Below are 57,671 nucleotides of genomic sequence, written 5' to 3'. Positions count from 1 at the left end.
TTGACCGTGGCACAGTACTGCCCGGATATCGGCCGGCATCAGGCCGGTGGCGCGCAAGGCCTGCTGCACAGCCTGGGCATAGAGTGTGGCTAGCGTATTGCCCAGCAAGGCGCTACGCGCCAGTTCGTCATGGCCCACCGGCTGCAGGGTCAGCACCTGTTCACGCACCGCAGCGGGATAGGGTACAAATGCTTCCCCCAGTACGCGCATGGGACTATGGGCAAAATCCACAACCAGCGCATCCACACCGTCCAGGCTGGTGCCGGACATCAAACCGATATAAATCTCAGACATAAAAAAGCCCTGGCTAGTAGGGCTGCCAGGGCGATGCATGGGTGGGCAGGGTTAGTCCAGCTGCGCCACGCTGACCGGTATATCCCTGAGCAGCTGAAGGTTGGCCGCAAGCTTAACGCTACCCTGGCGGAAGGCCAAGCGCTGGCTGGGCGTCAGGCCCGGTACGGGCAGGGCGGTCGTAGCAGGGTCCACCGGCTGCCCGTCGATCAGCACTTCCATATGCAGGTGCGGCCCGGTGGAGCGCCCGGTGCTACCGACAAAGCCGATGATGTCGCCAGCCTTTACCTTATCCCCGGTGCGCAAGCCAGGCTGGAAAGCGCTCATGTGGGCGTACAGGGTCGATAGCTTGTTGCTGTGCTTCAGCACCACCACATTGCCATAACCACTTTGCTGCGCCACGGTTGCCACCGTGGCGTCAGACGGGGCTGCAATCGGCGTGCCGCTGGCAGCCGCGTAGTCCACCCCTTCGTGCATACGCAGCGAGCGCAAAATAGGGTGGAAACGCATGCCAAAGCCCGAGCTGATGCGGGCGGCAACCGGCTGCATGGTAAAGCCTTTTTTCAACGGCTTGCCGGCAGCATCGTAATAAGCGCCCGATTCGCTATCGTGCTCGAAATAGAATGCCTGGTAAACCTTGCCGCTACGCACAATCTCGGCACCCAGAATATTACCGCTGGCCAGTGGCGTACCTTTGTACTGCAAGGTCTCATACACCAGGCTGATTTTGTCACCCGCACGCAAGTCGGCCAGCGAGAACTGGTCGGCAAAAATTTCCGACAAGCCGGTACGCACCTCCACCGGCACGCGCGCCTGGGCCAGGGCGCCGGTAGCACTGGTTTTTAGCAGCACGGAGCGCACAGTCTGTACCGTCTGCATTTCAGGTGCATCGGCGCTGGCTTGCCACTGATTGCCATTTCTCTCGATGACCACCAGCACCTTCTCGCCGTTTTCGTCATCATTCAGAAAACGCAGGCCGAACAGCTCGCCCTGATCGTTCAACTCTACCGACAGGGTGGCACCGGTGCGTAGCTTCAGCAGGTCGCGCGACAAGGGGCTAGCGTGAATGAAGCGCGTCGCCTCGCCATCGTCCACACCCAGGCGGTTTAGCAGGCGTGCAATGGTGTCACCGCGCTGCACTGCCTCATCACGCCAGTAACGCAGGCCCGAAGCCTGCGCAGTCGGCAATGCCGGCAGCGATAGCTGCTCGGTAACCTGCTGCGCCAATGGTGCGGCAGGCTGGGGGAGTGATTGTTCCTGGGTAATGGCCAGCGCGGTTAATGCCCCCATAAACGGCAGGCTGGCAGCGGCGCCCAACCAGGTCATGGGGTTGTTGATCAGCTGCGCCACCCACTTTTGCGGGAAGCCCAGCAGTTTGCGATAATTCATGTTCAGTCGACTCGTGTGGCATAAGCCTTCATCGCAAAACGAATCAGCTTAAATACTGCGCTGCAAAAGTAGGGCTTTTACAGCAGAAAATATCAAAACAGGGCATGCTAGCAAAAACGTCGCGCCACTGCAAACCAGAAACCCTAGCCAAATCAACCCACTAGTCAAACTGGCAGCGAAACCTGAACCAAAAGACAGTGCGCGGCGGATAATGGTTCGGCACGCATCCAAAATTGTTTTGTTAAAAATAAAAATCAGTCTGGCACCTTTATGAAACTCACCTTGCACCTGCCTGGCCTGGCCTGGTATGACGCCGATGATGGCGCAAGCCTCTGCCGAGACCTGAACACCCCGGCACTTTCCTTACTATTGGCCCGCGGCCAACGTAGCACACGCCCGGCCTCCCCGAGCCAGCACCTGCTGCGCAGCTTCAGTCTGCCCGAGCTTGCGGTGGCTGCCACGCTGGCACGCCAGGCCGGGCTGGCGACTACGGGCCGGCATTGGCTTATTGCCGACCCGGTTAATCTGCGGGTGGACCGCGACCGCGCACTACTGGGTGATGTAGGCATCATGAATCTGGCGCAGAACGAGGCAGACCAGCTTATTGGCAGCCTCAACCAGCTCTTTGCCGAAGACGGTTTCACCTTACACGCGCCCACGCCGGCGCGCTGGTTCATTTCACTGCCAGCAGCTACTGGCGCCAGCTTCACACCCCTGCCGGATGTCATTGGCCAGGATATCAACCACCACCTGCCTGGTGGGCAGAACGGCATGCGCTGGAGCCGCTATCTGAACGAAATGCAGATGTTGCTGTATACCCATGCGGCTAACGATGCCCGCGAGCTACGCGGAGACACCCCGGTAAACAGCGTGTGGCTTTGGGGCGAGCAGGGCCGCGATAACCAGGCACCGCAGGCCTTTGCCCCGCTGCTATATAGTGACAACCCGCTTTATCAGGCACTCGCCGTGGAAAGCGGCATGGCGATAGACGCCGCCCCGTACCAGTTTGCCAGCCTGCAAGGCGAGCATGTTCACGTGGTACTGGACCAACTGGAGGCAGCCGCACAGTTTCGCGATGCCTGGGGCTGGCGCGAAACACTGAAGCGACTGGAGCAAGACTGGTTCACCCCCATGTTGGCCGCACTCAAGGCTGGCCAGCTACAATCGCTCGAACTCAGCTGCGACGGCGAAGCCGGCTTTACCCTGCACATTACGCCGCGCCAGCTATGGAAATTCTGGCTACCCGGCCAACCTTTAGCCACCCTGTACCCGCAATGACCCAGATCACCACCCGTAGCTACCCGGCCAGCAGCCAGCAGAACTTGTGCCAGCAGGGCATACATCCACTCATGGCGCGCCTGTACGCCGCCCGTGGCATCGAAAGTGCCAGCGATGTGGATTACACCCTCAAAGGCCTGCTGCCTTACCACAGCATGAAAAACGTTCAGGCCATGGCCGAGCGGCTGGCCGATGCCATCCACCAGAAGCAGCGCATGTTGGTGGTGGCCGATTACGATGCCGATGGCGCCACCGCCTGCACCGTGGCAGTAAAGGGCCTGGCGGCCATGGGTGGGGTGATTGATTTCATCGTGCCGAACCGTTTCGAGTACGGCTACGGGCTAACGCCGGAAATCGTCGAGTTGGCCGCACAGAGTCGGCCAGACATCATTGTTACCGTAGACAACGGCATCGCCAGCGTGGCGGGTGTAGAGGCTGCCAAGCAGCGCGGCATCGAGGTACTGATCACCGACCATCACCTGCCGGGTGACACGCTGCCGGACGCGCTGATCGTGAACCCCAACCAGCCAGGCTGCGAATTCCCCTCCAAAAACCTGGCCGGCGTAGGGGTGATGTTTTACGTGCTGATGGCACTGCGCGCCGAGCTGCGCCAACGCGGCCACTTTGCGGCCAACCCCGAGCCCAACCTGGGCGAGCTGCTGGATATCGTTGCATTGGGCACGGTAGCAGACGTGGTCCGGCTGGATCGCAACAACCGCATCCTGGTCGATAATGGGCTGCGCAGAATGCGGGCAGGGCGCATGGCCCCCGGCATAGCTGCACTGTTCCGCGTAGCCGGCCGCGCAGCGCACAAAGCCAATACCTTTGACCTGGGCTTTACCCTGGGGCCCAGGCTCAACGCAGCAGGGCGCCTGGACGATATGAGCCTGGGTATTGCCTGCCTGCTGGCCAGCAGCGAAGACGAAGCCATGCGGCTGGCGCAAGAGCTGGACCGCCTCAACCGTGAACGCCGCCAGATCGAACACGGCATGCAGGACGAAGCCCTGGCGGCACTGTCCACCATTGATGCCGACAGACGCTACACGCTAGCGCTGTATCGCGATGACTGGCATCAGGGCGTAGTGGGCATCGTAGCCTCCCGCCTGAAAGAAAAATACCATCGGCCAACCATTGTGTTCGCACCAGGCGACGAGGGCGAAATCAAAGGGTCAGGGCGCTCGATACCGGGCTTTCACCTGCGCGACGCGCTGGATCTGGTGTACAAACGCCACCCGGGCATGATCCTGAAATTTGGTGGCCACGCCATGGCGGCCGGGCTAACCATTGCCGAACAGGAGTTGTCGACATTTCAGCAGGCATTTGAAGAGGTAGCACAAAGCCTGCTGGACGAAAGCACCTTGACCCGCACATTGGAAACCGATGGCAGCCTCAGCGCCAGGGAGCTGAACCTGCCCATGGCGGAAACCCTGGCCGCCGAAGTATGGGGCCAAGGCTTTGCACCGCCCACATTCCAGGACAAGTTCCAGGTCATCAGCCAGCGCATGGTTGGTGACAAACATCTCAAGCTGCGGCTAGCCAAAGATGGCGTGCAATGTGATGGCATGGTGTTCAATCGCACCGACTGGCTGCCAGACGAGATTCACGCCGTCTACCAGCTTGCAGCCAACGAATGGCAAGGCCGCAAAGAGCTGCAAATTTACCTGCAGCACGTTGCGACATAAGCCTGGCGCTAACGCTTGAAGCTGGATGGAGAAAAACATCGCCATCCAGCTTTTTATGGCACCGTGCATTAGTGATAACTAAACGAGAGTGGTGGCAAGAGGGCAAAATACGGCGTTTTTTGCGGCGTAAATTTGACATAATAAACATTATACGACGTAAATACTAAACCCCTTGGGGGGCTTTCGAGCCTTCAACTGGGCTCATTAACGTCGTCAGAACCATCAGACCGGCCACGGCCAATGCGCCGATCTTTTTGCGAAAATCCGCCCAAAAGTCCCGTCTTTCTTGGGTTTTTTCGCGCTCCATGTTCGCCGCTGCAATGACTTCCAGCGGGTCTATACCCAGTTGGTTGGCCACCATGATGCATGCGAAGTCATCCATGACACGCTCGCCGTTCTTATACGAAATCAGCGTGTTTCTGTGGATTTTCAGAGTCTCAGCTTTTCTTCCTTCTGGCATATCGCCGAGCTTTTCCAGAGCTTCAACCAAGTAGTCCGTTGACAGTTTCATTCCGCCTTCCTTGTTTTCACACAGCTGTGTGCGTAGCATTCCATTGCACACACCAGTGTGCATTGCTTATTCATCCAATTCTAGCAGGCCAAAGCCCAATGGAATCCACGCGATACACGATCACTCTCGATGGCAGCCAGCTTTATCGATTTGGCGGTGCCGGTTTGCTGCCGGTGCTTTGCTGGTTCAGCAGGCCCACAGCACCAGACAGCGGACGTTTCTATGAGCCGATCTGTTTTGACAGCACCGAAGCCGCACAAGCCTTTATGGCTCGTTCGCCAGTGTTTTTCCGCAATGCAGTCGTGATTCCAGTAGCCACCGCCGCCAATTCCTGAGGTAAACACCATGCAAGCAATCGCCATCGGCCTAGCCAAAATGTCCGGCACTTCCAAGGGTTCCGGCAACCAGTACGAAATGCACCGCCTAACCATCATCATCCCGAACAAGAGCGTGACTTCGGCCAAGTTCAACAAGATCGGTTTGGGCTACGAACCCATGGATTTGGCCGTTGCCGAGTCTGCTTTCCCCAAGTTCCAGTCCGTTTCTTTTCCGTGCCGCATCGAGTTGACCATGGATCACGAACCACGCGGCGGCAAGGTTGAAGCCGTTGTTGCTGGCTTTACCGGCACGCCTGTTTACATCGATCTTACTGCACCTGGTAAAGCTGGCTAGTCACCATGTCAGGCCACTTCATCGACTTTATCCGCATTCAGCAAACGCATGCCGTTGGCTATATGGCCGACGGTTCATACCGTGAGCGCTTGCCCGTCGTTGAGGATGGCATTGTCTACAAGTTCCAGCGCGATGAAACCGGCGAATTTCCCCTCGATGATGATGGAAACCCGATTCCCGTTTACGAATCGGTTTCCCGCCGCTTCATTACCGGCTCGTATGACTCGCTTTACGTTATCCGCTGCGATGGTGCCAAAGTCGAATTTGAAGGCAATGTTGGCCGCTTCTGTCGGCCTGACAATCTGTTTAACCTCGACTTTGACGCCACCATCCAGAAAGTAAACGAAATTCTGGCCACCTATGGTTTACCGCCGTTTTCCGCTGGTGAGTCCTACGAAAAAAGCCAGCCCAGCGCCCACGATATCAAGCATGGCTTGTTGATCGACTGGACAGGCGCCACGGTTTCAGAAGTCCACATTACCCAGAATTTCATTACAGGCTCGGCTGGCAACGCCCAAGCCGCCATTGATTGGCTTTCCACCCAATCGGTTAGCCACGTTAAACGCACCCGCGCCCATGACACTACGGTTTCATGGGGACGCAAAGCAGGGCGCAAATACCTGAAAGCCTACCTCAAGGCGCCGGAAATGCTGGTTCATCGGCATGGCAGGAACAAAGAGGAAATCGAGCAAGACCCCGTTTACCAATACGCCCACAGTCACGGAATTTTGCGCTTTGAGCTTGAAGCCAAGCGCCTTTTGCTGCGTGACAACCATTGCCGCTTTTTGGGGGAAATCACCATGCAAAAACTCGCCCACCTCTTTGAAGAGGAAGTTCAGCCGCTGCTTGGCCGTGTGAAAGAAGACATTAGCCGCCTGGAGCTGGAAAGCCTCCCTGCCCCTGTTCGAATGACTGCTTCGGCCTATCTCCGTGGTGAGAACGTCGCCGCCCTGCTCTCTCGCCGCACCTTTTACCGCCACCTTAAGGCGCTGCGTGACTACGGCCTGGATATCAGCGAGCCGCTGCCTACCCTGCACAAGTTCAGCCCCGTTATCAACGTTGTGCAGATTCAGCCCGTGGCCTCGGTACCTGATTGGTATTGGCAGCACCAGCGCCGTATGACCTTGCGCGCCCTGCCCCAACAAGAGGCCGCTTAATCATGCTTGACCAGTATTCCGTCCAGGATCTGATTTTTATCGCCGCCCTCGTTGTGCTGTGGGCGCTCGGCTTTGCTGCGGGATTAAAACGATGAGTACCGCAGATGCCGCCCAATTAGTCGGTTACCTGTTTTCTGCCTGGGTAGCTGGCTATGTTTGTGGCCTTTCCATTCTGGCCTTCCGTCGCTTCGTTGAACAAATCTAGGAGTTCACCATGACCCTGAAACAAAAGCTGTTTGCCGTCCCTGCCCTGCTGCTTGGCCTGGTTGCTGCCGCCCATGCCGAGCTGCCCGCCGCTGTTGCCACCACCGTAAACGGCGTGAAAGCCGATGGCCAAGCCATGTTTGATCTGGTCTTTCCGGTTATCGGTTTCATGCTCGGCCTGGCCATCGTAATCAAGCTGTTCAAGCGCTTTACCAACAAGGTTTAACGGCTAACGCCGTCAGGCAAAAAGGCGGCGCAAGCCGCCTTTTTTTGTAGGTTGGTTTTTGTTGTTGCTCCCAACGGGAGTAACGGCAAAAGCCAACCCGCCAAGCGCAGCGCGGCAGCAAGACGTTTGTGAAGTACCTGTTTGCAAGGAGCAGCCCACGCCATGAAAAACGCCATCTCCCGATTTTTCCTGATTGTCTTTCTGATGCTGCAAGTCACGCTGCCCATGCGTGCCTACGCCTATATCCCGCCACCGCTGATTTATGCCGGCATTGCCTCCATTACGGCGCATGCCTCTTTATTGCTCATCAAGTTGGGCAGCCTTTCTACCGGTTCGTCTTCGTCCAGTTCGGGCGGTGGCGGCGGTGGCAACGACACAGGCGGCATGATTATCCGGCTGGATGGCAATACCAGCACCCCTGTACCTGGGTGGCCTACAAAGCCAGGCTCCGACGGAAAGCCTTATTCTTCGCCCCCTGTTTCTGCCACTCAAAACAGGCAGTGTTATGTATCTGATTCTGGTGGTGCTACGTGTGAGGCTGTTTGCGCTGCTATGGGGTATACGTCACATCCAACATCGCCAGATCAGTGCATGTATGAAAAGACCACTGTTGCGTATGGTCTTCCACATTATTACGTGACTACATGCCCTGCCGGTTATTCAGCTTCACCCGATGATTCTTGCGCCTTAACCACCCCTGCATCAGTGAAAAAGCCCGATGGTATTAAGTGCGATGCCGTTTTTAGAAATGGTCAGTTTCAGTTTGACCCCGCCAACCCATCTTGTGATGGCAAAACCAAAGTCCAGGAGTCCAACGGTTGCGAAACCGAAGTGGCCGCAGGTGTTTACAAGCTCAATTGCGTTGATTCACAGGTAAACGTTTCTTCGTCTGCCATTACCTACCAGTCGCCGCAAGGCTCTGGCACGGTGCCCGTTTCGGTGGTCGATGGCGCGCTAACCATTACCGTACCGTCCGATAAACCCATGCAGTTCCCTGGCGGCTTCCTGCCGGTCACGGTAGACCACACCAATACCTACAACTGCGATAGCTCCGGCTTGTGCGCCCCTGCTGGCATTGCCTCTGGTGGTGGGTCTAGCGGCGGCAGCACTGGCGGCGGCTCGTCCGGTGGCGGTTCCAGTGGTGGTGGTTCGTCTTCTGGTGGCAGCTCTGGCGGCGGGAGTTCCTCAGGTGGTGGCACTGGCGGCGGTACTGGTGGTGGTACCGGGACAGGCTCCGGCGATGGTTCTGGCTCTGGCACAGGTGGCGGTACTGGTACAGGTACCGGCACGTCTACCGGCAACAACAAGACCACGCTGGATGATTCCGCCTTTCAAGGCTTGGGCGACAAGGCAGGTAAGGCCGGTGCCGATGGCTCTGGCGCGGATGATGGCGCATTCAACGCCCTTAAAGATGGCCTATCCGACAAGCTCGGCTTTATGGATGAATTCAGCTTTTCATGGGTTCCTATTCCCCGCGATTTCGGCCAGTGCAAGCCCATCCCGTATGCCGCCCTTGGTGTGTCCTCATCGTGGGATGTGTGCCCCTACGTTGCCATTCTTAGCCAGGTAATGGGCTATCTGTTTTACGTGTTCACCGCGATTTACCTGTACCGCCTGTTCACATCCAGCTCGAAGGATTAAGCCATGCCTTTTCTCGCCCAATTCCTGATTTCCGCCCTTTCCTCACTGCTGGGCTATTTTGGCAGTCGCCTAGCAAAAACCGTGGCCATGACTTTGTTCACCGTTGGCCTGATCTCCGGCTTTGCCCTGGTGCTGTACACCCTGCTCAAAGGTTTAGCGGCTGGCCTTGTTTACACCATCACCAACGAGTGGGTACTCATGGGTATGGGCATTTTGTGGCCATCTAATGCCGAAGCCTGCATTACCGCCATTCTTACCGCTGAAATGGCTGTGTATGTGTTCCGCTTCAAGAAAAACATCTACCTGGCCAGCAGCAAGCAATGAGCACCGGCATTCTGTTAACCGGCAAGCGCGGCCAGGGCAAGACCTTGGCCGCTGTCGGCAAAATCCGCGACTACCTGCGCGAAGGCCGCGCCGTGGCTACCAATCTGGATTTGTTCCTGGAGCGCATGTTTCCGCCGGATGCGCGCAAGGTGCGCGTGTTCCGCCTGCCCGACTACCCCACGCACCCAGACCTGCTAAACCTGCCGCTGGGCAATGCCAAGCTGTACTGGCGTGAAGATGGCACCATCGGCCAGCTGGATGGCTACACCGACGAACAGAACGGCCTGTTGTGCCTGGATGAAGTCGCCAGCTTCCTGAATGCCCGCGACTGGAACGACCGCGACAAGAAAGCCCAGCGCGACGCCATCAACGACTGGCTGCGCCATTCCCGCAAATACGGCTGGGACATTCTCATGCTGGTACAGCATGAAGACCTCATCGACAAACAAACCCGCTCGGCCTTGTTTGAAATGTGGGGCGTGTGCAAGCGGCTAGACCGCCTGAGCATCCCTTTTGTGACCTGGTTCACCAAACAGTTCGGCTTTGCCCTGCGCCCGCCCAAGGTGCATATCGCCATCATTCGCTATGGCATGTCGGAGCTTTCGCCCGTGTCAGACCGCTGGATGTACCGCGGCCACGATCTTTACCGCGCCTACGACACCAACCAGGTGCTGGGCAATTCCTCTGTATCCGGCGTTGCCACCCTGCTGCCGCCCTGGCACCTGAAAGGCCGCTACCTCTCACTAGGTCAATACGCGCTCATGTACGCCAAAATCGCCCTCATTTCCGGCCTTGTCGGCCTGTTTGCTGGCGGCGCTGCCGTCCACTACTACGCGCCCAGGTTGCAGCAGGCCAACCCAGCTGCGGCCGACCTGCCCCGCGTTCTCTCTCTGGACGAATTCAACAACGCCGCCACGTCCCCTGTGCGCCTGCTCGGTACCTTTACCCAGGGCAATGAGGTGTTTGCCTCGCTGGATAACGGCCAGACCCTGCGCGCCGACTTCATCAACCGTTTGCCAGGTGAAACTCGGGTGCGCATTGCCGGTACCTGGTACAGCACCACACCCAAGCCAAAGGAACAGCCATGAAACGCCTGTTGCTAGCCCTGCTGTTTGTCGTCGCTCACGCTACCGCCCAGCCGCTGGCCTTGCAGTTTGATCGCATAGGCTTGGTGCAGTTTGGCGAGGCCACCTTTAAAGCCATCCTCAAGGAGGATTTCATTGTTGACCCGCAGCTGGTAGAGGACTCACGCCGCGTTACCGTTAATGTGGCCAACATCGAGCGCGCCGAGATTCGCCCCTTGCTTGAACGTGTGCTGCTCGATGCCGGCATTCAGGTGGAGCGCCGCAACGGCATTAACTGGCTTACCCCCGCCAAGTCTGTGCAAGCTGGCTCTTTAGCTGTACCAGGTGCGGCGCAAGGTGGCCAGGCCAGCCCCACCCCAACGCTTGCAGCTGAAAGAGCCACCACCGGCCAAGCCATGCAGCTGGAGGCCGTAGAGCTTTACCGGCCACGCTTTCGCCCCGTAGAGCAGCTACAGCGCGTCATCAATGGTTTTTTGGGCACTAGCTTTGCCGATGCCGAATTTGTCGTGCTAGCTGCTCAGGAAAAGCGCCGCAAGGCCGCGCTAGCCCTACTGGAGCAATACGACGTCAAACCGCTGGAAATCGTCGCCCGTGCGGCCGTTATCGAGTACTCGGAAGAAAACGAACAGGGATTCAGCTTCAAGACAGCGTTTAGCGCCTTTGCCGGCAAGCTGTCGCTGTCCTATGGCGCCAGCCCCATGGGCAACTTCATCACCTTCAAGAACAGCACCATCGAAGCCGTGCTATCCGCCCTGGAAGGAGATTCCCGCTTTGCCCTGGTCTCCCAGCCTACCCTGCGCATAGCCAACGGCGCGCAAGGCCGCTTTACCGTGGGCTCTGATGTGCCGGTGCTGGACTCGGTGCAAACCGACAAGAACGGCAACCCTGTGCAATCCATCACCTACCGGCAGTCGGGCGTGATCTTCTCGCTCAAGCCGGTAATCATGCGCGACCGCGTACAGGTAGAAGTCTGGCAACAGCTGTCGAACTTCCAGCGCACCAGTACCAGTAGCATCGACTCCCCCACTCTGTTGAAACGCGAGCTGCAAACTACTGTGGGGCTGGAGTCCGGCGATATCATCGTTCTGGCTGGCCTGGAAGAAAGCAAGGACACGTCCAGCCATTCCGGTTTCAGCTTCCTGCCCGACTTCATGAAAACCACCAAGCGCACCGATGGCCGAACCCAGCTTCTCCTGGTGCTGGAAGTGCAAAAGGTGTCGTGACCGGCGTGCCATGCGCAGCGTGGCCGCCGGAAACGACGCCGCCCCACAACAAAACCCCCGAGCCGTTACGGTCGGGGGTTTTGCTTTGCTGGTTTGCCTGCGGCCAACCTTGTTTGTTACCCTGATTGCATGACACTACTTACCATCCTGTTTCTTGCCGCCCTGGTTCTGGTTGCCGTGCTTGTCGGTGCCAAGTCTGGCCGCAAGAAAGCCAAATCCCCATTTGGCCGCGCCGCTTCGATGAAACTGGAGCCGATAACGCGCTCTGCCCCTAACCAGGCACAGCACGAGCACATCCCTGATGTGCCAGCGGCAGATGACCCGATTTCGCCGCTGTCCGTATTTCAGAGCAAACCACCGCTTACCCAGCGCGAGGCTACTTGCTACTGGTCGCTGGCCAACCATCTGAACGGCCATTACATCGTATTGCCGCAGGTGGCGTTTAGCGCATTCCTGCGCGTTGAAGGTGGGGACAGCAAGTCCAACTATCGCCGCTTCGCTACCATGCGCCAGAAGGTGGCCGATTTCCTGATAGTGCGCCCTGATTTCAGTATCGTGGCACTCATCGAGCTGGACGACAGTACGCACGCCAACAAGAAGGAAGCCGACCAGCAACGCGACGCAGCCATTAAACAGGCCGGCATTCGTGTGTTCCGCATTCCGAAGGTGCCGCACGGCGACCAGGTGCAGCGCCTGTGTGATGTGCTGCTAAAGCTGGATCAGCTCAAGCAGTCGTAAAGGTGTGTGCCGGAACCTCCGGCACTCGGTGTCACTGACGGGTGACTGGTAATACCCGTCTTTTGTGCCATTTTGGCACTAGACCGCCTGCACGTGAGTGCATATTTCTTGCTTTTCGACTGTTTGCACCTGGCATTTGTCTTGCTACTTACTTCTTGCTTTTTCTATTTTTGACGGCAATACAAATAGAAATTCCGCAAGCGCCTTTGCGAATGTCACAATTCGTTGTGCATTTTCTGGAGTCGCAGGCTCTGCATCTTCATCTGCATGTCTTTGATCATTCGCCTCCAATCTTATCTCATGCGCCCACATTTCCATTTCTTTGGTTATGACATGATCTTCTGCGGCTTTTTTAATTCGATCATTTAGTCTCCCAGTCTTATAACCTTTCACTTTTAACATCTCATCGATGCATGATGCGGATAGCATCAAAGATCCAGAGGATGCAATATTCATAGTCGCGATTGCTTGATTGAGGAAGTCTCTTGCCTTTTCCGGTATTGCCTCATCTGTAGTTTCAATACTCGGAAACATGTTAATAAGCTTTGATCCTGAGTATTCAACAAGCACTGACTGATCACAGGCAGTGCAGCTGAGCATGTTTGATGAGGGACCCCATTGTCTATCCTGTGCATGTTTTCTAAGCCCTACAATAAATGGGCTCGCTATGTTGCATCTTGGGCATCTGTCTATTTCTATACGCATCGTATCGCCAGCGATGATAACTCTCGACATAAAACCTCCTATTTGAAAATTCTATTGATCATCAGGCCAAACTTGGCTTCACGATGGCACTGATTTTTGTAGAAATCTCGCTCCACAATTATTCGTTCTATCGTATCTGCCTGCTCTATGACAAGTCTATCAAGTCTTCGATACTCGCGCAGCTTCAACACATCATCCAGGCTGACGGCGGCGCGGTACTCATCTGATACCAGCCGCCCTCTGTCCAGATAGAAGCCCTGCCACTCGCCCCACGTTTCGCCCAGCTGCGGCTTGTCCTGCGCCTTCAGCGTTGCGTATACGGCGAACGGTACCGCCTCCTGTCCCGTTCGCCAGCGTTCTATCTGCTCTACTGTCACATAGAGCGATGAGGCCAGCTTCTCGGCATCGCCAAAGCAAACAACCCTGATGAGGTCATCAGGGTTGCAAGGGAAGTCACAGCGGGGGAATCGGCGTGTGCGCATGGTGAAAATACCACATAGGTAGTTCTACGTACTTCATTCCATCACAAGTCGAAACATGTATTTAACATATGGCCGAATTATACGACGTAAATACTAAACCCCTGAGGGGGCTTTCGAGCCTTCAACTGGGCTCATTAGCGTCGTCAGAACCATCAGACCGGCCACGGCCAATGCGCCGATCTTTTTGCGAAAATCCGCCCAAAACTCCTTCTTTTCAAAGGATTTTTCGCGTTCCATGTTCGCCGCAGCGATGACTTCTAGTGGATCTGTACCCAGTTGGTTGGGCATTCTATGCTCAGGCATCCCAACTAGCCTGCGTGTTCTACTGGACGTACATAAAGCTGGGCTGTCTGATGCGTTTGATTCTATGTTTTATCAGGCGTAGGCGGATAAGTGCGTGCCGCCCTCTGTAAATAATGTGGATGCTTAGAAAACGTACAAATTCAAGCTAACCGCACTTTGCCAGTGGTGCTGGATTTAACTGACTGCTACGTAGCGGCGATATTGACGATCACCGTGGATGTAACAAAGCCGGCCAAGGGCCGGCTTTGTGTTGGGGTGAGTAAAACTAAAGGTTCGTCTGACTAGATACAACTTCAAACTACTTCCTACTTCATTCCAAACACCACAAACAGGTATCAAAAGAGGTTGGAGCGTTGCCGGCGGGAGGCCGGGTGCTGCGTGCGCACGGCGATGCGTGCTCGCTTCTGGACTAACGCTTTACGGCTAAAGAACGCAACAAATCCGACTGCAACTACGAGTAAAACCAGCGATTCCAAGATTTGCTCCCTCCTTTCTGTTACCTGAATTCTGTATAGATGACAGGTAATGGCAGTGCAAGAATTATTCTGTAGTTTCTTCTTCATTTTCTGCCGATGCATCCGTCAGCAGGTGGCCCGGCAGGCTTTTGTTACTCTTTGCGCCCAGCTTGCGCAGCTTTTCGGCGCGGCCGATCAGATTGCCGCTGCCGTTGCTGAGCTGGCGCATGGCTTGCTGGTGGCTGTCTTGCAGCTGCCCGATCTGGCGGCCAACCTTTTCCAGCGATTCGGCCAGGCTGGCCAGTTTGTCGTACATGGCGCCACCCTGGCGGGCGATTTCCTGCGCGTTCTGGTTCTGGTACTCATAGCGCCAGATGCTGGCCACGGTGCGTAGTGTAGCCAGTAGCGTGCTGGGGCCGACAATCATGATGCGGCGTTCGAACGCTTCGTTGAACAAGCTCATGTCTTGCTGCACGGCCAGCAGGTAGGCCGGCTCTACCGGGATGAACATAAACACGAAATCCAGCGTGTTGAGCTTGTACAGGTCCTGATAGCGTTTTTCCGAAAGCGTGCGTATGTGCTGGCGCAGCGCGGCGATGTGGGCCTTGAGCTCGGCCTCTTGCGTAGTACGGTCTTCGCTGGCGGTATAGCGCACGTAGGCATTCAGCGATACTTTCGAGTCGATAACCAGCTGTTTTCCTTCCGGCAGGTCGATGACCACGTCCGGCTGGTAGCGGCGCTGGCTGCCGTCTTCCTGCTCGACGCGGTCGGACACCTGTACACGGTATTCGCGGTTGCGCGTAAGGCCGGAGCTTTCCAGTACTTTTTCCAGCACCATTTCGCCCCAGTTGCCCTGGGCTTTGTTGTTGCTGCCGGTGAGTGCATTGGTCAGCGCGATGGCGTCCTGGTTGAGCTGGGTATTGAGCTGCTGCAGCTTGCGTAGCTCGTGCTCCAGCGTCAGGCGCTCTTTGCTGTCTTTGTCGTAGGTGTCTTGCACCAGCTTGCCAAAGGCTTGCAGTCGTTCGCCCATGGGGGCCAGCAGCTGGTCGAGGTTTTGCCGGTTTTGCTCGGTAAAGCGCTGGCTTTTTTCTTCCAGGATGTCGTTGGCCAGCACCTTGAATTGCTGGCTGAGGCTTTCGCGTGCACTGGCCAGCATGGCCAGTTTTTCTGTGGCCTGCAGCCGCTCTTGCTCCAGCAGGGTTCGCAGCTGCTGCTTGTCTACTTGCAGCTGGGCGACCTCTTGCTGCGCGGCAGCCAGCTGGGCTTGTAGTTGGCCGCGCTCTTGTAGCAGCCGTTCCATTTGCCTGCCCTGCTCTTCGCTAGCGGCCAGGCGTGCGCCCTGCTCTGCGGCCAACTGTTGCTGGCTTTGCAGCTGCGCTTCGCGTGCTTGCAGCCGGGTTTCCAGCTCGGGGATGCGCTGCAGGTGGCTGGCCAGGCTGGCCAGCTTTTGCTGGCTTTCGGTGTATTGGGCGTGCAAAGTCTGCAGGGTGTCTTGTGCGTGCTGTTCGCGCTGCTGCAGGGCTTGCCATTGCTGGTTCAGGCTGTGCCACTGGCCTTGCAGCTGCGCCAGCTCCAGCTGCACCTCGGCCCTGCCCTGCTGGTAGGCTGCCTCGCTTTTACCGCGCAACAACAGCCATGCCACGCCCCCGCTGCTGCCTGCCGCCAGGATGGCTGTGATGAGGATATCTAGCATGTGTCGTGGCCCTTGGTTTTTGCTGATTTGATTATGTACATTTTCAGTGGCCAGCGCCAGCCTGCCAGATGCAAAAACGCCGGCACTAGGCCGGCGTTGCTTGGTTGGTACTGCCTGGCAGCGCTTAGTCGCGGTCGCCGGCAAAAGCCATCAGCAGGTGCAGCAGGCTGGTAAACAGGTTGTAGATGCTGATGTAGATGCCCAGTGCAGCAGAGATGTAGCTGGTTTCGCCGCCATCTACCACGTTTTTCACTTCCCACAGGATCATCAGCGAGCTGAAGATCACGAAGGCTGCGGAGATGGCCAGGGCCATGGCCGGCAGCTGCAGGAAGATGTTGGCAACAATGGCTACCATCAGCACCACGGCACCTACGGTCAGGAATTTACCCATGCCGGACAGGTCACGCTTGGTGGTGGTGGCAATGCCTGCCATCACGGCGAACACGGCTGCGGTACCGCCGCCGGCTACCATGATCAGCTGCGCGCCGTTGGACAGCTTCAGCGCCACTTGCAGCAACGGCCCCAGCATCAGGCCCATGGCAAAGGTGAACACCAACATCAGTGGTACGCCCAGTGCATTGTTGCGGTTGGCCTGTACGGCGAACATCAGGCCGTAGATGACAGCCATCATGGCCAGTACGCTCATGATCGGGCTGGCCGCCATGAAGGCAAAGCTCATGTTGGCACCAATGGTGCCGCCGATAACGGTGGGCACCATGGACAGGGCCAGCAGGCCATAGGTATTACGTAGAACCTTATGGCTTGCGCCGCTGTATGCGGTGGTTTTGTAAGCAGTGTGAAGGTTCGGTTGCATGGCGACGATTCTCCTCGCGCGTGTTATTGGGGACGGCAATGTCATGGACAACATATTGTTACACAAGTTTCTGCAGCTGCCTATTTTGATCAGGATGCTTGCCAAAAAAAGCTGATTGGTCTATTATCCGTTTCCTCAAAGCAGTACTGATGTCGTGGCGAGAGTGGCGGAATTGGTAGACGCACTGGATTTAGGTTCCAGCGCCTCGCGGCGTGAGAGTTCGAGTCTCTCCTTTCGCACCACACAGCAGTACAGCATGCATAAGCGCCTGCACCGTAATGGTCTGGCGCTTTTTGCATTGTTGTTGCCATAGATAATGGCAACACGCCACTACTTCAAGTGCCGCACCGCAAACAAGCCGCCCTGCACTGTTGCCGCCCGGCAGACATAAAAAAACGCCCCGACGTGTCGGGGCGTTTTGCTGTCAGCTTGCGGCCAACCTTAGCCGATCCAGCGGCGGGCGCTGGCAAACATGCGGAACCAGCCGCCGTTTTCGCCCCAGCTTTCCGGGTGCCAGCTGTTCTGGATGGTGCGGAACACGCGCTCCGGGTGCGGCATCATGATGGTGAAGCGGCCATCCGGCGTGGTGACGCCAGTGATACCTGCCGGCGAACCGTTCGGGTTCATCGGATAGGTTTCAGTGGCCTGGCCATTGAAGTCCACATAGCGCAGCGCCGTCAGCACCTGCTCTTGCGCGCCCGGCGCAAATACCGCGCGGCCTTCGCCGTGCGATACCACTACCGGCAGCTTGGAGCCGATCATGTCCTGCAGGAAGATGGATGGCGACTCGGTCACTTCCACCATCGCGAAGCGGGCTTCGAACTGCTCGGAAGCGTTACGCTTCAGCTTGGGCCAATGCTGGGCACCAGGGATGATGTCCGACAGGTTGGACATCATCTGGCAGCCGTTGCACACACCCAGCGCAAAGGTATCGCTGCGGCCAAAGAAGGCCTCGAACTGCTCGCGCGCCTGGCCGTTGAACAGAATGCTCTTGGCCCAGCCTTCGCCGGCACCCAGCACGTCACCGTAGCTGAAGCCACCGCACGCTGCCAGACCTTTGAAGTCGGCCAGCTGTACGCGGCCGGCAATCACGTCGGACATATGCACGTCTACCGCCTCGAAACCGGCACGCGTGAACGCCGCACCCATTTCGATCTGGCCGTTCACACCCTGCTCGCGCAGGATGGCGATGCGCGGGCGCGCACCGGTAGCGATGAATGGCGCCGCCGGGTTGTCTTCGGTATTGAAGGTCAGCTCGGCAAACAGGCCGCGCGAAGCGTCGTCGGCAATCTGCGCGTACTCGCTATCGGCACCCGCCGGGTTGTCACGCAGGCGCTGCAGGCGGTAGCTGGTTTCCGACCAGGCTTGCTGCAAGGCCACGCGGCTCTGGGCAAACAGCTCGTCTTCGCCGTGCACCAGGCGCAGCACGCCATCGGTCGCCGGCATGCCGATTACCGATACATTGGCCGCCAGGCCCATGATCTCGAAGCGCTTCAGTACGTTGTCGATTTCATCGGCAGCCACTTGCAGTACCGCGCCGAGCTCTTCGTTGAACAGTACCGCGTTCACGTTGGCCGCATCGCCACCGGTCAGCATGGACAGCTCAACCTGCGCACCCAGATGGCCGGCAAAGCACATCTCGGCCAGCGTGGCGAACAGGCCGCCGTCGGAGCGGTCGTGATAGGCCAGCAGTTTGCCGTCTTCTACCAGCGACTGGATCACGGTAAAGGCGGAAGCCAGCTTGTCGGCGCTGTCTACGTCCGGCGCCTGGCCGTTCATGTCGTTCCACACCTGGCCGAAGATGGAGCCGCCCAGGCGGTTTTTGCCTTCGCCCAGGTCCAGCAGCAGCAAGGCGCTATCGGCCGCGCGCAGTTGCGGGGTCACGGTCTTGCGTACGTCGGCCACCGGGGCAAACGCGGAAATGATCAGCGACAGCGGCGCAGTTACCGCTTTTTTCTCGCCACCCTCTTCCCAGACGGTTTTCATCGACAGCGAGTCTTTACCCACCGGAATGCTCACATCGATGGCAACGCACAGGTCGGAGATGGCTTTCACGGTGGCGTACAGTTTGGCGTCTTCGCCAGCGTGGCCGGCAGCGGCCATCCAGTTGGCAGACAGCTTCACATTGCCCAGCTCGCCTACGTTGGCCGCAGCCAGGTTCAGCAGCGATTCGCCTACCGACACGCGGCCGGCGGCCGGTGCGTCAAACAGTGCTACCGGGGTGCGCTCGCCCATGGACATCGCTTCGCCCAGCGTGGTGTTGAAGCCCATCGCGGTCACAGCCACGTCGGCTACCGGCACCTGCCACGGGCCTACCATCTGGTCGCGTGCGGTCATGCCGCCCACGGTACGGTCGCCGATGGTAATCAGGAAGCTCTTGTCGGCTACGGTCGGGTTGCGCAGCACGCGGTACGCCGATTCTTTCAGCTCGTACTGCGCGGCGTTCAGCGCGTCGGTGCTTACCGGCACGGTTTTCACGTCGCGGGTCATGCGTGGCGGCTTGCCCAGCAGCACTTCCAGCGGCATGTCTACCGGTTTGTTATCGAAGTAGTCATCGCGCACTTGCAGGTGGCCGTCGTCGGTAGCTACGCCCATCACGGCAAACGGACAGCGCTCGCGTTCGCAGATCTCGGTAAAGGTAGCCAGATCTTCCGGCATCACGGCCATCACGTAACGCTCTTGCGATTCGTTGGACCAGATCTGCATCGGGGTCATGCCTTTTTCTTCCAGATGCACTTTGCGCAGATGGAAGATGGCACCACGGCCGGCGTCGTTTACCAGCTCGGGGAAGGCGTTGGACAGGCCGCCGGCACCCACATCGTGAATGGATACGATAGGGTTGGCCGCGCCGCGCTGCCAGCAGCGGTCGATCACTTCCTGGCAACGGCGTTCGATTTCCGGGTTGCCGCGCTGTACCGAGTCGAAGTCCAGGTTTTCGCTGTTGGCACCGGTATCCATCGAGGATGCCGCGCCGCCGCCCAGGCCGATCAGCAGGCTGGGGCCGCCAAGCTGGATCAGCAGTGCGCCTTCGGGGATCTCGTTCTTGAAGATTTGCTGTTCCTGGATGTTGCCCAGGCCACCGGCGATCATGATCGGCTTGTGGTAGCCACGGCGCTCGCCCTGGAAGTCGTCTTCAAAGGTACGGAAGTAACCAGCCAGGTTCGGGCGGCCGAATTCGTTGTTGAACGCGGCGCCGCCGATGGGGCCTTCGATCATGATGTCCAGCGCGGACGCGATGCGGCCCGGCTTGCCGTACTGCTTGGCTTCCCACGGTTGCTGGAAGCCCGGTACGTTCAGGTTGGACACGGTAAAGCCCGACAGGCCGGCTTTCGGGCGCGAGCCACGGCCGGTGGCGCCTTCGTCGCGGATTTCGCCGCCATTACCGGTAGACGCACCGGGGAACGGGGAAATCGCGGTCGGGTGGTTGTGGGTTTCCACCTTCATCAGGATGTGGGTCGGCTCTTCGCTGTACGCGTAGGTGTGGCTGCCCGGCTGCGGGTAGAAGCGCTCGATGGTCGCGCCGTCGATCACCGAGGCGTTGTCCTTGTACGCTACGCGGGTACCCTGCGGGTGGGCGTCGTGCGTGTCGCGGATCATGCGGAACAGCGACTTGCCCTGTTCCACGCCATCGATCACGAATTGCGCATTGAAGATCTTGTGACGGCAGTGCTCGGAGTTCGCCTGGGCAAACATCATCAGCTCGACGTCGCTAGGGTTGCGCTGCAGCTTGATGAAGTTTTCTACCAGGTAGTCCACCTCGTCCGGCGACAGGGCCAGGCCCATGTCGGCGTTGGCCGCATCCAGCGCAGCTTTGCCGCCACCCAGGATGTCTACGGTAGACAGCGGCTGGGGGTCAACATGCACGAACAGGCGGTCTGCGTCGGCCAGGCTGGCCAGCACGGTTTCTGTCATGCGATCGTGCAAGAGGCCCGCCAAACGCTGGCGAGCCTCTTCGGTAAACGGGGCGGCAGACTGGATGTGATACGCAATGCCGCGCTCGATGCGCAGGACATTTTCCAGGCCACAGTGGCGTGCGATGTCGGTCGCTTTGGACGCCCACGGTGACAAGGTGCCCAAACGGGGCGTAACCAGGAAGAATTCACCCGTTGGTTCCTGTGCCAGCGGCGGTTCGCCATAGGTCAGCAGTTTTTCCAGCACGGCAACTTGTGCCTCGGATAGCGGCGACTCGCTTTCGGCGAAGTGCCAGTATTCGGCGGCGATAGTCAGGTCTGGTAGACCGGCTTCGCGCGCATTGGCCAAGAGTTTATCAAGTCGGAACTGGGACAGGGCGACGCCGCCCCGCAGCTTAAGAATGTGCGACATTGTATACCCGCAACAATGGAGACAAGGATCAGGAAAGCGCGTAATAATACACGCAATCCCCCGCTTTTATAAGGCCGCAGGTGGAATATTGCCAGACAATCATGCTGCCAACAGCCCGCTTTGCCCTATCCATACAAGGAGTTGCGATCCATGAAAAAAGTCGAAGCAGTCATCAAACCGTTCAAGCTGGATGAAGTGCGAGAGGCTTTATCTGACATTGGCATCAACGGCCTGACCGTTACCGAGGTAAAAGGCTTCGGCCGCCAGAAGGGCCACACCGAGCTGTACCGTGGTGCCGAGTACGTGGTGGACTTCCTGCCCAAGGTAAAAATCGAGGTGGTGATTGCCGACGATCTGGTAGACCGCGCTATCGAAGCCATCATCCAGACCGCGCGTACCGGCAAGATCGGCGACGGCAAGATCTTTGTCTACCCGGTAGAGCAAGTAGTGCGCATCCGCACCGGCGAAACCGGCGAAGACGCGGTATAACACCGCCCCCTGCCCGCCCCTGTGGCGGGCTTTTTCATGCCTGCGGCCAACCCGGCCGAGACGCCCGCCCCATAAGAAAAGCCCCGCCTGGCAAGCCAGCGGGGCTTTGTGTCGTAGCCTGTCCGGCCCGCCGGGGCGAGCTTAGCCCCAGAACTTCCACCACGGTTGGCCGCGGTATTCCCACGGCTGCGTCAGGTAGGCGCTTTGCGGGAAGTTCAGCGCCAGAATGCGCCGGGTATCGGCCTGCAAAGCGGTCATGCCCAGCTTGCCGTAGGCCTGCTCCATGACGGCCAGCGCCTCTTCGTTGTGGCCGGTATTGGCGTACTCCTGCACCACAGACTGCGCACGGTTGGCCGCAGCCAGCCAGGCTTCGCGCTTCATGTAGTAACGCGCCACGTGCATTTCGTGCCCGCCCAGCGCGGCGGCCAGATACTGCATCTTCTGGGAGGCATCCTCGGCGTAGCGGCTTTGCGGGTAGCGGGTAATCAGCTCGCGGAAATCATTAAACGAATCGCGGGCGGCCTTCGGGTCGCGCTCGCTGATGTCCTGGCCGGTGGTACGCGCCAGAAAGCTGGTATCGTCGTTGTAGTGCACCAGGCCTTTCAGGTAGTACATATAGTCGGCACTGGCATGCGCCGGGTACAGGCGCAGAAAGCGGTTGGCCGCAGCGATGGCCAGCTCCGGCTCGCTATCCTTGTAGTGCGTATAAGCCTGATCCATCAGCGCTTGCTGCGCGTGGCGGCCATAAGGGAAGCGTGCCTGCAAGGTTTCATAAAGCTTGAGGGCGCGGGTGTAATTACCACCGTTCAGTTCGTCACGGGCTTCGCTGTAGATCTGGTCTACCGTCCAGCCACGGGTTTCATCCTGCGGCTCCACCGTGGCACAACCTGCCATCAGCACGACGGCCAGCAAGGCTACAAAGCTTTTTTTCATGAGGTGTCCTTGTTTGACTGCGCACGATTATAACCAAAACTGCTGTTTGCGCACGCCTGGCAGCGGTTTCTTGCTGCCGCCTGCACCGTTGCCATGAAAAAACCGCCCGCCGGGCAAGCCGGCAGGCGGTGTGGCTAGCAGCGGCGGGTATCAGGTGCCGATACGGCCGCCGTCGTTCTTGGTAATCATCACTGTGGCCGAGCGCGGGCGCTTGCCGGCGCCGTAGCCGCTATTGGACGGCCACTGGCTGACATACTTGCCCGGGTCGCCCAGGTCACCCACTGCCGTGCCTTCGCCCGGGTGCTGGATGTTGACAAACATCACCTTGCCGTCCGGCGTTTCTGCCACGCCGGTCACCTCGCAGCCTTTCGGGCCGACCAGGAAGCGTTTCAGCGTATCGCTGGTAGGCTTCTTGCCGACATAGGTATCCACCAGCACGCTACCGTTGGCGACCGACACTTTACCCCCGTCGCCTACCCGGCCTGGCAGCGCGGCCAGCATCTGGTCGTTGGTCATGTCGTTGTAGGCGCCGTCATCGGTCTGGATCCAGCAAATGCCGGTGCTCTGGGCAAACTGCAGGCCGTCCGGGCTGGAGAAATCGTTGACATCGGTCAGGCCGGACAGGTTAATGCTGGCAATGGCACCGGCTTCGGAGCCAAACAGATACACGTCCCACGTGAAGGTAGTGGCGTTGGCGTCGCCCTGCTCGGCCAGGCGCAGGATGTGGCCGTTGACGTTGCCCTTCTGGGTACTGGTGCCATTCTTGACGTCGGTGTAGCTGCGCGGGTTGGCCGCATCCACCAGCTTGCTGGCGTCGCTGCCGCTGGCAACGCGGCTACTGTTGTTGGTGAGCGTAAAGTAGATGTCGCCGGTGGTGGGGTGGGTGGAGCTCCACTCCGGGCGGTCCATCTTGGTGGCACCGGCTGCATCGGCGGCCAGGCGGGCGTTCACCAGAATGTCAGCCTGGTCGGCAAAGGCGTAGGTGCTGTAGCCGGCGATCAGCGGGTTGGCCATCGACAGCTCCAGCCAGGTGCCGGTGCCGTCGGCATTGAACTTGGCCACGTACAGCTTGCCCTTGTCCAGGTACTTGTCGCCGGTGGCCATCGGGTCGGCCGGCTTGGCGTCGGCCGGGTCCCATACCGCGTCCGATACATACTTATAGATATATTCGAACTGCGAGTCGTCACCCATGTAGATAGCCAGCGGCTTGCCGGTTTTCAGCAGCGAGAACGCCGCACCCTCGTGCGCAAAGCGGCCGGTGGCGGTGCGCTTTTTCACCACGCTATTGCGGTCGTAGGGGTTGATTTCGGTCATATAGCCCTGGCCGTTAACCTCGTTGCGGTAGTCGGCAGCAGCACTGGCGCCGGTGGCCGTGATGTCCCAGCGCGCATAGCGGTCGTCGGTGCCGGCGGTTTCCCAGCCGTAGCGGCTGCTGGCATTCACACCGCGGCCATAGCGTGTCAGCGCCGCGATTTCTTTGGCGCTGCGAGCGGCAGCGTCGCTACCGCGCTTGAAATAGCCGGACCAGTTTTCTTCGCCGGTCAGCAGCGTACCCCACGGCGTTTTGCCGGTGCCGCAGTTGTTTACCGTGCCGCGTGTGCGGGTGCCATCGGTGGAAAACCTGGTCACCAGCAAGCTGCTGCCACGTGCCGGGCCAGCCAGCTCGATGGTGGTTTCTGCGGTAACGCGGCGGTTGAACGGGCTGGTTTGCACGGTGGCAAAGCGGCCATTACTGCCTTTGGCCACCTCGACTACCGACACGCCATGGCAGGCGATCTCGATGTCTGCCTCGGCAGCCGGGCGTGGCAGCGCTGTCGGCCCGGCGGCAAACAGGGTTACCTGCTCGATGTACTCGTGGTTCATGGCCAGCAGGCCACGGCTGGCGCCCGCCTGGTCGGCCTGGCCTGCAGCGCTCAGGCCAAAGTACTGCATGCCGTCATGGTGGTCGCCGGCGCGCTGGTCGTAGCCGGTATCGGTGCCGTCATTCTTGAACGCGGCCACGCCGGCAAACAGCGGGTCGCCTTTGGCGTAGATCACGCTGGCGGTATAGCCCTCGGGCACGATAAAGGCATCGGCCAGGCTCTTGGCTACCGGCTTGAAGCCCAGCAGGGTTTCGGCAGGTGCCGCTGCAGCCTGCGCAGCATTGCCGCCCAGGCCCAGACAGCCGGTGAGCCCCATGCTGCCGAATACGGCGGCACCAGCCGAGCCCAGCATGAAGCCGCGGCGGCCAATGCGTGCCGCCAGAATATCGTGCATGGTGGGGTTGTTCGAGGTGTTGTTGCCGATGTCGTCCGGGTCTGCACCGTTGGCCAGCGGGGTGAAGTTGTTTTTGCTCATGGCACTTTACAAGTAGGTGGTGGGTTGGTTTGGAACAGTCGCTTGATGGTATGCACCAATGGTTACCCCGCCATGAAGCGCCAGTTGCGTACCCGTTACCTGTCATCTGGCTGCCACGCCAACAGGACAAGCAGGCCAGACTGCTTTAAAATCGCCCGATTTACCTCACGCCACAAAGCCATGAACGAACAAGACATTCTCGCCGACGAACTGCTGGACGACGATATTGCGGACAGCGAAGGGGAAAGCGGCGCCGGCGGCGAGGCGCAGCAACTTTCCGTACCTTACGAATTTTCCGGCGATCGCCTGGATGCGGCGCTCACCAAACTGCTGCCCGAGTATTCGCGCAGCCGCATGACCCAATGGATCAAAGACGGCAAAGTACTGCTGGACGGCAAGCACATGCCCGGCAAGACCAAGCTCTTGGGCGGCGAAGTCATTACTGTAGAAGTGATCCCGCAGCCCGAGGCACTGGCCTACACCGCCGAGCCGGTAGACTTCCCCGTGGTGTACGAAGACGAACACATCATGGTGGTGAACAAGCCGGCCGGCCTGGTGGTCCACCCTGCCTCCGGCAACTGGACCGGCACCCTGCTGAACGGCCTACTGCACCGCAACCCCGAGCTCACCCACATTCCGCGCGCCGGTATCGTGCACCGCCTGGACAAAGACACCTCCGGCCTGATGGTGGTGGCCAAGACCCTGCTGGCGCAGACCGACCTGGTGCAGCAGCTGCAGGCGCGCACCGTCAAGCGCATCTACCGCTGCGTGGCCACCGGTGTGGTGCCCTACGACGGCAAGATCGAAACCCTGATCGGCCGCGACCCGCACAACCGCCTGAAAATGGCCGTGCTGCGCTTTGGCGGCAAACCGGCCATTACCCACCTGCGTGTACTGGAACGCTACGAAGACTTCAGCTACGTAGAGTGCAAGCTGGAAACCGGCCGTACCCACCAGATTCGCGTGCACATGCGCGAAGCCAAGCACCCGCTGGCCGGCGACGCCACCTACGGCAACCCGCGCCACCACGGTAGCGAAGCCGCCGACGCCGCCGTCAAGGCATTGGCGCGCCAGGCGCTGCACGCCTACTCGCTGGCGCTGGTGCACCCGGCCACCGGCAAGGAAATGGGCTGGAAAGCCCCGCTGCCGGACGACATGAAACAGCTGCTGGCCCTGCTGCGCGCCGAACGCGACGAGAAATTTGCCGCCGCCAACGCCAAAGCTGCCGCCAAGGCCGAAGCGCTGGACGAAGACGACGACGATGACTGGGACGACGATAACTACGACGTCGAAGTGCACTATGTTCGCTAAGCCCGTGCACACGCCCGCAGCAGATACCGGCTGGTTCACGCCAGACTGGCCCGCTGCGGCCAACGTGGGCAGCCTGGTCACCACCCGCCACGGCGGCGTCAGCCCCGCACCCTACGGCAGCCTGAACCTGGGCGACCACGTAGGCGACGATGCGGCCAACGTAGCGGCCAACCGCGCCCTGCTGCGCGCCGCCCTGCCCGCCGAGCCCGCCTGGCTACAGCAGGTGCACGGCATGACCGTGGTGGACGCCGCCACGGTCGCCCCCGGCAGCGTGCCGGTAGCCGATGCCAGCTTCAGCCGCACCCCCGGCGCGGTGTGCGCCGTGATGACAGCCGACTGCCTGCCGGTACTGCTGGCCGACCGTGCCGGCACCGTGGTGGGCGCGGCCCACGCCGGCTGGCGCGGCCTGTGCGGCGGCGTCATCGAGGCGACCATCGCCGCCATGGGCGAGCCTGCGGCCAACCTGGTGGCCTACCTGGGGCCGGCCATCGGCCCCGAGGCTTTCGAGGTCGGCGCCGAGGTGCGCGCCGCCTTCATGGCGCACGACAGCCATGCCGCAGCCGCATTCGACGCCATTGCCGATGGCAAATACCTGGCCGATATCTACCTGCTGGCGCGGCAAAGGTTGGCCGCGGCCGGCGTGACCGCCGTGTACGGTGGCGATGCCTGCACCGTGATCGAGCGCGAGCGCTTTTTTTCCTACCGGCGCGACCAGGTAACCGGCCGCATGGCCAGCCTGATCTGGCTTGGCTAAACACAAGATGTAGTGTTGAAGGGCGGTGAAAACCGCCCTTTTTGCTTTTTGGGCGTCGCAACAGCGCAACAGCCGTCATAAAACCGCCGCTGTGGCAAAACCGACCCAGCCGCAAACCCTTGTTGTAGCTAGCCCCGCCGTGCGCCGTGCCCACGCCGCAAAAATAAGTTTGCCGCGCAAAGCCAATACTGGCGCGGCTTTCAGCTTTTTGCGGTAGCTGTCAAGACTTGCTCCGCACACACTTCACCACTAGAATTTGCGTCGCTTTCCGGTCAAAACAGCATATATTGTGTTTGTGCACAGCTGGCGCACAGCTTTTCAACAGAGTTGTCCACAGCCCGGCTGCCACCACCGCTGCGCGACCCCTTCCGCCCGCGTGCCGCATGTCAAAAACACATGCCCGCCGCCGCCGGAAGCATCGAATAACCTACCCATCACGAGGGCAATGACAATGCCACTGACCACTACCGACGCCAACACCGCCGCCGAACTGGGCCGCGCAGCCGCGCCACAAGCCGACTACAGCCAGTACAAGACCATTCGCCGCAATGGCGCCGTGGTGGCATTCGAGCCGGTAAAAATCTCCATCGCCATGACCAAAACCTTCCTGGCGGTAATGGGCTCGCAAAGCGTGAACTCCGCCAGCATCCGCGACAAAGTGGCGCACCTTACCGAGGCCGTGGTCAGCGCCCTGATGCGTCGCAAACCGGAAGGCGGCGCCATCCACATCGAAGACATCCAGGACCAGGTAGAGCTGTCGCTGATGCGCGCCGGCGAGCACGACGTGGCCCGCGCCTACGTGCTGTACCGTGACCAGCGCTCGCAAGAACGCGCCGCCCGTGGCGAAGCCCTGCACCAGATCCAGATCAACGTGATCCGCAAGGACGGCCGCAAGCTGCCGCTGGATATCGCCCGCCTGCGCGCCACCATCGAATCCGCCTGCCAGGGCCTGGCTGCCACCGACGTGGACGCCATCCTGTCCGAAACGCTGAAGAACATCTACGACGGCGTACCGGAAGAAGAAGTCAACAAATCGTCCATCCTGGCCGCCCGCGCCCTGATCGAACAAGACCCGGCCTACGACTACGTGACCGCCCGCCTGCTGCTGGGCAATATCCGCCTGGAAATCCTGGGCGAAGCCATCAGCCAGGAAGAAATGGGCCAGCACTACCCGCTGTACTTCCCTAGCTACGTGAAAAAAGGCATTGCCGCCGAGCTGCTGGACGAAAAGCTGGGCGAATACGACCTGAAAAAACTGGGCGCCGCGCTGAAGCCGGAACGCGACCTGCAGTTTGGCTACCTGGGCCTGCAAACCCTGTACGACCGCTACTTCCTGCACATCGAAGATACCCGCATCGAAATGCCGCAGGCTTTCTACATGCGCGTGGCCATGGGCCTGGCACTGAACGAAGTGAACCGCGAAGAAAGCGCCATCGCCTTCTACAACGTGCTGTCCAGCTTCGACTTCATGTCGTCCACCCCTACCCTGTTCAACGCCGGTACCCGTCGTAGCCAGCTGTCCAGCTGCTACCTGACCACCATCGCCGACGACCTGGACGGCATCTACGAAGGCATCAAGGAAAACGCCCTGCTGTCCAAGTTTGCCGGTGGCCTGGGTAACGACTGGACGCCAGTACGCGCCATGGGCAGCCACATCAAGGGCACCAACGGCAAATCGCAAGGTGTGGTGCCGTTCCTGAAAGTAGTCAACGACACCGCCGTGGCCGTAAACCAGGGTGGCAAGCGCAAAGGCGCCGTGTGTGCCTACCTGGAAACCTGGCACGCCGACATCGAAGAATTCCTGGAGCTGCGCAAGAACACCGGCGACGACCGCCGCCGCACCCACGACATGAACACCGCCAACTGGATCCCCGACCTGTTCATGAAGCGCGTGATGGAAGGTGGCGAGTGGAGCCTGTTCTCGCCTAGCGAAACGCCAGACCTGCACGACATCTACGGCCAGGCCTTCGAAAAAGCCTACACCGCCTACGAGCAAAAAGGCCGCAACGGCGAGCTGCGTGTATTCAAGCAGATCCCGGCGCTGAGCCTGTGGCGCAAGATGCTGACCATGCTGTTCGAAACCGGCCACCCATGGGTGACCTTCAAAGACCCGTGCAACATCCGTAGCCCGCAACAGCACATGGGCGTGGTACACAGCAGCAACCTGTGCACCGAGATCACCCTGAACACCAACGACGACGAAATCGCCGTGTGCAACCTGGGTTCCGTGAACCTGGCGCGCCACCTGAAACAAGGCGCCAACGGCCCCGAGCTGGACACCGAGAAGCTGCAACGCACCGTACGCGTGGCCCTGCGCATGCTGGACAACGTGATCGACATCAACTTCTACCCGGTGAAAAAAGCACGCAACTCCAACCTGAAGCACCGCCCGGTAGGCATGGGCATCATGGGCTTCCAGGACTGCCTGCACCAGATGCGCGTACCGTACGCCAGCACCACCGCTGTAGAGTTTGCCGATGTTTCCATGGAAGCCGTGGCCTACTACGCCTACCTGGCCAGCACCGAGCTGGCAGAAGAGCGCGGCCGCTACCCGTCGTACAAAGGCAGCCTGTGGGACCGTGGCATCCTGCCGCACGACAGCATCAACCTGCTGGCAGCCGAGCGCGGCGGCTACCTGGAAATGGACCGCAGCGAACGCATGGACTGGAGCAGCCTGCGCAAGCGCATCGCCGAACACGGCATGCGTAACTCCAACGTGCTGGCCATTGCCCCTACCGCCACCATCGCCAACATCATTGGTGTGTCTGCCTCCATCGAGCCGACCTACCAGAACCTGTTCGTGAAATCCAACCTGTCCGGCGAATTCACCGTCACCAACGAATACCTGGTGCGCGACCTGAAAAAACTGGGCCTGTGGGACGAAGTAATGGTCGCCGACCTGAAATACTTCGACGGCAGCCTGGGCCGCATCGACCGCGTACCGGCCGAGCTGAAAGCCATCTACGCCACCGCGTTCGAAGTAGACCCGAGCTGGCTGGTAGAAGCCGCCAGCCGCCGCCAGAAATGGATCGACCAGGCACAATCGCTGAACCTGTACATGGCCGGTGCATCGGGCAAGAAACTGGATGAGCTGTACAAGCTGGCCTGGGTAAAAGGCCTGAAAACCACCTACTACCTGCGCACCCTGGGCGCCAGCTCGGCCGAAAAATCCACCGGCCGTGGCGGCGAACTGAACGCCGTACCGGTAGCAGGCGGCGCAGCCGCAGCACCCGCCCCGGCAGCCGTGGTAGACACCACCCCGGCCACCGATGCCAAGTTCTGCAGCATCGACAACCCGGACTGCGAAAGCTGCCAGTAAGGCAAACGGGCTGATTCATCCGCAGCCCGGATCGGTAGCCCGGATAAGGCGCCAGCTGCATCCGGGGAATCAGCCCGTAGCCCGGATAAGGCAAAGCCGCATCCGGAGAAACAGGCAGGAATCAGGTAGAACACAAGCCCACAGGTTGGCCGCATGCGGCCAACCCATCCTCAAGCCGGTTGCCCGCAGCCGGTTTCGGGATGACGCGGCGCCCTCCCACCGGACGGCGCGCCAGAAACACGATCAAACCCATACAGTATCCGGAGCAAGAATAATGAGCCTCTCCTTCGACGACACCCCTGTTACCGCCACCCCGGCCGCCACCGCAGCCGGCCGTGTAAACGCCCTGGACAAACGCGTGATCAACGGCAAAACCGACGTGAACCAGCTGGTACCGTTCAAGCATAAATGGGCGTGGGAAAAATACCTGGCCCAGTGCGCCAACCACTGGATGCCGCAAGAAGTAAACATGCAGCGCGACATCGAACAGTGGAAAACCGGCCAGCTGTCCGAAGACGAAATGCGCATCGTCAAGCGCAACCTGGGCTTCTTTGTTACCGCCGACAGCCTGGCTGCCAACAACATCGTACTGGGCACCTACCGCCAGATCACCAGCCCGGAATGCCGCCAGTTCCTGCTGCGCCAGGCTTTTGACGAAGCCATCCACACCCACGCCTACCAGTACATCGTGGAAAGCCTGGGCCTGGACGAAGGCGAAGTATTCAACGCCTACAACGAAATCAAATCCATCCGCGACAAAGACGAATTCCTGCTGCCGTTCATCAACGTGCTGTGCAACCCGGAATTCAAGACCGGCACCCTGGAAACCGACCAGACCCTGCTGAAATCGCTGATCGTGTTTGCCTGCATCATGGAAGGCCTGTTCTTCTACGTCGGCTTCGTACAGATCCTGGCGCTGGGCCGCCAGAACAAGATGACCGGCGCCGCCGAGCAGTACCAGTACATCCTGCGCGACGAGTCCATGCACTGCAACTTCGGCATCGACCTGATCAACACCATCAAGCTGGAACAGCCGGAAATCTGGACCGACAGCTTCAAGGCCGAGATCACCGAGCTGTTCAAGCACGCCGTAGAGCTGGAATACGCCTACGCCGAAGACACCATGCCACGCGGCGTACTGGGCCTGAACGCCAGCATGTTCAAGGAGTACCTGCGCTTCATCGCCAACCGCCGCATGCAGCAAATCGGCCTGGACCAGCTGTTCCCCGGCGTGAACAACCCGTTCCCGTGGATGAGCGAGATGATCGACCTGAAGAAAGAGAAAAACTTCTTCGAGACCCGCGTGACCGAGTACCAGACTGGCGGCGCGCTGAGCTGGGATTAATTGAGCTGTCAGAAATCGGAAAGGTTGAAATTTTGTAGTCAAAGTTTGAAATTTCCGATAGCCAAAGCATGAAATCTTGCTTTGCTTAACGCAAAGGCCCTGCAGATGCAGGGCCTTTGTCATGTTCAGGGGGCGTTTATGAAATAGTCTCGTGCCAAGGTCTTCGGTATATTGACCAACGCGGCCATCCACACCCTATTAGCTGTATGGCAAGTTTGCTGCATCAAACAGAAGTGAAGGCTGATGATGAAAGCTCAGGGACTCCCTCTCGTTTACCATAGCTCTTGGAAGCTGGGCCCATCCGAAATTGGCGGCTGAGAAGGGCGACCAATTTGAATTGTCACAGGGATTGGGAAGTCAACACCGACCATCGCCACTTCGCCCTGTTTGAGGTTGGGGAGAAATGAAGCTGCGGATCGATCAATTTCTCCGCATGCCCGCTCGACAACTTCTCGATCCCGATCGTTTGTCAGTCGATGAATCAATAAAGTACCCATCTGACTCAGCACACCTTCAGTAATGTCTCTCGGCCGTTGAGTTGCTAGACAGATATTCAAACCGTACTTGCGCCCCTCCTTGGCAATCAATTCAAATGCATCAAGGTTTTGAAGGTCATCCTCATTGCCTAGAGTTTTGCCCAGAAAATTGTGAGCTTCGTCGAGTATGACAATCAAGGGACTGCTTCTGAAAGCTTCAGCCCTTGCTCGCTGCAGTAAGACCCTACCGATCGCGTTGGCAATAACTTCCCTTGCATTGAATTCGTAGCCGATTGAGCTTAAGCAAATCCTGAACAGACGCCTATCACTTCTCAGAAAACCGTCAAGACTATCTACAAGACTTGGTTGTCCTTCTGCAGGGCTGAATACGCAGCTCAGTGAACTGGATTCCATTACACTCATGATTCGCGTCATTAGCGAAGAGCAATATGATAATTCGTTGCTTGGAGCCCCCCAGCGATCCAATCTATCTAAGCCAGCATCTGGAAAACAGCACTCTTGGACAACTTGCTGGACAAGGTACTTCGGGTCGAATGGCTGGCTCGGGTTTCCTACACGGCTAGCGTTATTATTACGCCGTAGTGCCTCTCGGAAGGTTTGTTTAGGCTTATTCACCTTGTGCACAATTCCATCAGGGAACAAGTCTGATGCAAGCGCGACTAGTCGTAAGCTTTTAATTGCTTCCCGCAGTTTTGGACCCTGTGTCTTACCAGAGGGTTGAAACAGCGCAATAAAATCTGTTTCTGTAAAGTTTGCTGGTGGAATCGAAACCTCAATAGAATCTGGATTTCGGTTCAGAGGTGAGCCTAAATGACAATGAAAAGTGTCTGGCCCACTTAGCGACCGATATTCACCTGTGGCATCGATGAGCACGACTTTTGAGGAAAACCTCCGGCACTCCTGAATTAACTTTGAGGTAGTCCAACTCTTACCGCCGCCCGTCGAGCCCAATATAGCGCAATGCCTGCCGAATAGCTTCTCTGGGGTGACGGCGATAGGAAAACCGCTGTCACCTGCAACATGTCCAAGATTCACAGCGACGCGGGGCGGAGTGCCGTCAATCCCAGCAGAGGTTAAAAGAGGAATCTGTGAAATAAAGTCCCCTGGGGCCGAGTAAACTCGATCTCCTAATCGAGGGTAAGAGCTGACGCCAGCTGTGACCTTAAGCGTATGGGGGCTTACCGAACCGAGGAGGCGAACTAGCCCGATAGCATCAATCTGGCCAGTTCCCGCAAAATCCTGAGATATTTCACTACGGTCACGTTCGGGAAGGTTAACCTCGGTGATGCGGCCTAGAATGACTGCCTGTTGCCCTTCGATCAAAACAAGTTCGCCAACTTCACCCTTGCCATAGCGATGTTTTCCTAGGTAGTGCCCGCTAACCTCACCAGCATGCGCGAGATTAATCTTAATAAGCTGAGCACTTACGCTTGATACTACGCCAATCTTCAGCGGGCTAAACAAAATTCCGTCAAGAGCCATTGATTATTCCCTGCCGCCTATACGTCTCACAGCATTTGCGAGCTGCTCAGCAGGCGAAGCAGTGCGCAGATGTGGGATGTGGTTGACTAAGTCGCTAAATGAGCCACTGAAGAAATGGATGTCGAAACCATTCATCGCAAGATCATAGAATTTACGCCAGTAAGAACTGGAGCCATAGAAACCTCTATTGTGAACGTGGTGGATGCAATTAAAATCGCAGAGTATGAGCTTTAGGCTCGGGTTAGACTGAATCGCGGAATAGATTGGCTCGGATAGATGGTCATCATTGAAACCAAAGCCCGCAACCATTAGGCAGCTATTAGGTTGGCGCAGAAACTCCAAAAACCTTGATAGAAGTTCAAGATGTGGCTGTAGAAATGCTTGTTGATATTTCCCTTTTGCCGGATAGATTAAACATGCATTTTCTGGGCTGGGAGATAGAAATTCGTAAATTTCGCTACCGTCACGCCCCCAACTTACTGAACCATGTAGCTTTAGAAGATGGAAAATACCTTCTGCAAACTCATGGCTGTCCGATTCTCGTCGCACAATATCATAGGTAAAATGCTTCCCATCAAATCTACGCTTTCTGGTGTAAGAAAACCCATCGATAGTGACCATGCCCAAATCAGATGCCGCCGTCTCGAAGCACATATCATAGTTGGTGGTAAAAACTTTTAATCTGGGGTCTCTGACCCTGCGTCTTGCTAGCTTCTGCAAAAGATTTCTATAAGCTGAAATGTCTGAATTGGAATTGCACATGAAATCCGTGCACGCATGAAGAATAACGGCCTTCACTTCATTAACAAAAGTGTTGACGACTTGATCTTCATTGAAAGCTAAGTAGGCATCGCAGTGTGATAAAAAATGCTCGATGTTTGGATTGACTCTCTCCGTATATCGCACAGTGTTAGCTACATGGTCAGCACGCTCGGTGAGTGTACCTTGGTCATCCGAGCACATTGCTATTTGCCACAATTGCCACATGCTCGGGCCACCAACAGCGCCGAGTGAGGTACCACTTCCAGCAAAGAATCCCAGGTTCGGAATCTGAAGAGCCGATGCAAACATCTCCGAAAGCTCTGCCCGATTAGCGCGCACTTGCGCATCCTCAGCCTCCTCCACTGACCTCAGTACTTTGAAGGCATCCTCTGTCAGCGGCTTCCATTCGGTGACTCCAGGAGGTAGGTACGCCTGCTGCCCCCTGAATGTATTGTCTAAGGGAGGCGGAGGCACTTGAGAAATGCCGCATTCTTTTGTCATGACAACGATCCTGTTATGTCTAAGGAACCTTAGCCATCGGAAGCAAAATTCTCATAAGTGGTTGAGGGTAGTTCCATGGCGCAGGCTTTAGAATGTCTGCTTGGGGTTAATAGTTGCCATGCTAGCACAACAGCATGGATATCCGCTTCGGCCAAACTAGCGTTCTTGGAGGTTGGCTTGGGTGACCTCCTCCCAGCCTAACCGAGCGGTCTGACTTAGAGATCCCGGGCTTCAAGGTGGGCAAGCCGGAACTCGCTGGGCGTCTGGTCGCCCAACGAGCTATGCGGCCTAACTCACTATAATCCTGTCGCCAACGTTCGATCTTGTCACGGGCGTCATCCAGCGACAGAAACCAATTTAGGCATTAAAAGTACGTCGCTTGCCGCAGCTGAATAACTGCCGTGGCACGACGTATACTGACGCGATACGCGCCAATCAGGAAGTTAGCCAGCTCGCGTTTGCTAGCCGGCTTCACAGCTTTTTTTGATGACTTCCTGCGGCATCTGCTTATCCAGGCTCAAATCCGCAACCATGTGCTCGAGTCGGGCGTTTTCTTCTTCCAATTGCTTCAGGCGACGTAGTTCGCTGACACACAGACCACCGTATTTCTTCTTCCAATTATAGAAAGTCGCTTCGGCGATGCCCATTTTACGGCAGACCTCTCCGTCCGTCGTACCCGACTCCGCTTGGCTCAAGGCGAAAGCAATCTGCTCTTCCGTGAACTTCGACTTTTTCATGACAAATCTCCTACCCGGATAGGGTTAAATTTGCCAGAAATCTCTACTTTCCACCGCTACCATTTTTTGAGAAGAGGTCACTCAATTCGGAGTAGCCGGCAGCCCTAGCAAGATCTTCCCAATTTCTTCATTAAGTTTTTCATAGAGTGCACGAATCTCATCAATGTCAATATTTTTATTCTTGCGTCGCTCATAAACCCAGCCAATTAAATCATCATCAAAATTAAGCCATCCCCCATCCTGAGAAAAAACATACGGCAGCACAAGATAATCAGATGCATATGAAATATGCATATGAAATCTCGCCCAGGGAATTGTAGCCTCGATAGCAATATTTCTGTACTCCCCCCACGATGGGAATAGCATCCTTCTGCCAATATCTAGGCCGTTGCTTTTTCCAGATAATAGCTTCGAAAAAACTTCATTACTAACAGGACAAATATCAGAATGCGACCATAGACATGTTTCCGAAGCCCCCGGTGCTGGGAGGAGCTCTTGCCAATAGATCCCTCTCTTGGTTGCAAGTATTTTAATTAGTTTCAATGCAACCGCTGCAGAGTCACCTAAAATTAAAGCCACCTCTTCTACATTAGGGTTGATTTGATTTTCAAATTGAAAAAAACCAGAAGCATGTCTTTCCTTAACCCCCATTTTTTCAATGGAACCATTTGAAATTTTGTTTAACACTTCCGATAGCGAAAACACTCCTTTACCTTCAATGGAAATATCAAACCGCATTAGATCATCATGAAATTTATCAACATCATTACAGTTAATACTATTCAAACAGTAGAAGGCAGCTGCACAAGGGCGATCAACTTCATCAATGCAATCATAATTATTGAATATATATTCAATCAAGGCTTGCTTAATTTTTTTTACAGCAGCCGATTTTGCTTGTGGAAGGATTTTTTCACGATTATAAGTTAAAAACTCGATGGCCTGATGTCCATAAAAGTCCACCTGCGCAGAAACAAAAGGCAATCCAGGCTGCAGATCCGAGAATGGCTGCCCCCGGAATAAGGTATGCATCATGCGAAAGTCAAAATATCCAAACTGCACTTGACTTAAAGCTATGTTGGTTTCTCGTGAAAAATAAGTACCTCTACTACCAGACGAAAGCTCACCCTGCATTGTCTTTATTTTTATAGGGCTTCCTGCATTGAAATTTTTTATTGCTTCAAATATTTTAATTTGCTCATAGATTTTCAAGTCAGATGTTGGTTTTGTGAAATCATATTCGCCCATCTTTCTCATGAGCTCCCCACCGCTCCCGTCAAAAGGAATTGATATTCTATCAGGAAATGGGTCTATTCTAATATCCACCTCAACAGTTGCTCCGTAGTCAACATCGCTGGGGGAAAGAATTTCAATAACAACAGAGCTATTCTTGCCTTTGCTAAAAGTCAAACGAAGAGCTTCGTTAGTTACTCTACTTTTGGTGGAAATTGAAAATTTATCTGATAACAGATATATACTCTGCAGTCCAATTCCAAAATTTCCTGAAGGCTTAAACCACTCTGGCATTTTTTGGATTATTCTTGATTTTTCACTGTTTTTGCTGGAGCTACCCACTTGTAGCATATGCACAATATCAGACCTACTAATCCCCATACCTACATCTTTTACAACAAGCGTAAAAATATCTTTGTCACTGTGGTTTTGTAAAAAATCCACCGAAATCTTACTTGCATCATAGATATCAAATAGAATTTGTGAAGATGGATCGAGATTGACAATTTCCTCAGAGTGCTTCTCCCAGATTGAAATAATGGTGGAATCGACTGCGTTCTGCAATATTTCACGTACACTTTCAATTTTCGATGAATACAGCCCAGTACCTCGCAACAACTTGAGAATTGCATCTGCGTTTAGGTCAAAATTCGGCTTTTTACCCTGATTTATTACCAGGTATGGTTTGTTTAAGTAAACTCTGGGAGGGGACAGCGTAGGAAGTCGTCCTAATTTTTTATTAGGCACAATACTTGGCCAATGTTGAGACTGATTTTGGTATTCTCTTTCTAGCCATTTAAACCAGTCATGTGCTACTTCATAAGAATCTGGAGAAGGACAGACCACTTCTATTTCTATACGTTCCGAATCAAGTCGAAAATGCCTGATACCTTGATGTTTATCAAAATGCGCATGACTATGCTCTGGCAAGGATGCGCCACTCATCCGCATCATAACTGGACAGAAACGATTGTCATCAACATCTAAAAGGTCCCCCATCCGCAACAGAAATGCGACATAGCGGGGATGGCAATCTTCTGTTGCCATTCCCGCTTCGGAGAATGGCAGTTCCATAACTTTCTCAAACGATTGACCGTGTGCGTCGCATATGGCGGCAAGCACACCAAATAAACGCTTTGGAAGTAGCTCGTTACGCGGTGATGTTAAGCCTATTTCTTCAAGCGGGTCGTGAATTATTTTTGCAGAATTTTCAGGATGCTTCTTTCTATACCACTCAGCCAGAAGCTGGCGGTATTCGTCAAAAAATACATGTGCAGCTGAACCATTTGGTAACGTTGCGGTGCCTTGCAACCAATTCAATGAGAATTGATAGAGGTCGTGATCCGGGTTGTTGACAATATCTTGAACAAAAATTTTAAACTCAGGAGTATCCATATCCTGAATTTGTTTATATGTCACAACCATTCCTATGTCGTGACTATAGGCGGCCTCTAATATCAACCAAATATCAGTTGCTGTTAAGTGGCCGATACGATCCCCTAGCATTCTCTCGATATTGACTATGATTTGTCTAGAATGCGAAGAATCATGTCTGCTGTAATGTGGAAAAATTGAGCTAATATTCTGGAGTGCCTTTGAAATTAACTCTTTATCAAATCTCCACTGTGATTCAAGCAACTTTAGATGCTCATGTCTCTCACATGCCTCTCTAAAATAAAGCTCCAAACTCATCAATCTCATCTTTTTGCCGCAATTAAATAACACGTAAAATCCTGAAGCATTTGTCTTAATGGTGTTTTCATTAAAATCGCTTCAGCCATTAATTTGTTGAATTTTAGTAACCAGTAAATTGATTACATATTGAACGAGAGTCAAAGCCGCACTTGACTCATTCGGCAAATTTATTTCAAGAAAATTCATCGAGTAGGCGAACCATTGCTTCGTAGTGCGCCTGATCATTTTGGCTAATTAGCTGAAGCACATCTTTCAGTACAGCCTGAGTCTCTGCGAGAATACTTGGGTCATGGTCAGGCTGCGCAACGGCATCTCCATGAGAAAAGGTGTGCAAGAATCGCAGTACACGTGTCTTGATACCCGTGTCACCAGCGACTAACTGGAGCTTTTTGTGAAGATCACCAGAGTAGCCCGGCACTCTATATGCTAGGAATGCTTCAAGTAGACGACGTGCCATATTCGGCATGCTGTAGTACTGCTCTAAACCATCACCTTGATCAAGTTGAGTTAGATCATAGACTCTCTTGAACAAGTAGTGATACTCAGACTCAAAGTCGGTCAAGAATGGATCAAGCGTCTCTAGCTTTGCTGCCCGCTGCCCATCCAAAAGCACAGGAGACAGGGAGAAGAACCGCGCTGGCTTCTCCCCTTTCCGCTTCCGCCCCCATTTGTTCACGCTATCGAACCAGTTTCGGACTTGCCGGAAGAATGCAAAGTTATGTGTGAGAATAAATAGTTGCTTCGCACTCGCAGTACGCTCTTTCAGGAATCCGAATGCGCTGAAAAGAGAGTTTGAGTCGAGACTGGACACTGGGTCGTCGATTACTACGATACCATCTTCAAGAACAAAGTCTGTTCCCTGTAGAGATTTCAGAAAGTACATGAACGCAACGGCAGTTCGTTCGCCATCGCTAAGGTGCATCGCTGGGTGACCATTACGAACGATACGGTAGCCGTTGTGTTCAGCCACAAGTTTCAGTTCTGAACGTCCTAGGTATCCTGCAAGTTCGGCATTCAGCTCATCTGCGGGTCGATGGTGTTGTCGTATCTCGACTTCCAGGGCGGCAATTTCTGTCTCGAGTTCTCGCGCCTTTTGCCGCGCAACATCACAAACAGATTCACCCTCAGCAACTGACCAGCTCTTTTCTTTCCATCCTTCTAAGGCAGCTAGCACTTCATCCTGGGCCAGTGCATCCCTAGCAGCCTTGACAGATGCATCAAATGACGAGGTAAGTAGATTGTGCTTAGCAAGCGTTGCATTAAGACGCTTCAGCTCCTTGGCACCGGCGAAGGAGGCGACAAAAGGAGCCCCATCCGCCGCGAACGCGAACAGTGCCATGACAAACTGGGCCAGTCCCCCTCCCTGTCCAACGTGCTGCAACCAGCTAGATAATTCAATCTGCTTGAACGGGTCCTCTAACTTAGCAAGTAATGCATGCTTGAGGGCATCCAATGCCCCCTGTAGTGTTTTGGAATGCTTCTGCAACTCACTCAAAGCTGAAGCGTACTCATCTTGCAATGCCTCATACAGCGCTTCAACAGGTGGCGCAGAAAAGCCATTTCCAAATGCAGATGCTTGCTCAACTTCATTCAGCAGGGCACTGACCTGCTGTTTCAGTCGCTTAAATTCATCGTTAAAATGGGCTTCAATCTGAGTGATGCGCTTTGCTGGTAAAGGCTGATCACAGAATCGGCAGGTTTCGATTGATCGCTGTCCACTATGAAGCGCCAAACCTTCGCCAACCCAGCTTGCTACTGCTTGATCGGCTGCGAGATCGTCCAAGACAGTTGAAACAACCGATGCGCGGAGCAAGGACTCAGTCCTCGTACGAAGACTGACCAGGTCCGGAAATCTGACAGAAATTTCCTGTAGAGCTGGTAATGCCTTACTTTCGCGCATCTTCAAATGAGTGTCGCGCTCTTCTTCTGTCAGCCGCTCAGGTAGGGTTGCGAGGCCTATTAGTTTCTGGATCTGCTGTTTGAACGATCTGGCATCGTAGTTATTGTAAGTACCACCACCTGAGACGGTTAGCATGAGGCGTATGCTTTTGGCTTGCTCAGTGCAAAAATTCTCCAGCGACTGAGTGGAAAGCCTTAGAGCAGACAACTGATTAGTTTCGATTGTTTTTTGCTCGTTGAGCTGTGCTCTCAGCACAACAATCCGCTGCTGCTTCTCAACACTATCCTCACCGAAATAGTAAACAGGCGGCAGATGTGTGTCGTTTGATTCGAACACCGCTCTTCCAACAAAATCACGATTGAATACCCGGACACTGGGAACAGGCTCAGTTCCTAAGTTTGTACCATTTACTACCCGATCGCCGAAGATAAAATCGATACGCCCTTCGACAATTGGCCGCCTTTTCTCAAGATGACGCAGAATGGTCGACAGTGTTGTTTTACCCGCCCCATTCCATCCATAGATAACATTGAATTGGCCAAAATCATGCAAGTCTGCAGGCCAATTGAAATCTCGGAAAATGCGATAGTCCTTAATTTTTCCAATACGACTCAATATCATTTTTCTTCACCTGTTCTTGCTCTTGAACAGCACTATTTGATGGGGCTGTCACATGTTTTGCATTTTTTCTTTTCGCCACCACAGTGGCTGTACTCAGCGTATCTCGTCGCCCTGGTATCTTTACAATTAAGACTCCCCGCTCCGTTTCATCTCCAAGATGATCGCCGCAACGGGTAGTACACCAAGTGCCCATGTGGCTTAGCTTGCTGTGATCTTTCGAAAGATCGAGAACAAGCATCACACCCAATTTAATGTTTGAATTGCCCCCTGTTTGCTAGATAGCTAGATGGCTGCGACCGCTACACAGACATTAACCAACAACCAACAACCAACACCGGACAGAATATTCGCGCTCATCTGTTTAATTGAGTGCGCCCCACTCCTTTTTCTTCATACCCGTCCTCCACTGTAGAAACTATCTTGAGTGGTGCTGAACCAACAGGGAGAGCCCGCTCAAGATTGAGTCCCCCGCCACTTTCTGCTAAATCCGACTGTAGTTTGGAAAACTCCCCGCACCAGATCGTTTCCACATCACGGTCGCGACTAGTGTCCCGATTTGCTGAGAAGGCTACAGCCCGAACTTGCAGTCGTTCACCTTCGGTGTTGCCACCAATCTCGACGCCGTACCCAGGGAGCGAAGGCTTCTGCAGCACAATGCGTCCCTGCTCTGCCCAAGCTCCGGCCATACCTTCGTGGACCGAATAACCCAGTTTCGCGAGTCCTTCTAGAAGCACTCGCCTGCGTGCCGCAGCAGCAGCTACCTTGAGTGCGTCAGTAAGTGTGTCTTTTGCTGCTTTTATCTGGTATCGCAATGCTGTTATATCGCGTGCGGCCAGCGTCGCTTCGATCTGAGCGCCCATTTCCCGACAGGCCTGCTCCTCGCGCCCGGAAAGTTCGACTACAAGCCCCCTAGCCTCCTCGATGAGCATCATCTCCGCCTTAGCCTCGCTCACCGCCGTCGTGAGATCGAGCACTAGGCTGTCGAGCTGCAGGTTGCGACTTGGGATGACTGCAACTTCCTCGACCGCTTCCAGCCTTTTGGAAAACACCGCTGCAGCGGGTAGCAACCCGGCGAGTTCGAGCTCTGCTAACTGTCGGTAGATACGATGGATACGAGAGTCGCGCGGTGCCGCATTCGCGGCTTTCCAAGCGTCAAAAGTGGTCACCTCGCCCGGTTCATTAAGTCGCGCTGCAAGTGCACGTTGGACGTCGGTGAGCATCACCTCATTTTTCTCTGGGGTGAGCGCTCGCAACGCCTCGGAAAGGCACACCTCCATATCGGTAACCTCCCCTTGTCCACTACGCACCGCTTCGAGCCGGGCAAGAAGCGACTCATTCTCGTTCCGCCCTTTTTCCTTGAGGGCCTTGATGAGCACCACCGCGTTTTCTCGTAAACGCAGTCGGTTGACCTTTCTCTCGGCCGCGGCTTGGATTGTCTCCTCTAGCAAGCGCTCGGTCTCGGACTTCAGATACGCCACTTCGCTCGCTACTTGTTGCCCCAGCTCTATAAACTTGTCGTCGGCTAGCAACATCTGGAACTTGGTCCGGTGTGCAGTGGTTTTCGCAATCGTTGCGTCTACCTCAACACCTGCCATTGCTACCGCCCGTTGCCATGCCTCGATACAGCGGTCAAGTTCCGCTAGTTGTCGCTGGCCTATGGCGATGCGTTCCTCCCGCGTGACGATACGAACAACCTTCGGGCCACTCATTGGACAACCTCCATCTGTAATGCCTTTTCGATCGCCTGCTGCAGGCGCAAACGCTCCGCATCACCACTGCCATACCATGCCTGCGAGGAAACACGGTGAATCATGGGCACAGCGCGGCGCAGTACGTTAGGGCGCCACACCTCCCGGGCCCGGGCACGGCCGAGCAGGTCATGGCGCGGCGCATCGCACTCAATGCCGATAGCAAACAACCCCGTCTGTGGATGCTCCACCGCAAAGTCGAGACCAAACACATCATTCTCGATGCTCTCACTCACGGTAAAACCTAGCGAGCGAACATAAGCTGAAACTGCCTCGGTAAAACCGTCGCCTACCCTCTCAGCTGTATGCCCGCGGCCACCGTCGCGGCTAACAGTCCAACGCTGTAGCAGCGATCGTGAGAGGCCGAGTTGCCCTGTTGAAACGGCGCGAGCATAGGCCATGTATCCCTGCAGGTAGTCACGCGGAGTAGCAGGTGGGCGATGAGTCGAGAGCAAATCGGAGATGTCGTCGATCGGCATCGAGGTGACCATTACAACCTTCTGCCGAGAGCGGGTCACCGCGACATTGAGGCGGCGCTCTCCGCCTTTCTGGCCGAGTACGCCGAAGCTGCGTAGGAAGGAGCCTTGGCGATTGCGGCCGAAGGTTGAAGAAAACACAATCACATCGCGTTCATCGCCCTGTACGTTTTCCACGTTCTTGACGAATACGCCCATGTCTTCGCCATCTTCGACCCGCTCGCTTTCTAATCGGTATGCTTCGCGGAACACCTCATCCAGTTCTGCACGCGCCTCCAAGCGCTCTTCGATCAGATCCGCCTGCTTGCGGTTAAATGTCACCACACCGACTGAAGGTCTTACATCCCGCGGTTTACGCCAGATATCGGAGAGAATGTCGACCACACGTTCTGCTTCGTCGAAATTGGTCTGCTCGTGGTAAGTGCCCCCCACTTCGACCAGTTCGATTGGTTTCACCGCCTGCACGGTCGACTCGGGATGACGTACCGGTACGTGCAGGTGGTTGCCATAGAAGGCGGAATTCGAATAGCCGATCAACTCGCGATAGGCCGATCGGTAGTGAATTGCAAGGCGGGAAGCGGGCAGGCTCCCGCGCGCGAGCTGTAACAGGTCCGGGCAGTCCTTAATCTCACGCCGGTTCCAGGTTTCATCAAACGCCTCCTGCTCTTCTTCACTAGCATCTTCATCTGGTTCCACCCCATCGAAGATCTGCCCTTCATCACTTTCGACGCGACCCGAGAAAAATGCAGTAGGCGGCATCTGTTTTTCGTCGCCGCTGACCACGCACACGCTCGCACGAAACAGCGACGGCAACGCGTACTCCACAGGCATCTGAGACGCCTCATCATAGATCACTGTATCAAAAAGCTGTGCTTTAAGAGGCAGTACCCGGCTTGCCACATCTGGGTTCATTAACCAGACTGGGCGCAGTTTCATGAGCCCCAGGCTAGCGCCGCGATCGATGAATTCACGCAGTCGCCGAGCTCGTTGACCGGTGAGCCGCGTGATGTCCTCCCACTCTCGCAGCGGCCGGATCTGCGCGAGGTCATAATCCTCTCGCAGGAGCTGCCTGTTAAGCTCACGCATCTCGCGGTCAAGCTGAGCAAGCGTAGCTACTTTGCTTTCAAGATCTTCTCGGTCATGTTCGAGATCCGGGGACGCCTGCTCCATTGCGCGTTTCCAACCTAGACGGGCTTCGCGGTTGAGGATACGGCGTACCTCTCCTTCGAGCTCCGTTGGATGGATGAGTCGCAGCTGCTCCTCTTTGCCGCGCAGCACCGCAAAGGCGGCCAGTTCCTGCTCAGTGAGCCGCTCGGCACGGCCCCGAAATTGCTGGTACGCAGCGAGCGTCGGGAGCACCGCCTCGATCGGAGAGATCCTGGCTTGGTTGGGCTCGTTGGCATCAATCGCGCTCCCACAGCTGGCAAACCATTCGGGCATGGCCCACCCTTCTAGTCGGGCGAGCGCTTGCCGGCTTGCTGTCCTAGCTGCGTGTCGGGCAAACGCTGCGTCGTACTCGGCAAAATGTGTAAGGAAGGCCGAGTGCGTCGCACTTTTGGCGACGGCATCCACCTGATCGGGCCAAGGGGCTTTGGCGAGTAACGCGGCAAGCTCGGCGACTTGTTGCAATAACTCATAGCTTGCTGACGCATCCTTGAGCAACGTCGGTCCCGCATCGGAAGCAATCGCTGGCAGTTGCAGTGCTTGGTGCAACTCCGCAAGCGACTTACGCAGCGGACGCCACTGCCTTTCAAGTTCCAGCACGCGTTTCAGACGCGCAACGTGAGGTGCATCTGGGGCTGCGCCCTGCTCGACAAGGAAGGCATTCACCTGACGCCGGCGCAAGTGCCGTTTGAGGTTCAGATGGTCGAGCCAGCGCATTGGCGTGCAGGCTTCTAGCGTATATGCATAGAGGGTGTCTAGTGCGGAGGGCTCGAGAGCGCTGGCCGCAATCGACAGTTTCTCTGTGAAATCTGCCTCGTTACAGGCGGTGAGCGTCTCGCGCAAAGTCGCAAGCTGCTTGAGGTAATCAAGTCCCTTGGGGGTCTCGCTCGGAGTACCCCGAAATAGTGGTAGCCATTTGGCGAGCAACACACGTATCGCATCAGGCAGAGCAAGGAATTTATCCCCGTAGGTCGTGAGCCAAGCACGGTGAGGTGTAGGGTCGTCGACCTCGAAAGGCGCAGGTCGAGTAAGCAGCACATCGGCACGCGTCACTTCCGACAATCGAAATGCGTCGAATGCCTCATGGAAGTCAGCAAGCGTGGCCGGATCAGGGGTAAACGCCTGCAAAACGGAGAGCGCACTTCCTTCGTAGCACGCTGGCAGCCAGTACCGCGCGAGTGGCGCGCACGCCTCTTCCAGCGCTGCAAGTGCCCCAGTAGTGAGGCGACTCAGAAGCAGGCGTAGCGCCGGAACATCAATCGGTCCAGCGCGTGATTCAAGAAAGATCAGCTCGCCCAACAGAGCCCTGTAGCTGATGCCAACTTTCTCATCGATTTTGTGTAGGGCCTCGTGGTGGCGGTCTAGCGTGCCTTCGAGAGCCTCAATGCGGGCTGCAATCTCCTCACGCTTGCGTCGAATCGGTGCAGCACCATCATGGGAACGTCTCACCAGCTCCTCAATCTGCTCGCGTACGGCCCGAATTACAGCGTTTCGATCACGGTTCACATCATTCACCATGATGATGCGATTGCCGAGGCCTTCGGCCACCAGACGCTTGTAGACCACCTCTAGCGCAGCATGCTTCTGGCAGACTATGAGCATGCTACGATGACGTCCGATTGCATCTCCCACCATATTGACGATGGTCTGGCTCTTGCCGGTGCCAGGGGGACCCTCGATAAGTCGTCCGGGCACGTCCCGTGCGAATAGCACCGCCTCCTCCTGAGAGGGGTCGCTGTGTACGGTAAAATAGCGGTCGATCTCACGCACTGGCATTGCAGGCTGTGCAATGTCATTCGTCGTGCTATTGAGCCTCAGTGCGGTTTCGAGCCCCGTGCCATTCGGTCTTAGCTGTTGCAGATTACGTAAATCCTCGCCGATCGCCTGACCTATGAAGGTAAGGTGAAACAGTACCGCACTAGACGCAAGGGCTGACGACTGTGGCGTAAGTTCAGTCTTGGCTCCAGGCAAAGACTCCAAGGTGCGCAATCTGGGTACGGCGAGTGCTCCAAGTGCATCCATCACATCAGCGGCACGCAATGCCGACCGCCCGAGCAGCTCATCCACCGCTTGTCGCCACTGCTTCGCCTGTTCGGCACCAACCAAGCCTTCCAGTGCGGGGTTGAGACGCACCTCTTCGCGGTCATTATCGAAGGCAAGTGATACGACACCTCGCGTACCCACCTCCACTTGCATACGAACTGGCCATAAGAGTAACGGAGCAATGCGCGTGCGGGAGGTCGAGCGTGCGTCACGGAAAAGCAGGAACGGGAAACCGAGATAGAGGCCGTCGATGCCAGTGTCGCGCTTATAGAGAGCAGTCTGCCGGTGCAAGCTCTGAAGACGTTGTTCGACCGTGCTTGCAGGGTTGATGAGCCATGCCGGATCGAGTGCCAAGGCTCGCTCATTTCGTAGCAACAGGTGATCGAGCAGCGCCGCCGGATCAAGCCGCGGGGTTCCAAGCTCAGACAGGTCGATGCGCGGAGTGGTCTTACCTATTGTCATCCGCACCAACGGCCCACGCATCACCGAGGCAGTGATCTTCTTTTCGAAGAAACCAAGGATCTGAGAAAGGTACTGCTGCTTTTGTGGCTCCTGCCAGTTTTCAGACGGTACCGATATCAGCACTAGCGCCTGTGCAAGCGGCAGCCGTCGTTCAAGCCGGAAACGGTCGCCCCAGCCATCAACTGTCTCAATTCCGCAGCGCGCAAAACCCTCGATACGCTCGGCCACCATCTGCAGCACTTCGCCGCGCGGCCAGTGGGTCATCTCGCTAACCAACTCACGCTTGAAGGAGTGGACGCCAACCTCATTAGCAAGCTGCTGTGCTTCATCAACGATAGCTTCACACGAGCGGAAAAGGCTGATGGTGGCACTGAGCACCACGATGAGATCCTCTTCGCTCACGGTGCGGCGTTCCATCAAGCTTAAAAGACCATGGTGATGACTGTCAGGAAACAACCGGCGTCGCTCTTCCCATTCGGCAGCGAGTTTCGCGCGCGAAGTGCCAAGTAAGTTAATTCTCAGCAAGTCCTCATCAAGTTCGATCCCGAGGTTCTGTGCACGGTCTCGTACCGCCGTTTCGCGTGCCTTGAGCCTGATGAGCCAGCGCTCGGTGCCAAGGCGCTCCAGTAGGTCTGGCACCGCCCCACTGATGAGCTCATAACCTTCAAGAGGATGGTCGAGCAGCCACTTCGGCGTGACGATGTCTCCCTCGAAAATGAGTGGCATGTCAGCGTTGAGGATCTTGAGTGCGAGCATCAGCCGGAACCCTTCATCCAGTCCCTCATGACTACTGATCTGGCGCAGGTTGGCAAGGGTCTGTGCCGATAGTGCTGCCTCCTGAGCCCAGCTGGTGATCACACCACGCAGCAACTGCTCGCGCGCCTCGCCCCAGTTCACTGCTTCAGCGGCTGCGAGTGCGTAGCTTGCAGCCGTCCAGTAAGAAACGCCCGCGAGCACGATTGCCGGGCCTTGGGCGCCCGCAGCCATGTCGCCTGCACGTGGTGGCGCCTCAGGCGACTGGCCATCGAGCCACTGCTGAACCTGTCCCCATTGCCAGCGCTGGTGCCGGTCGCGCGCAAGCAGTCCGCGCAGAAGCAGTTCAACCTCGGGGGCGAGACCATCAGGAATGGGTACACCGTTGGCAAGCACGTGGATTAGGAAGGCATGCTGATTAATCCCTTCGAAGCAGGCTCCGCCGGTGATCTGCTCGAGCAAGATCATGCCAAGGCTCCACCAGTCAGAAGCGGCCGCTACGCCTCCCGCGATCGCCTCCGGGGCCATGTAGGGAGTGATCTCGAGTGGAGAGACAATATCGAGGTCGAATTCAGACAGTCGCGCCGAACCGAATCCACCGATAACAAGGTCGAGGGGATCACGATTGCGTACCAGCAAGGTGCTCGGGCGCAGGTCACGGTGCCGCAACCCAACCTCGTTGAATGCGTTGAGCGCCTTACCAAGCTCGTAGACGATACGGCGAATGCCCGCCGAGTCGTGGGCAACGATGCCAAGATCGGCAAGCGTTCCGCCGGTGAGCTCTTCGGCTACTTCGTAGGCGCGGTCGTTCCAGCGTCCCGTCGCGTAGATATCCGGAACATGATCGAGGGCTAGTCGACGGATTGCTTCATAGACTTCAGGGTCGGGCTCAGCACCATGGTGATAGAGCGTGAGTACCGCGCGACGATCACCCTCCTCCTCTTCTGCGAGGAACCGGTCTCTGAAGCCTGTACTAGAGCTGATTTGACGTAAAAGTCGCCACCCGTTGATAACGGTTTCTTCCGCCGACGCTTGCGGGACGTCTACTACTGCAGCGGGGACAGCAGCGAAAACAGCTGGATCTGCTCCACAGGTGAGGCAAATCAGGTCATCAACGGCCATGGAATGACCATTGAGGCAGACTTGGGACTCACCAGATGCCGGCGCCGTTGGTTTCTCTGGGGTAGCTTCTTCAGAGGTTACTACCACTGCTGGGCGCCAACCCAGCGGACGCACCGGCACCTCAATCAGGTTCCAATCACAGCGGTGGCCGTCTACAGTTCCTTCGCAGAACAGTTCGGTGAGCTGACGTTCAGTATGGCAATTTGGGCAGAAACGAATCATGGTGCGGTACGGGGAAGTTCAGTGGTGGTGGCGCGGTGCCCCTCGGCTATGAGCCAGGCTTGTAGCACCTGCAAATCTCCTGGTCGCGGAATGCCAGCGAGCCATGCCGTGCCATCTTTGTCTATAAGGAGATCGAGCTGCCGGTCTTCAGGCGTGAGCGAACGCTCATAACTAGCAAAGCGTGCTGCGCCGCGTGCAGTTAGCAGGTTGAGACGCTGGTTGTCACTGCCGCGCAGCGGCTTGGTCTGTTGGGTGTGTTGCTCAAAAGGGTCGGAGACTAGCGCGTCAATGAGGCCATCCCAACTATGCATCATCTGAAGAGCTTGCTCGGCACTGTAGCCGGTGAAAACGAGCACGTCTTTATCGAAAGTCGAGAGGGAGGACAGAAGTGCATGCAGCGCCGAAGGCTGGTCGAACGGCTCCCCCCCGGAGATCGTTATCCCATCGCACTCAGTAAGCCACTGCGTGATCGATCTCACCAGCTGCTCCACAGTGGTCTCAGCCGGCTTTGCTCGCCAAGTATCGACCGAGATGCAACCTGGACAACGGATCGAGCAGCCCTGAAACCAGATGCCGACGCGCCGTCCAGGCCCAAGGGTGGTCACTGGGTAATGCACCCGAGATAAGGCGATCTCCATCCTAAACAGCCACTAAGGTCAAGGTGCCCGCCTCAAGAGCGTTCACGTGCAGGTTTGTACCCGGCTGTACGTCCTGGTCAAAAAGCGCCCTGGCGACAGGCTTCACCAGATGTGCTTCGACCTGATTGCGTATGCCACGCCCACCGTTTGCAAGATTCTTCAGGCACAGCGCATGGAGAGCGGCCCTCGCCCCATCGCTGAGTGAGATCGTGTAGCCTTGGGACTGGAGGTCGGTAAGCACCCCATTCACCATTTGATCAAAGATCTGCTCGGCCACGTCCTCTCGGATGAAATCGAATACGACCAGGTTCTCGCCTATTCGGTTGAGGATCTCGGGCCGGTTGAGCTCTTCCTTGAAGTACCGGGAGATTTCAGAAAGCAGTTGCGCCTGCACTGCTTCATAGGAATCGGACGCCGAAACGTTCTGCACCCGCCGTCCCACCTCATCAGTACGGTAGATCCCGAGGTTGGACGTAAAGATTATCAAGGCTTCCGAGAAATACACCCGGTGACCACGCCCCGAGGTGAGCACCCCATCGTCAAGAATCTGCAGGAACTTATCGAGGATGCGTGGATGGGCTTTTTCAATTTCATCGAACAGCACCACGCTAAACGGCTTTTCACGAATGGCGTTGGTGAGCTCCCCACCGGCGTCATAGCCTACATACCCCGGAGGAGCGCCAATGAGACGTTGGTCGGCATGCTCCGCACTGAATTCAGACATATCGAATCGGATGTATGCACTCTCATCTCCGAAGAGTAGATGGGTGATCGTTTTCGCCAGCTCAGTCTTGCCTACCCCGGTAGGCCCTGCAAAGAAGGCTACACCACGCGGTCGATTGCCATTACGGTTATTACCCACCCCTGTCATCGCCCGTTTGACGATGTCGAGCATGTGTGTGACAGCCTGCTTCTGTCCTTTCACTCGCTCATGTACAAACGTCTCAGCCTTGCGAATCTTGTTACGATCTATGCGCTGCCACGGGTCTTCAGTAACGCCTACCTTGTAGCGTCGAACCGCATCTGACATCTGTGAAATTGGAACACCCTCGACCTTTGCAAGAACAGCAATTGCGCTCAGATCAAGGAGCAGCATGCCTTCGGTGCCCTCAACAAATGCGTTGATGGCGTTTTGATAAACCTCGGGCAATAAATCGGTAGCGGCAAGTGGCCGCAGTAATGCAGGAGCGAGAGCACGTCGGGAAAGCTGATCGGGCTTCGGTATTGGTATCGAACGAATCCGAGGGTTATTCACCAGTAGCCAGTCAGGTAGATCACCCTCTTTTTCGACGATCCAGATGACAGTATTGAAGTATGGTCGCCTCTGTGACCCTGCAGGCCGGCCACGAACCTGATGGGACAGGAGCAACGCACGTGTAAACAGCTGGTGCTCGGCTGCGCTGAGATCTGGCGAGCGGACAGTTAGGCGAGAGGCAAAATCGACGATCAGGGCTATTGGCTCGCCCTGTCTATGCACGAGGCGTTCAAGGGTCTCGGAGAATAGATCCAGCGCGGCTGCTGCTTGACCATTGTTGGGGGTTAGGCCCAACTCTCGCAGCAAATTATCACCAGTGGAGGCATCCTCGCCCATACTCGGGATTGCCCTAAAGCCCCCGATCGGCTCGTAGAGAACGACTCCTTCATAGCCTGCTTCGCGAAGAGTATGCGCAAGCACATCATTGAGCGGCTGTGGCACCACCATTCCAGCAGCCACTTCATTTGCCTGCAGGTCACGAACATTACCTGATAAAGCAAATTGACTTTTGAGTGGCAGGAATCGCTGCAGATCGCGCAACCAACGCGGCTGTTCGTAAGATGACACGCCTTCCCTTCCCTAATCGAGTCGGTTACACATATGTGGACTTTTTATGCCGACTGAACCTAGATCAAAGCATTCTATATGAATATGTCGAAGCCGTTAAGCCACCTACATGCAGAGATCATCTAATTATGTAGTCAGGGCACTTGTGCAGCCTTCTCACGGTGCACTCCCCGTCCATAGCTGCACCCATAATCTGGAGATGCGCCGGCGAGATGGTCATGATCGATCACATCAATACTGGATTAAACCTGACTGAGTTGGCTGGTTAGTACCTTAGTAGCGTGCCCACTGAGCGCTGCATCCCTAAGTTTTCCGGAATTTATGGCTAGATTGCCCTCGACAGGAAAACGCTCTCCGCTAACTGCGGCCGTGCCACCCTCCCCTCCGTAAGAGCAATGCTCGCTCGCGATCATCCGCTGGATACCATTTAGCTGTTGCACAAAAGCAACCCATTCATTTGACATCACCCAAGACCACCCCCCTTCCCATCAGACGTTGTGCATAAAGAAAAATACTTTTTTTCTTTACATTCTGGATGAGAAGCACCGGAAAATGATGTTTTTCATCACTGAATTGGGCATCTTTTATTCTAACGAATAAATAAAAAAACAAGATTCGATGTCGTTTTTGAATAAAAAATAAAGCATAAAAATCTATCCTTTTAGACAGGTTTTTATGCTTTATTTTTTTAAGCCAAGGGAATTTAGCGTTGCATGCTTTTTCCTATTGCACTCACTGCAAAAAGTGAGATTAACTTACGACCTCATACTGGGATATTTGATATGTCACCACTTGCAACCCTGCTTAGAGAAATTCGTGTTGGACTTGGCCTGTCACAAGTCAACTTCGCTAGTGCGCTTAGTCTCAAAGGACCTTACATTAGTGAAGTGGAAACAGGCAAACGGTATGCCCCTCTTTTAGAGAACATCGCACCCAACTTAGAAAACCTAGGTATGACAGGAACGCAGGTAAAGCGTCTTTACACTGCGGAGAGGATGTCGCCAAGACAGGTGAAAATTCCCCCAACAGCATCACAAGAGGTTTTTATCTGTGCAGCCACCTTGCAAGAGTACATGGACTGGCTTGAACAAGATGATTTTATCAAGTTGACCGCATTCCTTCACAGCCTAGCCAGTAAGCGAAGCCAACAGGAAGCACCTAACAACTAAAGCATTCTGAAAATCAAAAGAAAGGAACAACTATGTAGATAGACTATTAATCGCTGTTCATAACCATTGATCACGAGTACGGAAAAGCCAAAAGCCCCGCTGGTTTTGCAGAACCATTGCGCGGAGCTTTTTGGGGCTAACAAGATTACCTATCTGTCAGCTTCATTTTGGCCAATCCTCACGGGATAGTCAAGAGCTTTTTCGCTCGGGACGGTCCCGGCTCATTTTCGCATTTACCACTGTGTGGTTTACGCAAAGGATTAGCCATGTCTAAAATTTATCGCTATCAACCGCTGCATCCGCGCATGCAGGTAGCGTCGTCACCTCGCATCTCTTCACATCATTCCCTCCGCCCGAGCAAACAGTGGTTGCTAAGAATTTATCCTGAAAAATGCACTTGCGAAAAATTCTCTGCACCACCCCCGTCAAGCATCCTGAATGGGGAAAATTTTCGATCATGCTTTCTCGCAAGTTGTGCATCCATCGACACGCGTAGACACAAATCCGTCTTTGCTCAGTTAAATAGACATAGACCTAAGCTATGCAGTGAACTTCAATTGCCGTTGCAATTCGAAAGTAAGCCACTGTTATTTCCGATATTGGCCGCAAAAAAATCCATCTACACAAATATCAGCGCTGCGAGGTCCACACCCGTCAGCGGTCGTACCAATGTGGAGGTGAAGAAATGCTAACTCCATCTGTACGAAAAATTCACAACAAGAACAGTCGAAAAGTCATTTCGCTAGTCTACGTGCCACAAGTGGATAGTCATGTCGCTTGCGAGAGCCAACTAGAGCATCGATGGCTTCTGCAATTGACGAGCAATCCCGCCATTGCGAAGATTACTAGCCAACCAATGAAGGTTGACTATTTGCTTGATGGAGAATGGCGTACTTACACGCCCGACTTTCTTGTTATCTGGAAAGATGAGAAGAGAATTCCAACCGTTTATGAAGTAAAGCCATCCATTCAGGTAAAAAAGTATCTAGAAAAATTCCAAGCAATCAAGCAGGAGCTCGCCAAAAAAGGCTATGAATTTGTTGTGGTCAGCGAAGATGTCATTAACACACAGCCATTGAATAAAAATATTAAAAAACTAAAGCATTATTCAAGCTGCTTTGTCGATCTAAGCCAGCGTTTGGCCATTTATGGTGCCATCCCAAAGGGAAGCATTCCGATAGAGCAGCTCTGCAGCCAATTTTCAGACAGAAATGCCACCCTATGTGCAGTCTTTAAACTGCTGTGGGATGGTGATCTGGCTTTTAACTCCGATGAAATACTCACGCTACAGAGTCTAGTTTGGATTGGTCAAGGAGGTCTGCGATGAGCTTACAGCTACGCGAAGGCCTAAACGTACAGTTTCAAGGCTACCCATATCGAGTACTGGATATCCAACAAGGGCGCTCTGTTACCTTAATGGATAAGTGCAATGCCTACACGAAAGAGATGACATTTGATGAGGCTGACCACTACTTTTCTCTGGGAAAACTGAAGGTTGTTGAAGATGATGGCTACATTTTTCGGGATGACAATCTACCGCCCATACCATCAGCGCTACCTGAACACCTGCGCCATTCTGTACAGCGGCGGCTGCAATACGTTACAGCCATTCTTGCACAAACTGCGAAAACCTCATGTTCAAGGACTCTGCTCCCTATCGCACAGATCGTGGCCCAGGCGATAGGTGACAAGAAAATACCTAGCAGCCCAACGCTGTACCGTTGGTGCCGTGATTATCAGAATAGCGGCGAAGACATCATGTCACTGGCCCCCCGCACACAAAACTGCGGCAGGCGCCACGGGCAAATACACCCCGAGGTAATTGATCTCTTCTACTCGGTGCTTGATAGGTGCTACCTAACCATACATCGCAACAGTAAAAAGCATGTTCACCAGAAGCTAATTGATGAAATCTACTTAGAAAACAAAAAACGCCCCAAAGAAGAGTGGCTTAGTTTCCTGAGTTATGGCGGTTTCTGCAAGCTACTCAAAAGAGTTTTGGACCCTTTCATTGAGATGGCTAGGCGCTATAGCGAGCGCTATGCAAGACGCTATTTCAGGACCCGAGATCGGGGACCCGCGGCATTCTTTCCACTTGAGCGAGTGGAAATTGATCACACCATTCTTGATGTAATCATCATTCACCCAATTACAAAAAAAATCTTGGGTAGGCCGACTGTAACCGTAGCCATCGACAGGCGGACCCGAATGGTGTGTGCCATCTATATTGATTTGGCGCCACCCTCATCAGTGGCCGCCATGTTATGCATAAAACAGGCAGTTTCTAGCAAAGCCGAGTTATTGCAGCAATATGGCCTAGCGACTGAGCATTGTTGGCCAGTTGAAGGACGAATTGCGGGTATCTGGATGGACAACGGTCCAGAGTTTCATAGCCACGTTCATAAGCAATTATGCAAAGACTTGAAGATGGAACTTCAGTACTGCCCACCTGGTATGCCTTGGTACAAGGCAGTTGTAGAGCGATTCATTGGAACACTTAATACTCGGCTAATCCATCGCCTACCTGGTACAACTTGGTCTAACCCAGAAATGCGAGCCAGCTACCCTTCCGAAAAGCTTGCCTGCATCACACTAGAGGAGTTACGGCAGCTGGTTTTTAAATGGGTAGTTGTTGACTATCACAATACTCGCCATTCAGAACTAGGCGAGACCCCGCTACAGTGCTGGGATAGGTTAACTGCAAGTCATCCTATTCCTGCTCTCTGCGACGGCTCTAAGTTGGAAACACAGTTCAGCCTCACCTTTCATCGCCGGATTAGCAATGGCCGAATTTCAACTAAAGGACTAATTTATCATCATCCTCACTTGATTCATTTGCGTGAATGCATGCCAAGTAACACGAAATTCATGTTACGCATCGATCCCGAAGATGTACGTCAAGCTTATATTTACGATCCCATTAACAAAGCACTAATGAAAGTTGATTGCATCTCCATTGATACGGATCAAGAGCTATCTTGGCGCGATTACTTATCCATGCGAAAAGATCAGCAATCTGACAATGATACTGATGATGTTACTCAGGAAAAAATCAGAAGTGACAAAGCTGCTTTGAATGATGAAATTTTCCAGCTTCAGGCGCGTGCTGATCAACAGCTTCGGGCATTAAAAGGTAAAAAGCCATCAAATGGCCACAAAGCAACTGACACGAAACATGCAGCCATTCCTATCAATGTTAATGCGACAGTGGTGGATGATCTCGATTCCGAAGACTGGGAAGTTGAAGTAGATACTTTGCGAGGCGATAAAAATGTTTGATGACAAAAAATACGACAGCATTCGGGCGATGCTGGCAAAAATTGACCAAATCCGTGTTAAGACACCAACGTTTAATTTTGTATTAAACAACATGACCAGGTGTTTCAGTGAGTCGCGTGACCGGATGGAGCCTTTGTGCATGATTGTGACAGGTGAGTCGGGCGTTGGCAAAAGTACATTAATTCGTGCCATTCTTGATTTGCATAAGCCTGCCGAGCATGAGGAATTCACAGAGAAACCAATCATTGTTGCCTCTGTACCACTTCCTTCGACCATAAAAGCGCTATACAGCGAGCTGCTGATGGCACTTGGTGCAGGCTTCCCTGATCGCGGCTCTATCGAAGAAAAGCGTATCAAACTGCTGGAGCTATTACGTCGCTGTAAAACCCGCTTGATTATCTTGGATGAATTTCAGCATTTGGTCGAGCGGGGAACGCGTCCACGCATTGAGGCTGTTGCCGATGCGATCAAGACACTGATCAATCAAAGTGGTATCCCCATCATCTTGGTGGGCATCCCCTCTGCCCTATCCGTGCTGGAGTACAGCACGCAGCTTGCCGGAAGATTTCCGCTTCGGGCACATATCCCGCCATTTGATTGGCTGAATCGCCCACAGGAATTCGTCAAGCTTCTTTCTTATTACGAAAAGGCCTTACCGTTCGACATGCCGAGTGGCCTTGCTGATGACTGGAACCCTGCTCGCATCTATCTGGCAACCGGTGGCTACTTCCGTCTGTTCACCTCACTGATTCGGGAGGCAGCGCGCACTGCGCTCATGCAAGACAGCCCACGGATCGAGGTTGAGCATTTAGCGACAAGTTTTGACACTGTATTGCGGGACGCTCGTCGCTTGCGCGGTAATCCTTTCCGGATGGATAACCGCGAAATAGAACAATGGGTCTCAACTATGCAGGGGGCAAAAGCATGAATACGCCTCATACCGAACTTCGGTTATTAGCTCGTCCGAAACCTGACCAGGCAGAGCATCTTGCTGGTTACCTACTTCGCCTTACGGACGTGAATTGTTTGCGGCACTCACAGGAGTTATGTCAGTTGCTGTATCCAGAAGCAGATACGACAGCACGCGCTTCACTGATACCGCAAGTCGGTATTTACGACCTCTACCAACTGGCAAACCATACCGGACAACCGATTGAACAGCTGGAGAAGCTCACACGTCCACTGGATGTGCGAGTCGGTCGCATTCGGCAGTTTGAATACCAAGGCAAGCACTGGCCTCTCTCCATGATCCGCTACAAGTACCGTGCATGGTGCCCCCAGTGCTTAAAAACAAAAGGCAGGCAACTGTCTTCGTGGGACTGGCATATCACCACCTATTGCCCAGAGCATCAGGTACTGCTTCTCGAGTACTGCCCTGCATGCAGCAAGCGAGTTTCGTGGCGGCATAGCTCGCTGCACCGCTGTGCCTGCGGTGCTGAGCTCGCGCGAGCAGCAAGTACATCGGCCACAGCCGCCATCGATGGCTTCAACTTTGAAGCACTCCCTCTCGATATGCAGCATCGGTACATGGCACTTGCCTACTTGTCGCATCCCTGACGATCATATAAGCAATCGGCTACTCAAACTGAACACAGCACGAGAAGTCATGGGTATCCTGCTACAACTCTCCCGAGCACCCAATCCATGATCGTCAAACTACA

General features: G+C 55.5%; 41 protein-coding genes, 1 tRNA gene and 1 pseudogene (1 of these 43 running past the window's edge). 22 read left to right on the top strand and 21 right to left on the bottom strand.

Annotated features, from left to right (window positions below):
* Together PQU95_RS15770 and PQU95_RS15765 are read right to left on the bottom strand one after the other, a co-directional pair.
* Positions 1–294, bottom strand: partial view of an anhydro-N-acetylmuramic acid kinase gene (locus tag PQU95_RS15770; RefSeq protein WP_272752899.1) — the beginning only. It extends 816 nt beyond the left edge of the window; 294 of the gene's 1,110 nt are visible here — the first part of the coding sequence; its start codon is at positions 292–294; its stop codon lies off the left edge, out of view.
* Positions 295–345: 51 nt separating this feature from the next.
* Positions 346–1,680 carry a M23 family metallopeptidase gene (locus PQU95_RS15765; protein ID WP_272752898.1) on the bottom strand — a complete coding sequence of 445 codons (1,335 nt, stop codon included), beginning with the start codon at positions 1,678–1,680 and terminating at the stop codon, positions 346–348.
* Positions 1,681–1,950: 270 nt separating this feature from the next.
* On the opposite strand from PQU95_RS15765, the gene PQU95_RS15760 reads away from it, so the two are divergent.
* A complete protein-coding gene (locus tag PQU95_RS15760; RefSeq protein WP_272752897.1) occupies positions 1,951–2,958 on the top strand; it encodes a hypothetical protein in 1,008 nt (335 codons plus the stop codon).
* Positions 2,955–4,640 (top strand): single-stranded-DNA-specific exonuclease RecJ, encoded by a 1,686-nt coding sequence (recJ, locus tag PQU95_RS15755; protein ID WP_272752896.1) that lies wholly within the window; start codon positions 2,955–2,957, stop codon positions 4,638–4,640. The genes PQU95_RS15760 and recJ overlap by 4 nt, the downstream gene beginning before the upstream one ends.
* Positions 4,641–4,803: 163 nt before the next feature.
* Here recJ and PQU95_RS15750 read toward each other — a convergent pair whose 3' ends face one another.
* Positions 4,804–5,151 carry a hypothetical protein gene (locus PQU95_RS15750; protein WP_272752895.1) on the bottom strand — a complete coding sequence of 116 codons (348 nt, stop codon included), beginning with the start codon at positions 5,149–5,151 and terminating at the stop codon, positions 4,804–4,806.
* Between the two features lie 98 nt (positions 5,152–5,249).
* Between PQU95_RS15750 and PQU95_RS15745 the strand changes: the two genes are divergently transcribed.
* The 9 genes from PQU95_RS15745 to PQU95_RS15705 all read left to right on the top strand — a co-directional run bounded on the left by PQU95_RS15745 (position 5,250) and on the right by PQU95_RS15705 (position 12,421).
* Positions 5,250–5,486 (top strand): hypothetical protein, encoded by a 237-nt coding sequence (locus PQU95_RS15745; protein ID WP_272752894.1) that lies wholly within the window; start codon positions 5,250–5,252, stop codon positions 5,484–5,486.
* Between the two features lie 10 nt (positions 5,487–5,496).
* Positions 5,497–5,823 (top strand): CTX-RstB family phage integration protein, encoded by a 327-nt coding sequence (locus PQU95_RS15740; protein ID WP_272752893.1) that lies wholly within the window; start codon positions 5,497–5,499, stop codon positions 5,821–5,823.
* 5 nt (positions 5,824–5,828) lie between these two features.
* Positions 5,829–6,980 carry a phage/plasmid replication protein, II/X family gene (locus tag PQU95_RS15735; protein WP_272752892.1) on the top strand — a complete coding sequence of 384 codons (1,152 nt, stop codon included), beginning with the start codon at positions 5,829–5,831 and terminating at the stop codon, positions 6,978–6,980.
* 214 nt (positions 6,981–7,194) lie between these two features.
* Positions 7,195–7,410 (top strand): major coat protein, encoded by a 216-nt coding sequence (locus PQU95_RS15730; RefSeq protein ID WP_272752891.1) that lies wholly within the window; start codon positions 7,195–7,197, stop codon positions 7,408–7,410.
* Positions 7,411–7,572: 162 nt separating this feature from the next.
* Positions 7,573–9,051, top strand: a complete 1,479-nt coding sequence (locus PQU95_RS15725) for a hypothetical protein (protein WP_272752890.1) — start codon at positions 7,573–7,575, stop codon at positions 9,049–9,051.
* Between the two features lie 3 nt (positions 9,052–9,054).
* Positions 9,055–9,375, top strand: coding sequence for a DUF5455 family protein (locus tag PQU95_RS15720; RefSeq protein ID WP_272752889.1), 321 nt, complete (start codon positions 9,055–9,057; stop codon positions 9,373–9,375).
* Complete coding sequence (locus PQU95_RS15715) at positions 9,372–10,463, top strand: zonular occludens toxin domain-containing protein (protein WP_272752888.1); 1,092 nt, start codon at positions 9,372–9,374, stop codon at positions 10,461–10,463. The genes PQU95_RS15720 and PQU95_RS15715 overlap by 4 nt, the downstream gene beginning before the upstream one ends.
* Positions 10,460–11,683 (top strand): type II secretion system protein GspD, encoded by a 1,224-nt coding sequence (locus PQU95_RS15710; RefSeq protein WP_272752887.1) that lies wholly within the window; start codon positions 10,460–10,462, stop codon positions 11,681–11,683. The genes PQU95_RS15715 and PQU95_RS15710 overlap by 4 nt, the downstream gene beginning before the upstream one ends.
* Before the next feature lie 129 nt (positions 11,684–11,812).
* The gene (locus PQU95_RS15705; RefSeq protein ID WP_272752886.1) at positions 11,813–12,421 is read left to right on the top strand and encodes a DUF2726 domain-containing protein; all 609 of its coding nucleotides are present in this window, start codon (positions 11,813–11,815) and stop codon (positions 12,419–12,421) included.
* 144 nt (positions 12,422–12,565) lie between these two features.
* Here the strand turns inward: PQU95_RS15705 and PQU95_RS15700 are convergent, their stop codons facing one another.
* The 5 genes from PQU95_RS15700 to PQU95_RS15680 all read right to left on the bottom strand — a co-directional run bounded on the left by PQU95_RS15700 (position 12,566) and on the right by PQU95_RS15680 (position 16,873).
* On the bottom strand, positions 12,566–13,156 hold the full coding sequence (locus tag PQU95_RS15700) for a DUF4145 domain-containing protein (protein WP_272752885.1): 591 nt from the start codon (positions 13,154–13,156) through the stop codon (positions 12,566–12,568).
* A gap of 8 nt (positions 13,157–13,164) precedes the next feature.
* Positions 13,165–13,608 (bottom strand): hypothetical protein, encoded by a 444-nt coding sequence (locus PQU95_RS15695; RefSeq protein ID WP_272752884.1) that lies wholly within the window; start codon positions 13,606–13,608, stop codon positions 13,165–13,167.
* Between the two features lie 93 nt (positions 13,609–13,701).
* Entirely contained in the window at positions 13,702–13,896 is a 195-nt protein-coding gene (locus PQU95_RS15690) for a hypothetical protein (protein ID WP_272752883.1), read from the bottom strand.
* Between the two features lie 555 nt (positions 13,897–14,451).
* On the bottom strand, positions 14,452–16,059 hold the full coding sequence (locus PQU95_RS15685) for a DNA recombination protein RmuC (RefSeq protein WP_308446615.1): 1,608 nt from the start codon (positions 16,057–16,059) through the stop codon (positions 14,452–14,454).
* Positions 16,060–16,183: 124 nt separating this feature from the next.
* Positions 16,184–16,873 carry a Bax inhibitor-1/YccA family protein gene (locus PQU95_RS15680; protein ID WP_272752882.1) on the bottom strand — a complete coding sequence of 230 codons (690 nt, stop codon included), beginning with the start codon at positions 16,871–16,873 and terminating at the stop codon, positions 16,184–16,186.
* Positions 16,874–17,030: 157 nt separating this feature from the next.
* Between PQU95_RS15680 and PQU95_RS15675 the strand changes: the two genes are divergently transcribed.
* Positions 17,031–17,115: transfer RNA gene (locus tag PQU95_RS15675), tRNA-Leu, on the top strand.
* A 199-nt stretch (positions 17,116–17,314) separates the two neighbouring features.
* Here the strand turns inward: PQU95_RS15675 and purL are convergent.
* Positions 17,315–21,196, bottom strand: coding sequence for a phosphoribosylformylglycinamidine synthase (purL, locus tag PQU95_RS15670; protein ID WP_272752881.1), 3,882 nt, complete (start codon positions 21,194–21,196; stop codon positions 17,315–17,317).
* Between the two features lie 150 nt (positions 21,197–21,346).
* Between purL and PQU95_RS15665 the strand changes: the two genes are divergently transcribed.
* Entirely contained in the window at positions 21,347–21,685 is a 339-nt protein-coding gene (locus PQU95_RS15665) for a P-II family nitrogen regulator (RefSeq protein ID WP_017509599.1), read from the top strand.
* Between the two features lie 141 nt (positions 21,686–21,826).
* On the opposite strand, the gene PQU95_RS15660 is transcribed toward PQU95_RS15665, so the two are convergent.
* Together PQU95_RS15660 and PQU95_RS15655 are read right to left on the bottom strand one after the other, a co-directional pair.
* On the bottom strand, positions 21,827–22,618 hold the full coding sequence (locus tag PQU95_RS15660; protein WP_272752880.1) for an outer membrane protein assembly factor BamD: 792 nt from the start codon (positions 22,616–22,618) through the stop codon (positions 21,827–21,829).
* A gap of 150 nt (positions 22,619–22,768) precedes the next feature.
* On the bottom strand, positions 22,769–24,955 hold the full coding sequence (locus tag PQU95_RS15655) for a PhoX family protein (RefSeq protein ID WP_272752879.1): 2,187 nt from the start codon (positions 24,953–24,955) through the stop codon (positions 22,769–22,771).
* A gap of 180 nt (positions 24,956–25,135) precedes the next feature.
* Here PQU95_RS15655 and rluD point away from each other — a divergent pair, with 180 nt between their 5' ends.
* The 4 genes from rluD to PQU95_RS15635 all read left to right on the top strand — a co-directional run bounded on the left by rluD (position 25,136) and on the right by PQU95_RS15635 (position 31,684).
* On the top strand, positions 25,136–26,266 hold the full coding sequence (rluD, locus tag PQU95_RS15650; RefSeq protein WP_373321414.1) for a 23S rRNA pseudouridine(1911/1915/1917) synthase RluD: 1,131 nt from the start codon (positions 25,136–25,138) through the stop codon (positions 26,264–26,266).
* The gene (gene pgeF, locus PQU95_RS15645) at positions 26,256–27,020 is read left to right on the top strand and encodes a peptidoglycan editing factor PgeF (protein ID WP_272752878.1); all 765 of its coding nucleotides are present in this window, start codon (positions 26,256–26,258) and stop codon (positions 27,018–27,020) included. The genes rluD and pgeF overlap by 11 nt, the downstream gene beginning before the upstream one ends.
* A 451-nt stretch (positions 27,021–27,471) precedes the next feature.
* The gene (locus PQU95_RS15640) at positions 27,472–30,339 is read left to right on the top strand and encodes a ribonucleoside-diphosphate reductase subunit alpha (RefSeq protein WP_272752877.1); all 2,868 of its coding nucleotides are present in this window, start codon (positions 27,472–27,474) and stop codon (positions 30,337–30,339) included.
* Positions 30,340–30,613: 274 nt separating this feature from the next.
* Complete coding sequence (locus PQU95_RS15635) at positions 30,614–31,684, top strand: ribonucleotide-diphosphate reductase subunit beta (RefSeq protein WP_272752876.1); 1,071 nt, start codon at positions 30,614–30,616, stop codon at positions 31,682–31,684.
* Positions 31,685–31,956: 272 nt separating this feature from the next.
* Here the strand turns inward: PQU95_RS15635 and PQU95_RS15630 are convergent, their stop codons facing one another.
* From PQU95_RS15630 to PQU95_RS15580, 10 genes and pseudogenes are all read right to left on the bottom strand, one after another.
* Positions 31,957–33,663 (bottom strand): ATP-binding protein, encoded by a 1,707-nt coding sequence (locus tag PQU95_RS15630; protein WP_272752875.1) that lies wholly within the window; start codon positions 33,661–33,663, stop codon positions 31,957–31,959.
* A 3-nt stretch (positions 33,664–33,666) separates the two neighbouring features.
* A complete protein-coding gene (locus PQU95_RS15625; RefSeq protein ID WP_272752874.1) occupies positions 33,667–34,926 on the bottom strand; it encodes an SIR2 family protein in 1,260 nt (419 codons plus the stop codon).
* A gap of 370 nt (positions 34,927–35,296) precedes the next feature.
* A pseudogene (locus PQU95_RS15615) lies at positions 35,297–35,663 on the bottom strand (transposase); the annotation flags it as partial.
* 81 nt (positions 35,664–35,744) lie between these two features.
* The gene (locus PQU95_RS15610; protein WP_272752873.1) at positions 35,745–38,588 is read right to left on the bottom strand and encodes an HD domain-containing protein; all 2,844 of its coding nucleotides are present in this window, start codon (positions 38,586–38,588) and stop codon (positions 35,745–35,747) included.
* 175 nt (positions 38,589–38,763) lie between these two features.
* A complete protein-coding gene (locus PQU95_RS15605; protein WP_272752872.1) occupies positions 38,764–41,112 on the bottom strand; it encodes an AAA family ATPase in 2,349 nt (782 codons plus the stop codon).
* Positions 41,084–41,350 carry a hypothetical protein gene (locus PQU95_RS15600; RefSeq protein WP_272752871.1) on the bottom strand — a complete coding sequence of 89 codons (267 nt, stop codon included), beginning with the start codon at positions 41,348–41,350 and terminating at the stop codon, positions 41,084–41,086. The genes PQU95_RS15605 and PQU95_RS15600 overlap by 29 nt, the downstream gene beginning before the upstream one ends.
* Positions 41,351–41,465: 115 nt before the next feature.
* Positions 41,466–42,821 (bottom strand): hypothetical protein, encoded by a 1,356-nt coding sequence (locus PQU95_RS15595; protein ID WP_272752870.1) that lies wholly within the window; start codon positions 42,819–42,821, stop codon positions 41,466–41,468.
* Entirely contained in the window at positions 42,818–48,880 is a 6,063-nt protein-coding gene (locus PQU95_RS15590; RefSeq protein WP_272752869.1) for an AAA domain-containing protein, read from the bottom strand. Before PQU95_RS15590 ends, PQU95_RS15595 begins: the two co-directional genes overlap by 4 nt.
* Positions 48,881–49,098: 218 nt before the next feature.
* Positions 49,099–49,740: a 4Fe-4S single cluster domain-containing protein gene (locus PQU95_RS15585; protein ID WP_272752868.1), complete on the bottom strand. Its 642-nt coding sequence runs from the start codon at positions 49,738–49,740 to the stop codon at positions 49,099–49,101.
* Between the two features lies 1 nt (position 49,741).
* Positions 49,742–51,562, bottom strand: a complete 1,821-nt coding sequence (locus PQU95_RS15580) for an AAA family ATPase (protein WP_272752867.1) — start codon at positions 51,560–51,562, stop codon at positions 49,742–49,744.
* Positions 51,563–52,275: 713 nt separating this feature from the next.
* Here PQU95_RS15580 and PQU95_RS15575 point away from each other — a divergent pair.
* From PQU95_RS15575 to PQU95_RS15555, 5 genes are all read left to right on the top strand, one after another.
* Positions 52,276–52,731: a helix-turn-helix domain-containing protein gene (locus tag PQU95_RS15575; RefSeq protein ID WP_272752866.1), complete on the top strand. Its 456-nt coding sequence runs from the start codon at positions 52,276–52,278 to the stop codon at positions 52,729–52,731.
* Between the two features lie 685 nt (positions 52,732–53,416).
* Positions 53,417–54,058, top strand: coding sequence for a TnsA endonuclease N-terminal domain-containing protein (locus tag PQU95_RS15570; protein WP_272752865.1), 642 nt, complete (start codon positions 53,417–53,419; stop codon positions 54,056–54,058).
* Positions 54,055–56,010 (top strand): TnsB C-terminal domain-containing protein, encoded by a 1,956-nt coding sequence (locus PQU95_RS15565; protein WP_272752864.1) that lies wholly within the window; start codon positions 54,055–54,057, stop codon positions 56,008–56,010. Before PQU95_RS15570 ends, PQU95_RS15565 begins: the two co-directional genes overlap by 4 nt.
* Positions 56,003–56,938, top strand: a complete 936-nt coding sequence (locus tag PQU95_RS15560; protein WP_272752863.1) for a TniB family NTP-binding protein — start codon at positions 56,003–56,005, stop codon at positions 56,936–56,938. The genes PQU95_RS15565 and PQU95_RS15560 overlap by 8 nt, the downstream gene beginning before the upstream one ends.
* Positions 56,935–57,567, top strand: a complete 633-nt coding sequence (locus PQU95_RS15555; RefSeq protein ID WP_272752862.1) for a TniQ family protein — start codon at positions 56,935–56,937, stop codon at positions 57,565–57,567. Before PQU95_RS15560 ends, PQU95_RS15555 begins: the two co-directional genes overlap by 4 nt.
* The last annotated feature ends 104 nt before the right edge of the window (positions 57,568–57,671 follow it).

It is taken from the genome of Vogesella aquatica (assembly GCF_028548455.1).
GTDB lineage: Bacteria > Pseudomonadota > Gammaproteobacteria > Burkholderiales > Chromobacteriaceae > Vogesella > Vogesella aquatica.
This window is presented reverse-complemented; position numbering and strand designations above follow the sequence as displayed.

What these genes read in the sequence shown, in the direction of transcription:
- PQU95_RS15765 (WP_272752898.1), bottom strand. Translation starts at nt 1,680, where the DNA reads ATGAATTATCGCAAACTGCTGGGCTTCCCGCAAAAGTGGGTGGCGCAG.
- PQU95_RS15760 (WP_272752897.1), top strand. Translation starts at nt 1,951, where the DNA reads ATGAAACTCACCTTGCACCTGCCTGGCCTGGCCTGGTATGACGCCGAT.
- recJ (WP_272752896.1), top strand. Translation starts at nt 2,955, where the DNA reads ATGACCCAGATCACCACCCGTAGCTACCCGGCCAGCAGCCAGCAGAAC.
- PQU95_RS15750 (WP_272752895.1), bottom strand. Translation starts at nt 5,151, where the DNA reads ATGAAACTGTCAACGGACTACTTGGTTGAAGCTCTGGAAAAGCTCGGC.
- PQU95_RS15745 (WP_272752894.1), top strand. Translation starts at nt 5,250, where the DNA reads ATGGAATCCACGCGATACACGATCACTCTCGATGGCAGCCAGCTTTAT.
- PQU95_RS15740 (WP_272752893.1), top strand. Translation starts at nt 5,497, where the DNA reads ATGCAAGCAATCGCCATCGGCCTAGCCAAAATGTCCGGCACTTCCAAG.
- PQU95_RS15735 (WP_272752892.1), top strand. Translation starts at nt 5,829, where the DNA reads ATGTCAGGCCACTTCATCGACTTTATCCGCATTCAGCAAACGCATGCC.
- PQU95_RS15730 (WP_272752891.1), top strand. Translation starts at nt 7,195, where the DNA reads ATGACCCTGAAACAAAAGCTGTTTGCCGTCCCTGCCCTGCTGCTTGGC.
- PQU95_RS15725 (WP_272752890.1), top strand. Translation starts at nt 7,573, where the DNA reads ATGAAAAACGCCATCTCCCGATTTTTCCTGATTGTCTTTCTGATGCTG.
- PQU95_RS15720 (WP_272752889.1), top strand. Translation starts at nt 9,055, where the DNA reads ATGCCTTTTCTCGCCCAATTCCTGATTTCCGCCCTTTCCTCACTGCTG.
- PQU95_RS15715 (WP_272752888.1), top strand. Translation starts at nt 9,372, where the DNA reads ATGAGCACCGGCATTCTGTTAACCGGCAAGCGCGGCCAGGGCAAGACC.
- PQU95_RS15710 (WP_272752887.1), top strand. Translation starts at nt 10,460, where the DNA reads ATGAAACGCCTGTTGCTAGCCCTGCTGTTTGTCGTCGCTCACGCTACC.
- PQU95_RS15705 (WP_272752886.1), top strand. Translation starts at nt 11,813, where the DNA reads ATGACACTACTTACCATCCTGTTTCTTGCCGCCCTGGTTCTGGTTGCC.
- PQU95_RS15700 (WP_272752885.1), bottom strand. Translation starts at nt 13,156, where the DNA reads ATGTCGAGAGTTATCATCGCTGGCGATACGATGCGTATAGAAATAGAC.
- PQU95_RS15695 (WP_272752884.1), bottom strand. Translation starts at nt 13,608, where the DNA reads ATGCGCACACGCCGATTCCCCCGCTGTGACTTCCCTTGCAACCCTGAT.
- PQU95_RS15690 (WP_272752883.1), bottom strand. Translation starts at nt 13,896, where the DNA reads ATGCCCAACCAACTGGGTACAGATCCACTAGAAGTCATCGCTGCGGCG.
- PQU95_RS15685 (WP_308446615.1), bottom strand. Translation starts at nt 16,059, where the DNA reads ATGCTAGATATCCTCATCACAGCCATCCTGGCGGCAGGCAGCAGCGGG.
- PQU95_RS15680 (WP_272752882.1), bottom strand. Translation starts at nt 16,873, where the DNA reads ATGCAACCGAACCTTCACACTGCTTACAAAACCACCGCATACAGCGGC.
- purL (WP_272752881.1), bottom strand. Translation starts at nt 21,196, where the DNA reads ATGTCGCACATTCTTAAGCTGCGGGGCGGCGTCGCCCTGTCCCAGTTC.
- PQU95_RS15665 (WP_017509599.1), top strand. Translation starts at nt 21,347, where the DNA reads ATGAAAAAAGTCGAAGCAGTCATCAAACCGTTCAAGCTGGATGAAGTG.
- PQU95_RS15660 (WP_272752880.1), bottom strand. Translation starts at nt 22,618, where the DNA reads ATGAAAAAAAGCTTTGTAGCCTTGCTGGCCGTCGTGCTGATGGCAGGT.
- PQU95_RS15655 (WP_272752879.1), bottom strand. Translation starts at nt 24,955, where the DNA reads ATGAGCAAAAACAACTTCACCCCGCTGGCCAACGGTGCAGACCCGGAC.
- rluD (WP_373321414.1), top strand. Translation starts at nt 25,136, where the DNA reads ATGAACGAACAAGACATTCTCGCCGACGAACTGCTGGACGACGATATT.
- pgeF (WP_272752878.1), top strand. Translation starts at nt 26,256, where the DNA reads ATGTTCGCTAAGCCCGTGCACACGCCCGCAGCAGATACCGGCTGGTTC.
- PQU95_RS15640 (WP_272752877.1), top strand. Translation starts at nt 27,472, where the DNA reads ATGCCACTGACCACTACCGACGCCAACACCGCCGCCGAACTGGGCCGC.
- PQU95_RS15635 (WP_272752876.1), top strand. Translation starts at nt 30,614, where the DNA reads ATGAGCCTCTCCTTCGACGACACCCCTGTTACCGCCACCCCGGCCGCC.
- PQU95_RS15630 (WP_272752875.1), bottom strand. Translation starts at nt 33,663, where the DNA reads ATGGCTCTTGACGGAATTTTGTTTAGCCCGCTGAAGATTGGCGTAGTA.
- PQU95_RS15625 (WP_272752874.1), bottom strand. Translation starts at nt 34,926, where the DNA reads ATGACAAAAGAATGCGGCATTTCTCAAGTGCCTCCGCCTCCCTTAGAC.
- PQU95_RS15610 (WP_272752873.1), bottom strand. Translation starts at nt 38,588, where the DNA reads ATGAGTTTGGAGCTTTATTTTAGAGAGGCATGTGAGAGACATGAGCAT.
- PQU95_RS15605 (WP_272752872.1), bottom strand. Translation starts at nt 41,112, where the DNA reads ATGATATTGAGTCGTATTGGAAAAATTAAGGACTATCGCATTTTCCGA.
- PQU95_RS15600 (WP_272752871.1), bottom strand. Translation starts at nt 41,350, where the DNA reads ATGCTTGTTCTCGATCTTTCGAAAGATCACAGCAAGCTAAGCCACATG.
- PQU95_RS15595 (WP_272752870.1), bottom strand. Translation starts at nt 42,821, where the DNA reads ATGAGTGGCCCGAAGGTTGTTCGTATCGTCACGCGGGAGGAACGCATC.
- PQU95_RS15590 (WP_272752869.1), bottom strand. Translation starts at nt 48,880, where the DNA reads ATGGCCGTTGATGACCTGATTTGCCTCACCTGTGGAGCAGATCCAGCT.
- PQU95_RS15585 (WP_272752868.1), bottom strand. Translation starts at nt 49,740, where the DNA reads ATGGAGATCGCCTTATCTCGGGTGCATTACCCAGTGACCACCCTTGGG.
- PQU95_RS15575 (WP_272752866.1), top strand. Translation starts at nt 52,276, where the DNA reads ATGCTTTTTCCTATTGCACTCACTGCAAAAAGTGAGATTAACTTACGA.
- PQU95_RS15570 (WP_272752865.1), top strand. Translation starts at nt 53,417, where the DNA reads ATGCTAACTCCATCTGTACGAAAAATTCACAACAAGAACAGTCGAAAA.
- PQU95_RS15565 (WP_272752864.1), top strand. Translation starts at nt 54,055, where the DNA reads ATGAGCTTACAGCTACGCGAAGGCCTAAACGTACAGTTTCAAGGCTAC.
- PQU95_RS15560 (WP_272752863.1), top strand. Translation starts at nt 56,003, where the DNA reads ATGTTTGATGACAAAAAATACGACAGCATTCGGGCGATGCTGGCAAAA.
- PQU95_RS15555 (WP_272752862.1), top strand. Translation starts at nt 56,935, where the DNA reads ATGAATACGCCTCATACCGAACTTCGGTTATTAGCTCGTCCGAAACCT.